The sequence below is a fragment of the Verrucomicrobiia bacterium genome (assembly GCA_019634635.1).
GTDB lineage: Bacteria > Verrucomicrobiota > Verrucomicrobiia > Limisphaerales > UBA9464 > UBA9464.
In genome coordinates this window covers 56,476-104,286 of sequence record JAHCBB010000016.1, presented here as the reverse complement: position 1 = coordinate 104,286, position 47,811 = coordinate 56,476, and the positions used below count along the sequence as shown (strand labels likewise).

The 47,811-nt window shown below is 65.7% G+C and carries 35 protein-coding genes, 1 pseudogene and 1 CRISPR repeat array (1 of these 37 only partly in view); of the genes and pseudogenes, 31 read left to right on the top strand and 5 right to left on the bottom strand.

The window, feature by feature from the left end; all coding sequences use genetic code 11:
* The 20 genes and pseudogenes from KF791_12545 to KF791_12450 all read left to right on the top strand — a co-directional run.
* The coding region (locus KF791_12545; protein MBX3733411.1) for a hypothetical protein at nucleotides 1–812 on the top strand (812 nt) is incomplete at its 5' end.
* Nucleotides 813–1,422: 610 nt separating this feature from the next.
* Nucleotides 1,423–1,713, top strand: coding sequence for a type II toxin-antitoxin system prevent-host-death family antitoxin (locus tag KF791_12540; GenBank protein MBX3733410.1), 291 nt, complete (start codon nucleotides 1,423–1,425; stop codon nucleotides 1,711–1,713).
* Nucleotides 1,710–2,039, top strand: coding sequence for a type II toxin-antitoxin system VapC family toxin (locus tag KF791_12535; protein MBX3733409.1), 330 nt, complete (start codon nucleotides 1,710–1,712; stop codon nucleotides 2,037–2,039). Before KF791_12540 ends, KF791_12535 begins: the two co-directional genes overlap by 4 nt.
* Nucleotides 2,040–2,481: 442 nt before the next feature.
* Nucleotides 2,482–2,796, top strand: coding sequence for an antitoxin (locus KF791_12530; protein ID MBX3733408.1), 315 nt, complete (start codon nucleotides 2,482–2,484; stop codon nucleotides 2,794–2,796).
* A pseudogene (locus KF791_12525) lies at nucleotides 2,793–3,238 on the top strand (PIN domain-containing protein). The gene KF791_12530 and the pseudogene KF791_12525 overlap by 4 nt, the downstream one beginning before the upstream one ends.
* Entirely contained in the window at nucleotides 3,235–5,085 is a 1,851-nt protein-coding gene (locus KF791_12520) for a hypothetical protein (GenBank protein ID MBX3733407.1), read from the top strand. The pseudogene KF791_12525 and the gene KF791_12520 overlap by 4 nt, the downstream one beginning before the upstream one ends.
* Nucleotides 5,082–5,717, top strand: coding sequence for a hypothetical protein (locus tag KF791_12515; protein MBX3733406.1), 636 nt, complete (start codon nucleotides 5,082–5,084; stop codon nucleotides 5,715–5,717). The genes KF791_12520 and KF791_12515 overlap by 4 nt, the downstream gene beginning before the upstream one ends.
* A 47-nt stretch (nucleotides 5,718–5,764) precedes the next feature.
* Complete coding sequence (locus KF791_12510) at nucleotides 5,765–6,025, top strand: type II toxin-antitoxin system RelB/DinJ family antitoxin (protein ID MBX3733405.1); 261 nt, start codon at nucleotides 5,765–5,767, stop codon at nucleotides 6,023–6,025.
* On the top strand, nucleotides 6,022–6,309 hold the full coding sequence (locus tag KF791_12505; protein MBX3733404.1) for a type II toxin-antitoxin system YafQ family toxin: 288 nt from the start codon (nucleotides 6,022–6,024) through the stop codon (nucleotides 6,307–6,309). Before KF791_12510 ends, KF791_12505 begins: the two co-directional genes overlap by 4 nt.
* 39 nt (nucleotides 6,310–6,348) lie before the next feature.
* Complete coding sequence (locus KF791_12500) at nucleotides 6,349–7,605, top strand: DUF1887 family protein (GenBank protein ID MBX3733403.1); 1,257 nt, start codon at nucleotides 6,349–6,351, stop codon at nucleotides 7,603–7,605.
* A gap of 144 nt (nucleotides 7,606–7,749) precedes the next feature.
* Nucleotides 7,750–8,562 carry a DUF2130 domain-containing protein gene (locus KF791_12495; protein MBX3733402.1) on the top strand — a complete coding sequence of 271 codons (813 nt, stop codon included), beginning with the start codon at nucleotides 7,750–7,752 and terminating at the stop codon, nucleotides 8,560–8,562.
* 51 nt (nucleotides 8,563–8,613) lie between these two features.
* Nucleotides 8,614–9,456, top strand: coding sequence for an HNH endonuclease (locus KF791_12490; protein ID MBX3733401.1), 843 nt, complete (start codon nucleotides 8,614–8,616; stop codon nucleotides 9,454–9,456).
* Nucleotides 9,457–9,544: 88 nt separating this feature from the next.
* The gene (locus KF791_12485; protein ID MBX3733400.1) at nucleotides 9,545–10,711 is read left to right on the top strand and encodes a TIGR02584 family CRISPR-associated protein; all 1,167 of its coding nucleotides are present in this window, start codon (nucleotides 9,545–9,547) and stop codon (nucleotides 10,709–10,711) included.
* A gap of 318 nt (nucleotides 10,712–11,029) precedes the next feature.
* Nucleotides 11,030–12,052: a CRISPR-associated endonuclease Cas1 gene (gene cas1, locus KF791_12480; GenBank protein MBX3733399.1), complete on the top strand. Its 1,023-nt coding sequence runs from the start codon at nucleotides 11,030–11,032 to the stop codon at nucleotides 12,050–12,052.
* A gap of 85 nt (nucleotides 12,053–12,137) precedes the next feature.
* Nucleotides 12,138–12,413, top strand: a complete 276-nt coding sequence (gene cas2 / locus KF791_12475; GenBank protein ID MBX3733398.1) for a CRISPR-associated endonuclease Cas2 — start codon at nucleotides 12,138–12,140, stop codon at nucleotides 12,411–12,413.
* A gap of 259 nt (nucleotides 12,414–12,672) precedes the next feature.
* A CRISPR array of direct repeats spans nucleotides 12,673–15,346; the repeat unit is 37 nt; unit sequence GTCCGAAGAGGACTGAGAGCCGAAAGGCAATGAAGAC.
* Nucleotides 15,347–15,651: 305 nt separating this feature from the next.
* Entirely contained in the window at nucleotides 15,652–18,894 is a 3,243-nt protein-coding gene (locus KF791_12470; protein MBX3733397.1) for a DUF1553 domain-containing protein, read from the top strand.
* A 43-nt stretch (nucleotides 18,895–18,937) separates the two neighbouring features.
* On the top strand, nucleotides 18,938–20,383 hold the full coding sequence (locus KF791_12465; protein ID MBX3733396.1) for a DUF1501 domain-containing protein: 1,446 nt from the start codon (nucleotides 18,938–18,940) through the stop codon (nucleotides 20,381–20,383).
* 151 nt (nucleotides 20,384–20,534) lie between these two features.
* Nucleotides 20,535–21,608 carry an HRDC domain-containing protein gene (locus KF791_12460; protein MBX3733395.1) on the top strand — a complete coding sequence of 358 codons (1,074 nt, stop codon included), beginning with the start codon at nucleotides 20,535–20,537 and terminating at the stop codon, nucleotides 21,606–21,608.
* A gap of 105 nt (nucleotides 21,609–21,713) precedes the next feature.
* Nucleotides 21,714–22,334 (top strand): hypothetical protein, encoded by a 621-nt coding sequence (locus KF791_12455; GenBank protein MBX3733394.1) that lies wholly within the window; start codon nucleotides 21,714–21,716, stop codon nucleotides 22,332–22,334.
* On the top strand, nucleotides 22,321–23,073 hold the full coding sequence (locus tag KF791_12450; protein MBX3733393.1) for an endonuclease III domain-containing protein: 753 nt from the start codon (nucleotides 22,321–22,323) through the stop codon (nucleotides 23,071–23,073). Before KF791_12455 ends, KF791_12450 begins: the two co-directional genes overlap by 14 nt.
* A 230-nt stretch (nucleotides 23,074–23,303) precedes the next feature.
* Here KF791_12450 and KF791_12445 read toward each other — a convergent pair whose 3' ends face one another.
* Both KF791_12445 and KF791_12440 read right to left on the bottom strand, forming a co-directional pair.
* A complete protein-coding gene (locus tag KF791_12445) occupies nucleotides 23,304–25,178 on the bottom strand; it encodes a hypothetical protein (protein ID MBX3733392.1) in 1,875 nt (624 codons plus the stop codon).
* 126 nt (nucleotides 25,179–25,304) lie between these two features.
* Entirely contained in the window at nucleotides 25,305–26,156 is an 852-nt protein-coding gene (locus KF791_12440) for a trypsin-like peptidase domain-containing protein (protein MBX3733391.1), read from the bottom strand.
* A gap of 450 nt (nucleotides 26,157–26,606) precedes the next feature.
* Between KF791_12440 and rpsB the strand changes: the two genes are divergently transcribed.
* From rpsB to KF791_12405, 7 genes are all read left to right on the top strand, one after another.
* Nucleotides 26,607–27,434, top strand: a complete 828-nt coding sequence (gene rpsB / locus KF791_12435; protein ID MBX3733390.1) for a 30S ribosomal protein S2 — start codon at nucleotides 26,607–26,609, stop codon at nucleotides 27,432–27,434.
* 51 nt (nucleotides 27,435–27,485) lie between these two features.
* The gene (tsf, locus tag KF791_12430; protein ID MBX3733389.1) at nucleotides 27,486–28,325 is read left to right on the top strand and encodes a translation elongation factor Ts; all 840 of its coding nucleotides are present in this window, start codon (nucleotides 27,486–27,488) and stop codon (nucleotides 28,323–28,325) included.
* A gap of 178 nt (nucleotides 28,326–28,503) precedes the next feature.
* Nucleotides 28,504–29,688, top strand: coding sequence for a HEAT repeat domain-containing protein (locus KF791_12425; protein MBX3733388.1), 1,185 nt, complete (start codon nucleotides 28,504–28,506; stop codon nucleotides 29,686–29,688).
* Nucleotides 29,689–29,800: 112 nt separating this feature from the next.
* Nucleotides 29,801–31,510, top strand: coding sequence for a DNA polymerase III subunit gamma/tau (dnaX, locus tag KF791_12420; protein MBX3733387.1), 1,710 nt, complete (start codon nucleotides 29,801–29,803; stop codon nucleotides 31,508–31,510).
* 46 nt (nucleotides 31,511–31,556) lie between these two features.
* A complete protein-coding gene (locus KF791_12415; GenBank protein MBX3733386.1) occupies nucleotides 31,557–31,868 on the top strand; it encodes a YbaB/EbfC family nucleoid-associated protein in 312 nt (103 codons plus the stop codon).
* A gap of 5 nt (nucleotides 31,869–31,873) precedes the next feature.
* Nucleotides 31,874–32,470: a recombination mediator RecR gene (gene recR / locus KF791_12410; protein MBX3733385.1), complete on the top strand. Its 597-nt coding sequence runs from the start codon at nucleotides 31,874–31,876 to the stop codon at nucleotides 32,468–32,470.
* Between the two features lie 10 nt (nucleotides 32,471–32,480).
* The gene (locus tag KF791_12405) at nucleotides 32,481–33,116 is read left to right on the top strand and encodes an HAD family phosphatase (GenBank protein ID MBX3733384.1); all 636 of its coding nucleotides are present in this window, start codon (nucleotides 32,481–32,483) and stop codon (nucleotides 33,114–33,116) included.
* Nucleotides 33,117–33,150: 34 nt separating this feature from the next.
* Here KF791_12405 and KF791_12400 read toward each other — a convergent pair whose 3' ends face one another.
* Both KF791_12400 and KF791_12395 read right to left on the bottom strand, forming a co-directional pair.
* Entirely contained in the window at nucleotides 33,151–35,838 is a 2,688-nt protein-coding gene (locus KF791_12400) for a S8 family serine peptidase (GenBank protein ID MBX3733383.1), read from the bottom strand.
* A 122-nt stretch (nucleotides 35,839–35,960) separates the two neighbouring features.
* Complete coding sequence (locus KF791_12395) at nucleotides 35,961–36,323, bottom strand: STAS/SEC14 domain-containing protein (GenBank protein MBX3733382.1); 363 nt, start codon at nucleotides 36,321–36,323, stop codon at nucleotides 35,961–35,963.
* Between the two features lie 269 nt (nucleotides 36,324–36,592).
* Between KF791_12395 and KF791_12390 the strand changes: the two genes are divergently transcribed.
* The 3 genes from KF791_12390 to KF791_12380 all read left to right on the top strand — a co-directional run bounded on the left by KF791_12390 (nucleotide 36,593) and on the right by KF791_12380 (nucleotide 39,784).
* Nucleotides 36,593–38,005, top strand: coding sequence for a tetratricopeptide repeat protein (locus tag KF791_12390; protein ID MBX3733381.1), 1,413 nt, complete (start codon nucleotides 36,593–36,595; stop codon nucleotides 38,003–38,005).
* A 73-nt stretch (nucleotides 38,006–38,078) separates the two neighbouring features.
* The gene (locus KF791_12385; protein MBX3733380.1) at nucleotides 38,079–39,305 is read left to right on the top strand and encodes a hypothetical protein; all 1,227 of its coding nucleotides are present in this window, start codon (nucleotides 38,079–38,081) and stop codon (nucleotides 39,303–39,305) included.
* A gap of 5 nt (nucleotides 39,306–39,310) precedes the next feature.
* Nucleotides 39,311–39,784 carry a hypothetical protein gene (locus KF791_12380; protein MBX3733379.1) on the top strand — a complete coding sequence of 158 codons (474 nt, stop codon included), beginning with the start codon at nucleotides 39,311–39,313 and terminating at the stop codon, nucleotides 39,782–39,784.
* A 155-nt stretch (nucleotides 39,785–39,939) separates the two neighbouring features.
* On the opposite strand, the gene KF791_12375 is transcribed toward KF791_12380, so the two are convergent.
* Entirely contained in the window at nucleotides 39,940–47,229 is a 7,290-nt protein-coding gene (locus tag KF791_12375) for a PQQ-dependent sugar dehydrogenase (protein ID MBX3733378.1), read from the bottom strand.
* 292 nt (nucleotides 47,230–47,521) lie between these two features.
* Here KF791_12375 and KF791_12370 point away from each other — a divergent pair, with 292 nt between their 5' ends.
* A protein-coding gene (locus KF791_12370; protein MBX3733377.1) for a hypothetical protein crosses the window boundary here: on the top strand, nucleotides 47,522–47,811 show its start. Its footprint extends 433 nt past the window's final position; the window shows 290 of its 723 coding nt (coding positions 1–290); it begins with the start codon at nucleotides 47,522–47,524; the stop codon falls past the right edge of the window.

Sequence of the window (47,811 nt, the reverse complement as noted above, 5' to 3'; positions counted from 1 at the left end):
AACCGGAAATCCGGCCGCCCTCCATCCGCGGCCAACTTCATTGGTGGTTTCGCGCCCTTGGCGGCACTGCCAGAGACGAAGACGCCATATTCGGCTCCGTCCACAGCCAGCCCGTGCTCGCCAGCAAAATTGTCGTCCGCGTCAGCGGCGCGAACGACGGAAACGGCAGCTCCCCGCAAAAGGCCGAGATCAACACCCTCCCCCACAAGCGAGGTGGAGAAGCCAGCCCCAAGTGGGCCTTCAAACCCGGCACCACCTTCGACCTCCATCTCCTTGAGCGCCTAGGCGGCCTCACTGATGACCAGCGCCAGACCTGTCGCCGCACCTTGGAAGCCTGGCTTCTCGCGGGCACGTTGGGGCTGCGCGCCACCCGCGCCGGTGGCAGCTTCATCTGGCATTCTTTGGCGGACGACGGAATCCCAATGCCTGGCGACGTACCCGCCTATTCCGATCGCTTGACCGCGGTATTTAACGGCGCGCCGCTGCGGGTGATGCTGTTGAAGAAGTCCTTTTCCAATGCTGAAGCCGCGCGCCACTGCGTCTCCGACACCCTCGGCGGACGCGATTACCCGCAGGACACCAACCACCTCGCCCGCCTGCGAGACCCGCTCGGAAGGGTTTTCGGCGGGCGCAAAACCTCCCCCCTCCGCTTCCGGATCGTCAAACTGGGCTCTGGCTTTCACATCGTCGCGACATGGGACGACCGGAGCGCTGTCACCGGCAATCAACCGGGTGACCTGAAAGGCATCATTGATCTCCTCGCCAATCGGGAAAAGCCCGTCGGCGATGCCCTTCGAGATATCTGCGTATAAAATCTCTCTCCCCCTTCCCCACCGAGAGTTTCGTTGACGCACACGCCCGCAACCTTGCATCTGCCCCATGATCCGCGATGGATCAGACAGATCAGCCAGACCCGCTCCATCCGCCCCCATCACCCAGGCGCAAAGCGCCCCCGGCCGTCCGGCGGCTGCCGTAATATCGCCGGCTTCCAATCCGCCACCCTTCGGAGCGTCCAGCCAGGGCGCTTCGGTCGGCTCCGGCAGGCTCTGTGTCCGCGATGAATCGTTGGGGAGTTGGTTCAGATCAACGACTCCCTCCGCCCCTCGGGGTCACCGCACAGGCACTCCGCGTCCTTCGTCTCGTTGGTCTCCTTTCCCGCCGATCTCCGCTGCATTGGTCGCGGGTGCACGGCACAGAAGGGGCTTCGCAGTTGACAGGCACTGACCGGTTTTCCGCACGCGACTCGTGAAACAGGGAATCATTGGCCAGCTTGGCCGACCAGGATCACTGCGATCCTGCACGAGGCCAAACCCACCTCCTGAAAATCGTCAAGACCGGCGTGGACCAGTGAGAAACGGTCCTTCCCGGTCGCGACCGCCAACGCGTGTTTTACGCTATTGGCAAAATGGCCAAGATGGCCAAGTGAACTCCTTCAGCATTGCCACCGCCAAAAATCAGCTCAGCCGCCTCCTCCAGCGGGTTCGGCGTGGAGAGTCCATCCTGATCACGGATCGGAACCATCCGGTCGCCCGGTTTCAGCCCGTCACCGAAGGAGATTCCTCCCTGGAACGGTTGCAGGCGGATGGTGTGCTCAACCCACCCGCTGGCCCGGCACTCAACGCGCGCGCCCTTCTGTCCGGGCAGCGTCCACGATGGACGGCCCGGCAGTCGCTCACTTCTGCAGTCCTGGCGGAGAGGGCGCAGGGGCGATGACGTTCTGGGACAGTTCAGCCTTGGTGGCCCTCCTGGTCGAGGAACCGGATTCCCTGAGACGTGGCGACCAACTCAGGGCGGATCCCACCGCCGCCGTGTGGCGGGGCACCGCCGTCGAATGTGATTCCGCCATCCAGCGACGCTTGCGGGAGGGTGCGCTCTCCCGGGCGGAGGCGCGAGGTGCCCATAAGCGCCTCGGGCAGTTGGCGGGGGTCTGGCATGAGGTGACCCCGACACTGGCCGTCCGCTCGTTGGCGATCCGGCTGCTGCGAACCCACGCCCTTCGGGCGGCGGAGGCTGAAAACCTCATGGCGATTTCCCAATGATGGAATCCGCCGCCGTCAATCCGGGGAACTGCCCGGACTTTGGCTTTCCCCGGGTGTGGAACCTGGTGGACGCATCGTGACCGTACCGGATCTCGTCCTCCTCGTTTCCCTCGGCACGGTGCCGGCGATCGTCCCGGAGGTGTTTCTCCTCCCCGGGTTGCAGGAGAGGTGCACCATGGCAGACGTCTGCCTCGCCTAGCCCGGATATTTCACACGCTTTCTGCTGCGGCTGGCTGCAAGCCCGTCTGGCGGCGTTGGCCTCGCGTTCCTCACCGGACAGTATGTCCCCATACAGCCCGGCTCGGAATCGCTTCGGCAGCATTGCCACACGAGCTCGAGCTTTCGCTGCGCCTCGCGACGAAAGCGTGTGAAATATCCGGGCTAGACCTCTGACGTACCCCCCCTGATTGACTCCAAATCGCCATGCTGGCAATTTGCCATCATGATCAAGACACAAGTCCAGATTCCTGATGAGCTTTTTGCCCAAGCCAAGGCGGTCGCTGCCGCCAAGGAATGGTCGATTGCCGAAATCGTTCGCCGAGGATTGGAGCAGATGGTTGACCGGCACGTCCGGGCCGGTTCGTCCACGCCCCCTTCCGGCAGTTGGCGGCTCCCCGAACCCGTGGATCTCGGGTTGATGAGCGACCCGTTCTCGGATCCGGATTGGCGTGAGGAAGTCAACCTGGGTTCCGGCGCGGCACGGTTCATCGCAAGCCAGCTGCGGGAACAGGCGGCGCGATACGAGGAGGGAGCATGATCAGTTGCGACACCAACATCCTGTTCATCGCCCTAGAGTCCAGCCGCCCTCACCACAGTCACGCCCGCGCTTTTCTCGAATCGCTCGCGGACAACGCCGAGTTTGCGCTTTGCGATTTGTCCCTGCTCGAACTGTACGTGCTGCTGCGGAATCCGGCCACCGCGCGACGTCCTCCCGCGGCCCGGAGGCCGTCGCCTTGATTCAGGGCCTCCGGATCAATCCCCGTTGGGACGTGGTGGACTATCCGGGGCCATCGGCAGGCCTCATGGATGATCTTTGGCGCGTCTCAGCCGCGGCAGATTTCGCCCGTCGTCGGGTGTTCGATGCCCGCCTGGCGCTCACCCTGCGGCACCACGGAGTCACGGAGTTCGCGACGACCAATGTGAAGGACTTCAAGGACTTTGGCTTCTCCCAAGTGTGGAACCCATTGGAGGCATCATGACCCCGCCGCAACCCGTCCTCCTCGTGTCCCTCGGCACGTCGCCGGCGATCGTCCCGGAGGCATTCCTCCTCCCCGGCGCCCGCTTTGCGTCCGTACACGTGCTGACCACCGAGCGGCCGACAATCGGGACGATCCAAGGCTTCTTCCGCGATCAGGCGCCCGACGTTCCACTGACCATCACGCGCGTTGCGGGCTTCCACGACTTCACCGGGGAGGAGGATCACTTCCGCTTCGAGGAGGTTCTCTACCGCTGGATCCTGGAGTCCGGAATTCCCCCCGAACAGCGCTTCCTGTGCCTGTCGGGAGGATTCAAGACGATGTCGGCGTCCATGCAACGGGCGGCCACCATGCTCGGCGCAGCGGAGGTCTTCCACGTGCTGGCCGACCGATGCTGCACGGACGACGCCACCGGCAAAGCGGTGGAACCCCGCACCTCGGAGGAGGTGATCAGCGCCCGCGATGCAGGGCATCTCCACTACATCCGGCTGGGCGCAGAGGTTGGCTGGCCCCAACTGCGCCGGGTGCCTCCCGGCGAGTACCCGCTGGACGTGGTCCGCGCGGCGGATGGCGAACGCTGGGTGCGCGCGGCCGACGATGCATTCCGCCGGCGGCTTCAGGACCTGACGGAGCGGTCCCACCGCATCGCGCAGAGCTGGGACCGCATGGCGGCCCTGCCGTTTGCAGAACTCGCCACGTGGTCGCAGGGGGATCTTGAATGGCTCAACGAACCGATGGATCCGGCGGCCGACAACGACAGCGCCTGGCTGGCTGCGCTGCCCAAGGTGGAGCTGCATTGCCACCTCGGCGGATTCGCCACGCACGGGGACCTTCTGCTCGAGGTCCGCGCTGCTGCTGCAGACCCTGCCGCGCTCCCCGCCCTGGACGAACCCCCATGGCCCAGAGGCTGGCCGTTGCCCGCCGACGTGACCGGGCTCCCCAGCTACATGAAGCTGGGGGATGCCGGGGGACGCGCGGTCCTGCGGGATCCCGGATGCCTCCGCCGGCATTGTGAACTGCTCTACCGGCACCTGCAGGACCAACACGTGCGGTACGCGGAAATCCGGTGCTCGCCCGGGAATTACGCCGGCCCCGGCCGCTCGCCGTGGTCCGTCCTTGGCGAGATCCGCGAGGCCTTTGACGCCTGCACCGCAATGGCTGTCCTGGAAGGCGCCCCGACGTGCCGGGTGAACCTTCTCATCATCGGCACGCGACGCGAGCGGGGCGATTATCGCTCGGAGATTTCCCGTCACCTCGCGCTCGCCGTCTCGGCGGCCAGCCACTGGACGGATCCCGAACGATGCCGCGTGGTGGGGGTGGACCTCGCAGGATTCGAGGATCCGGAGACCCGGGCCCACTATTTTCGCGAGGAGTTCGTGGCCGCGCACCGGTGCGGACTGGCCTTGACGGTGCACGCCGGGGAGAACGACGACGCCGAAGGCATCTGGCGCGCCGTGTTTGACCTCAGCGCCCGGCGCCTCGGTCACGCGCTCCATCTCCTGGATTCGCCGGACCTCCTGCGGTCGGTCGCCGACCGGGGCGTGGTGGTGGAGATGTGCCCCTATGCCAACACCCAGATCCGCGGCTTCCAACCGGTCAACGGAGCCGCGCAATACCCGCTCCTCGACTACCTCCGGCGCGGCGTGAGGGTCACCGTGAACACCGACAACATCGGAATTTCGGCCGCGTCGCTGACGGACAATCTCCGGCTCGCCGCGCGGCTGTGTCCCGGCCTGACCCGCCTCGAGATCCTCCAGATGCAGCGCCACGCCATCGAGGGTGCCTTCACGTCCACGGACGAGCGCGCCCGCCTTTCGGGTGAACTGGGCCGGTCCATCCCCACGCCATGACCCCGGAATCCGTCCTTTGTTCCCGGGCCTGCGATCTGCCCGAAGCCTGGCGGCCGGAGACGCTGTCGCTTCCGCTGACGGAGGAGCAGATCCGGGCGGTCCTCGCCCCGCTGCCCCCGGTGTGGATTTCGCGGCAGGAGGCGGAGCACGACGAGCGATACCTCCAGTGGATCCCCTACCTGCTGCTGCGTGATGCGCGACGGCGGCTCGCTGCGTACCCGCGGCAGGGCGCCGACACCCGTCTCCATGGACGCTGGTCGCTCGGGGTCGGAGGCCACATCAATCCGGTGGACGCCGCGGACGCCGCGGACGCCGCATCCGATGGTGGATCCGCATGGACCGGTCTCCTGCAGCGCGGCCTCCGGCGCGAACTCAGCGAGGAATTCCCCGGCGCGGTGTCCGGAGTCACCCGCTTTCTGGGCCTCATCCACGAGCGCCACAGCGCTGTTGGGAGGGTCCACATCGGCGCCGTGTACCTGCATGAACTCTCCGGCGATCCGGGCGAACCCGGGACGGAACTGGCGGGATTGCGGTGGGTGGCTCCCGGAGAACTGGGAGGCGCCGAGTGGCCGTGGAACCGGCTGGAACTCTGGTCGCAGCTCGCATTGGCGCTCATGCCGCGGAGCGCGTGACCGCGACGAGTCTTGTCTCGTGGCAACAATGGGCCTACACAAACTCCATGAGCAAGACAGCGACAATCCGCACCCGCATTGAGCCCGGACTCAAGAAAGAGGTTGAAGAGATCCTCGCCCAACTGGGACTGACGGCCTCCGAAACGGTGCATCTGCTCTACCGGCAGATCCAACTGAAACGCGGTCTGCCCTTTGAACTGCGGATTCCCAACGCTCTCACCACGCGCACCCTCGACGCCAGCAGGACGGGCCGGAATGTGAGGCGGTTTGCCAGCAAGCAGCAACTCTTTGCCGACCTGGGCATGTGAGAACCTTCAGCCGCACCAGCCAGTTCGAGGAGGACGTCAAACATGTGTCCAAGCGGGTCAAGAACCTGGCGCGGCTCAAAGCGGTCATGGAATTGCTGATCGCAGGTCGTTCATTAACCGTGCATCTCAAGGATCACCCGCTACGGGGCGAATTTGCGGGAAGCCGGGACTGCCATGTCGAGGCGGATTGTTTCTCGGATCAAAACGTTCAACCTCTGAATTGCCGCGAAGATTCGGGCCTCCCGGAAAACGGGGGACATCCCGGCCCGACGAGACATTCTTAGTTCAACGGACAGCGCGATCTCACCTCCCTCATGCTCCGCATGCCTCCAACCCTCATCCAACTCATCAGCGAACAGACCATGCCCAATCTCCTGCCCGTGCTGCGCCTAAGACCGCAGCGGTTGGTGCATCTGGTCACGCCACGAACCGCCAGTCGTTCTGCCTTTGTCCTCGAGGCTGCTCGTCAGGCCGGTCTTTCCGTGACCCTCGAGACGGTGTCGCTGTCCCCGATGCCGACGATAGCCGAAACCCAAGGTGCCACCCGGGATGCCATCCAAGGTTGCCTCGACCGGAAAGAGACTCCCGTCGTCAACTTCACCGGTGGTACCAAGTTGATGTCCATCGGCGCCTATGCCGCCGCCCTGGAATTCGAGGTTAAGGCCATGTCACTCTACACCGACACCGAGGACGCCTGCTTCGTGGACGGCGGTACCGGGGACGGTTTGGCGGCCCACCTGGATGACGATTTCAGTTTCACGCCGCTTCGATCCGTCCTGACTGTCAATACAATTGCGGTCGCCAACGGATGTGAGCGGGTCACTGGGGGACGCGATTGGAAGCCGTTTATGCCGCTCGCGGAACACCTGTTCAACAACGAGTCCGAGGCATCCGATGTGCACGAAGCGATCTTGGGAACCAAGGGGCTATTTCCGGGGGGCCGCGAGCCGAGGTCTCCAGGAGACTGGCTCCGAGTCCTTGATGTGGACTTTGCGCTTCCGACGGAGGTGGCCCGACTGGCCGCCGATTGCGGTCTCGTTCGCACCTCTGCAGCGGGTGCCTGCCGGCTACCCGACGTGACTCGCAACGATCTTCAGGCGCTCGACGACGCGCACACACGCAACGAATATGTCCCAGATTTCAACCGGCGACGGATCGCCGCGACGAATCCTGTGCAGCAAGCGGCAAGCTTTCTCACGGGCGTGTGGTGGGAAGTCATCGTGATGAATGCTGCGGAGCGAAGCGGACAATTCCGCGACCTCCGGTGGTCCGCACAGGTGGGCCAACGGGACGGCGCTGATTTGGAGGAGGACATCCTCGGCGTGGATGGGGTGCAGGCGTTGTGCATTTCGTGCAAACGGGGTGGTGAAAAGGCTCGACTGTTGCCCCACCTGGAGGAATTGAGTGCGCGCGCCCACCGGCTCGGCGGCAACTTCACCCGGCGCTTCCTGGCCATCTTGAGGCCGTTGAAAGGCAGACTGGCAGACAATCTCAATCACAGAGCTCGCGAACTCCGTATTCGTATTCTGACACCGGACGATCTATCGAAGCCGGATGTCTTCGTCCCCACCAACTTCTGATCCGACGCCAACTTCCCCAACTGCTTGCGAAGGTTTTTCATGAACGCCCGAGGATGAGGCGGAGAATGCGACTGTGGTCGGGCCACCCACGTCCGCCCACGTCCGCAGGCTGGGCATCCGGAGGGAATCCGGTACAACGGACGCGTGAACGACACGCCCATCACGTGCCCGAAGTGCGGCGCGGAAATCCCGCTCACCGAGGCGGTCTCCCGCCACCTGCGCGAGCAGCTTCAGGCCGGGTTCGAGCGGCAGCGCGCGGATCTGCAGTCCGCACTCCAGGGCGAAACCCTGGAGCTGACCCTGGAGTCCGGCCTCCGCGCCGCCTTCCTCTTCGATGACATCGTCGAGGTGAAGAAAGGACAGCACGGCGCCGATCTCATCCAGCGGGTGCGCAACGGCAACGGCTTTGACTGCGGCCTGATTCTCTGGGAGGCCAAGCGGGCCAAGAACTGGTCGGCGGACTGGCCGGAAAAACTCAAGGCCGACCAGCGGCAGGCGGGCGCCGACCTGGCGGTCATCGCGACCACCTGCCCGCCCGACGGCATGCGCGGGTTGGGTCCCGTAGACGGCGTTTGGGTGTGTGAACCTTCCTTCGCTGCCGCCGTGGCCGCAGCGCTTCGCCAGGGCCTGATCCAAACCGCAGCCCAGCGGGTCCAGCAGGCCAACCGCGCGGACAAGGCCCAGGTGCTCCATGATCACCTGCGCGGCGTCGGTTTCCGCCAGCATGTCGAGGCCGTCGTGGAATCCTTCCTCGCGCTTCGCGAGCAACTCGACGCGGAACAGCGGGCCTTCGCCAGGCAATGGAAGGAACGGAAACAACAGGTGCGAAAAGCCATCACTCACACCGCCATGCTGTACGGAGCCATCCAGGGTATCGCCGGGCGCGAGGCCCTGCGGGAAATCCGCACGCTCGCCCAGCCCGATGCGACCGGCTCGGTCACCGGGTCCGCGACGTGACGGGACGTCTCAAGCCACCCCAATTCCGGCAAATCCCCGTACGTTGCCTCCATGCCGTCCATCACTCCGACGCCCGACAATCTCACGCCGGTCCTCCACGAGGTTTTCCGCCAGGTCTGCGCCGCCCTGCCACCCGAACTCTCCGGTCGCCTCAAGCCGGGACGCCGCGTCACCCGGCACGGGACACGAAACACCGTCCTCCTCTCCGGAATCTGGGATCGCCACCTCAAAAGCGGTGTCGTGGATCCCAGGTACTTCAAGTACGAGCATGTGTACGACCCGGATCATGCCTATGGCGAGGGGGCCGACTGGCACGTGCAGTTCTACCTGAACCCAAACCGGATCTACCAGCATCCGGATGAGGTGCTCGCGAAGCTCGAGCCCGCCCTCGCGTCGGTGACGCTTCCGGGCTTCGAATTCCTTCGAAAGCCGAACTGGATCGGGGTCATCCACCGATTCGACCTGGCCTACGAGCCGGATGCCCTCGTCCGCTACCTGGTACCGCGCTACGTCGCGCTCATCCGGGCGATTCATCCGGTGCTGATCGCGATCCTGGACGCCTTTGACGGGTCGCTGGGCCCGGAGGATCGCGCGCGGGTCATCGCAGGTCGGGAGCCCCTCCGGGCCCGCAATGCGGCCGGTGGCGAAGGTGCCTCCGTTTTCTCGAGGGCGATCGCCTCCTCCCTGCGGGCGCGAGTCCTGGTGGCGTATGGCCATCGGTGCGCCCGCTGCGGAACGATGGAGGCAGCGGCCGGGAGTCCGTTGGAAATTGACCACGCACTTCCGGTTCGGGACGGGGGATTGACCAAGCCCGACAACCTCCAGCCGCTGTGTCGGCCGTGCCATCAATGGAAGGGTCTTCGGACCATCCGTTTTCCACCACCTTCACACTGACCCAGATTCTCTCATGAAGCCTGCCCGCAAAACCACACAGCCCGCAAAGTCCCGGAACCACCCACCGGTCCCGACCATTCCCTCTCCAATGGTTCCCAGCGGACGGGATGAGCCCGATCCCGTGCTCCTGGCCGTGACCGGCATGTCTCCAGCCGTGCTGACCGAAACCATCTGGGCGCTCGCCCACGAATCGCCGCCGGTGCTGCCATCCCGGGTAATCGTCGTCACAACGTCGGAGGGACGCCGCGAACTCGAGCGCCAGCTCTTTGAGCCCGATCCCGTGCTGGGGTGTCCGCCCTGGGAGGCGCTGCGAAAGGCACTGGCCGCGCTGGGGAACGACGTTTCGGACCGGCCGCGGTTTGGAACCACCGGCACGGACATCCGCGTCATCACCGCCGTTGCGGAGAGCACCGGCCGTTCGGTGGAGCTGCCCGACCTGCGCCACCCCGCCGACAACGCCGCGGCGGCGGACTTCCTCCTGGATCAGGTGCGTGCACTGGTCGAGAACCCCGACTGCCGTCTGATTGCCTCGCTCGCGGGGGGCCGCAAGACGATGGGAGCCCTGCTCTACGCCTGCCTGACCCTGGCCGGACGCGAGACCGACCGGCTGACCCACGTGCTCGTGAATAGTCCGTTCGACGCTCTGCGTGGCTTCTGGTTTCCGGGACAGGACAGCCCGCCCCTCACGGACCGCGAGGGAAAGCTCCACGACCCCCGGGAGGCCCGGGTCGAACTGGCCGATGTGCCGTTCGTCCCGCTGCGCAACCTCTTCCAGCGCGACCTGGGACGGAAGGCGGGCTCTTTCAATCGCCTCGTCGAGGATTGCCGCGAACAGGTCCGCCGCACCACCGGCGAGGGATTGCGCCTGACCGTCGAACAGTCCCGCTGCGAGCTGGAGGTCAATGGGATCCGCGTGCGGACCGCGCCGCTCGAACACCTCGTGCTGCTTTTCCTCGCCACACGCGCCCGTCGCGGCGATTCCGCGCTGCCCGCCTACAAGGACGGCGTCAAGCCACTGAACGAATTCAGGGACCAGCTCCGCCAGAACGCGCCGCCACGCCAGCTCGCCGACTGGCGTCACGGAGGGGCGCTGCGCTCCAAGTTCGAGGATGACCAGGAAGTTCGCCGGGCCATCTCCTCGCTCGGGCGGAAGCTTCGGACCGCCGGCGGCGGCGCCGCACGACTGGCCGACTGCCTGCCCGAGAAGGGACGCTTCTCGCTGGCGATCCCTGCCAGCCTGATCCACCTCGCATGAAGCCGTTCTGCGATCCAAGGCACGGAGCCGAACTGCCGGATGGGAGCGGATCCAACGGATTTTGCGCTCCCCACGTCTCCGGACGTCCCATCACTGGGCGTGGAAAGCCCGCATGCCAAAGTAACGCCGCCCAAGCACCCGTCGGAGGCAGCCGATGGGAATCACGACATCGCTTGCAGAGACCAGGGGCGATGATTCCGAGATTCCCACCGACTGCCTCCGACGACCCCTTCCGGGTGAATGCTGATTTGCGCCCCAGCAAAGCCGGGCATCCCAGACCCTGACCCGTTTCAGCCACACCTTCACAAGCCCATCACCATGCCCACCGCCGCGATTCTCAACCCTGAAGCCCGCGTCCGTCTCCACACTGAACATCTGGAGGTCATCGGACGCGACGAGGGCAGTCCCGACGCCGACACCCTGCTCAGGGAAATCCCCCTGCGGGATCTCGACCGGCTGATCCTTGCCGAGTCGGTGCAGATCACCTCGCAGGCGGTCGGCGCGGTGTTGAAGCGGGAGATCCCGCTGGTATGGCTGGGCGGCTCCGGCCAGTTCCTCGGCGGATTCCTGCCCGCCAGTCCGGCGCACGGACGCGCCCGCCTCGGACAGTACCAGCGCACCCTCGAGCCGGCGTTCTGCCTGCAGATCGCGGGCCGGATCGTCGCCGCCAAGGTGTACAACCAGCGGCGCATCCTCCAGCGGCTGCACTCCAATCGCGAGACACCCGCCGATCCGGAGATCCAGCAAACCCTCGACTGGCTGGAAAGCCTGCTGGCCCAACTGGCGCGGGCCAGCGACATCCCGGAGCTGATGGGCTGGGAGGGCACCGCCGCCGCCCGGTACTTCCAGGGATGGGCACGCTTTCTGCCCGAGGCCTTCCCCTTTGAACGCCGGAGCACCCGGCCCCCGCACAACGCGGTCAACGCCTGCATCTCCTTTGGGTCCACCCTGCTGTACAACGAGGTTGTTGCGGCCTGTCACGCCCACGGTCTTGACCCGTCGCTGGGATGCCTCCATGCCACCGAGGATGGCCGCTGGAGCCTGGCCCTCGATCTCATGGAGCCCTTCCGCCCGTGCTTCGTCGAGGCCCTGGCCCTGGACTGCTTCAGCCACCAGATCCTGAACGCAAAGCATTTCGAACCGCGGAACGGCGGCTGCTATCTCAACGACGACGGCCGCCGGAAATTCATCCTCCAATACGAACGCCGGATGGAGCGCCAGTTCCTGAGCGAACACACCGGACACCGCACCACCCTGCGTCAGCAACTGGACCAGCAAGCGGTGCTGTTCAAGGCGGCAATCGAGGAACCCGCCCGGTTTGAGCCCTTCCTCATGAACTGACCGGGCCATGACGCTGTTCGACGACTGGTGGTTCGACGCCTTCCCCGCCGTCCCGTACACCACCAAACCCCCGGGACCCCGAGAAATGCTGTACCTGGTTGCCTACGACATCTGTGAACCCAAGCGCCTTCAACGGGTCGCGGGCGTGTGCGAGGACCACGGCGTACGGGTGCAGTACAGCCTGTTCGAATGCCGGCTGGAGGCCGACGAATTCCAGCGGTTCTGGCAGGCGCTCCTCAAGGAGATTGATCCGTCCGAAGACCGCCTGGTCGCGTACCCACTGGACAGCCGCTGTTCACGCGAAACCCGGACTGCCGGCACGATGGTCTGTTCGGAGAAGATGGTCTGCTATCTGGTATAGCGCCTACCCGATGACGCGATCCCGGCAGGAACCATACCCGAAGCCGACCACTCCCGAACTCGGTTCCAGGTCGGCACCTCCGGACCCCCGAAATGCATGGGCTCCCGACCGGCCAGCGCAACCCCCTCAACCTCAGTCACTTTTCACCATTCAAAACCACTCTGAGCTTCGAATTCCCCGTCTCCAGAAAACCCAGCAACCCCCCTCCCGACCGAACGTCCCCTTGCCCTCCTCAGCATCAGGAGGTTACGGTGCCAGGGTCCGAAGAGGACTGAGAGCCGAAAGGCAATGAAGACATGTGTAAGGTTGTGTTGACGTTTGGTTTGAGTGGCAGCGTCCGAAGAGGACTGAGAGCCGAAAGGCAATGAAGACTTGGATGTGGCGCCGTATTTCATCACCACCTCGGACCGTGTCCGAAGAGGACTGAGAGCCGAAAGGCAATGAAGACCCAGATTGCGGGCAGTCTGTTCTGCACTAAAAGCAGACAGTCCGAAGAGGACTGAGAGCCGAAAGGCAATGAAGACATTGGCGCCGTCGTTGTAACTTCGTTGGAATTGGCCATGTCCGAAGAGGACTGAGAGCCGAAAGGCAATGAAGACAACACCACGTGGTAGGGCAAGTGCTTGCCCGGTGTCACGGTCCGAAGAGGACTGAGAGCCGAAAGGCAATGAAGACTCAACGATCGCGCTCACGCCGCCACCTCCTCTTGGCGGGTCCGAAGAGGACTGAGAGCCGAAAGGCAATGAAGACACGTAGCCTGCCACTACAGTCCCGCCCGCATCAATGCGGTCCGAAGAGGACTGAGAGCCGAAAGGCAATGAAGACACAGCGTCCGTGAGGACTGCGATCCTGACCGGGGCGCCTGTCCGAAGAGGACTGAGAGCCGAAAGGCAATGAAGACGTGTCCGTCCAAATAGACCCGATGGCCTGCCTGAAGGTTGTCCGAAGAGGACTGAGAGCCGAAAGGCAATGAAGACAATCCGGCATCAGACAGGAACCCATGGGTGCAAACGCACGTCCGAAGAGGACTGAGAGCCGAAAGGCAATGAAGACCGGGAGGTTTGTCACAGTTCAAACCGGTTGATCATGTCCGAAGAGGACTGAGAGCCGAAAGGCAATGAAGACTCCCGCCCGCATCCACACGGACGGCAACGACGAGACCTTGTCCGAAGAGGACTGAGAGCCGAAAGGCAATGAAGACAGGACATACCGGACACCTCGTCCGGAGAGAGAAACTCCAGTCCGAAGAGGACTGAGAGCCGAAAGGCAATGAAGACGTCGCGACAGATAGGGTTGGTTGATCCGCGCCGGGGACTGTCCGAAGAGGACTGAGAGCCGAAAGGCAATGAAGACCGTCGTAGCCCCAGCCGCGTTGCGGACTGACACGAGCAGGTCCGAAGAGGACTGAGAGCCGAAAGGCAATGAAGACGCGCACCAAGCGCCAGCCATTCCGTCCAACGCACACAGGTCCGAAGAGGACTGAGAGCCGAAAGGCAATGAAGACCGCGGGTTCCCGAAGGAACTTCACCCTCCCAGCAAGGCCGTCCGAAGAGGACTGAGAGCCGAAAGGCAATGAAGACTAGGGTAACGTTGCGGGAGTTCACGCCCACAACCGTAAGTCCGAAGAGGACTGAGAGCCGAAAGGCAATGAAGACCGCTTTCGCGGGCGGAGGGGTCTTCGCCCCTCCCTTGTTGTCCGAAGAGGACTGAGAGCCGAAAGGCAATGAAGACTCGCGAAACCAACGGACCTGGTCACGGAGTCCGCCACGGTCCGAAGAGGACTGAGAGCCGAAAGGCAATGAAGACCAGGCGCCACGTAGGCGCCTACCGCACGTCCCCACTCAGTCCGAAGAGGACTGAGAGCCGAAAGGCAATGAAGACGGGGTGCTCGCGACGATGGTCTGCACGAGTTCGGCCTGTCCGAAGAGGACTGAGAGCCGAAAGGCAATGAAGACCTTGGACAGAAGCGGCACGATACGGGCATACGCCGCGAGGTCCGAAGAGGACTGAGAGCCGAAAGGCAATGAAGACCGGCCACGTAATCCTCAAGGGCCTGCCGAACAATGTCGGGTCCGAAGAGGACTGAGAGCCGAAAGGCAATGAAGACTCGCCCCACGGCTCGATGCCACTCGACGACGGCGAACTGTCCGAAGAGGACTGAGAGCCGAAAGGCAATGAAGACGTTGGTTCCGAACCCGATGGTCCGGGTCACGGAGTCCGTCCGAAGAGGACTGAGAGCCGAAAGGCAATGAAGACTGGCATCAGCGCCGACAAAGCGTCGAACAGCTTGTCCGGTCCGAAGAGGACTGAGAGCCGAAAGGCAATGAAGACGCCATGTCAACGATCGCGCTCACGCCGCCACCTCCTGCGTCCGAAGAGGACTGAGAGCCGAAAGGCAATGAAGACTTTTTTGGTTTTTGACTTCATGGTGTAAGCCGGTTCTCGTCCGAAGAGGACTGAGAGCCGAAAGGCAATGAAGACGTTGCGGTCGGAACGCCAATGTAGGACGGGAGGCTCATTGTCCGAAGAGGACTGAGAGCCGAAAGGCAATGAAGACGATGGCGGAATGCCTCGAAGCGTCCGCCCGTTGCGGTCGGGTCCGAAGAGGACTGAGAGCCGAAAGGCAATGAAGACACCTCCGCCCCCAACGGGAGCCTGAATGGGACGCCACGGTCCGAAGAGGACTGAGAGCCGAAAGGCAATGAAGACCCCGGCGCATCGTCAGCGGATTGTCCGCGACACACGGGTCCGAAGAGGACTGAGAGCCGAAAGGCAATGAAGACATTAGGAGCCTCATGGCTCCTTCACCGGGTCCAATACACCGTCCGAAGAGGACTGAGAGCCGAAAGGCAATGAAGACCAGCCACCCACCGCGGCCGCCCCGTGCAGGGGTAATGTCCGAAGAGGACTGAGAGCCGAAAGGCAATGAAGACCCGGAGTTGTTGCCGCCGACCGGACAGAACGGAGAGGCCACGGCATTCCGCGTCGTCAAGGCGGGGGCCCGCGAGTGCCGGGTCCCCTCCTGCGAGGATCGCGCCCGCCATGGCGATCCGCGGGGCTGGGCCAGGAGTTTCACCGGATGCATCCGTGCGTTCTCGGAGCCCGTCGTCACGACCGGCGTCCTGAACACGCCAGACCGGCCAAAACTGGTCGGGAGCTATACGAACGGACGGGTGAATCGCAGGGACAGGATCTGACGGCGATTGTCTCGGCAGACCATGCGGGGTACCTTCCCGTCATGCGTCCCCGCCGCTCCACCGCGGTTCGGAGTCTCCGGCTTTCCATGCTCCCCATGGTCGCCGGTTTGCTTGGCTTGAGTGCCACGGCCGCCGCCGTGGACTACAACCGAGACATCCGTCCGCTCCTGTCCGACCGCTGCTATGCGTGCCACGGGCCCGACGAACCGAAGCGGAAGGCCGGACTGCGCCTCGACCGCCGTGAAGACGCCTTTCGCGCGCTCAAGTCAGGGCACCCGGCCATCGTCCCCGGGGAGCCCGGACACAGCCCGGTGGTGGTCCGGATCCGGTCGGCGGATCCCGACGAGATCATGCCGCCTCCGGAGACGGGCAAGCCGCTTTCCGAATCCCAGCGTGCGCTGATCGAGCAGTGGGTGGCCGAGGGCGCCCCGTGGCAGGACCATTGGGCGTTCCTCCCGCCCCGGCGGCCGGCACTCCCGCCGGTGACCGACGTCCGATGGCCACGCAACGAACTGGATTTCTTCGTGCTGTCCCGGCTTGAGGCGGCGGGCCTCTCCCCCAACCCCGAGGCGGACCGCGTGACGTTGCTGCGGCGGGCGACCCTTGACCTGACCGGGCTGCCGCCGTCCATCGAGGCGGTGGACCGTTTTCTTGCCGACCAGGGACCCGAGGCCTACGAACGCGCGGTGGACCGGCTGCTTGAAATGCCACAGTACGGCGAGCGGATGGCGGCCCATTGGATGGACCTCGCGCGGTTTGCCGACACCAGCGGCTATCACTTTGACGGCGTGCGCTTCATGTGGCTGTGGCGCGACTGGGTGATCCAGTCCTTCAATGACAATCGGCCCTACGACCAGTTCACCGTGGAACAGCTTGCCGGCGATCTCCTGCCCAACGCCACGCGGTCCCAGCGCGTCGCGACCGGGTTCGTGAGGAACAACATGACCAATGACGAGGGCGGCGCGGATCCCGACGAGTATCTCAACAAGTACGTCGTGGACCGCGTCAATACGCTGGGTGCGGTCTGGCTGGGCATGACCGTGGGGTGCACCGAGTGCCACGATCACAAGTACGACCCCATGAGCACCCGGGAGTTCTACCAGTTGTACGCCTTCTTCCACAACGTGCCGGAAAAGGGACTGGATCGGATCCGCACCGACAATCCCCCGCCCCGGCTCCCCGTACCCACAACCGAACAGGCACTGCAGCTGGTCGAGGCCGAATTCACGCTGCGGGATGCGGAGAAGACACTGCAGGACCGCACCAACGAGCTGGGCGAGACCCAGGAAAAATGGGAGCGCGAGATGGTGGAACGTCCGCCCGCCGGGGCCGTGCCCCTCACGCGCATCCGCCACCTGCCGCTGGATGGCGACCTGAGGTTCCAGGAGACGGAGGACATTGAGGGGACGTCGGATAGCGGTCCGGAGGCCGGCCCCCAGACCCCGGCATCGGGCACCGGGGTGTTCCGGGTGGACTCCGGACCGGAATTCGTCGAGGGGCGGATCGGCCGCGCCCTCAAGCTCGACGGCCGCAGTCACGTGGACCTAGGAGACGCCTTCGGATTCGACCGGGACACCCCGGCGGGCTTTGGGGGCTGGGTGAAGTTCTCGGGCAACGGGGCCATCCTCAGCCGCCAGGAGCCGGGACCTGGATTTCGCGGCTTCGATTTGCTCATCAGCGACGGACGGCCCGAGGTGCACCTGATCCATGCCTGGCCGGACAACGCCATCCAGGTGCGGGCGCGCGACCCCCTCGCGCCCAACCAGTGGCACCACGTCTGGGTGAGCTACGACGGTTCGGGAGCGGCCGGGGGCCTGCGCATCCATGTCAATGGGCGTCGCCGGGACCTCGAGGTCCGGAAGGATCACCTCAAGGATTCCTTCGCCACCACGGCGCCCCTGCGGCTCGGCTCCCGCAATGGGGAGGCGCACTTCACAGGGCACGTGGACGACCTGCGCTTCGCCCGACGGGACGTGTCGGAAGCGGAGATTCAGGGCCAGATTCTGTCGGATTTTCTCCCGGTCGTCCGGCGCTCCCGGGGCCAGCGCAGCGACGAAGAGCGGAACGACCTCGCACGGTACTACCGGGAAACCCACGCGGTGGACTTCCTCAGATCCGAGGCGTCACTCGCCCGTGCGCGTCAGGCCAAGGAGCGGTTGCTGTCGCAGATCCCCACGACCCTCGTCATGGAGGAGATGGACCCGCCGCGCCCGACCTTTGTGTTGACCCGCGGGGACTTTCGAAGCCCGGGCGAACGCGTGTCGCCCGGCACCCCGGCGTTCCTCCCGCCCCTTTCCGAGGGCCCGACCAACCGGCTCGCCCTTGCGCGCTGGCTGGTGGCCCCGGAACATCCGCTCACCGCGCGCGTCACGGTCAACCGCTTCTGGGCAATCTTCTTCGGCACCGGCCTCGTCCAGACCGTCAACGACTTCGGTTCCCAGGGCGAATGGCCCAGCCACCCCGAACTGCTCGACTGGATGGCCGTGCAGTTTCGCGATGGCGATCCGGTCGCGGCGCCCGCCGGTGGCCCGCCAACCCGCGTCGGCGCCTGGGATGTGAAGGCCCTGCTCCGGCGGATCGTGACGTCCGCCACCTACCGGCAGTCGGCGGCGGTGTCCCCTGCAAAGCTGGAGCAGGATCCCTACAACCGGCTGCTGTCCCGCGGACCGCGCCTGCGGCTCGACGCCGAGTTCATCCGGGACAACGCGCTGGCGATTGGCGGTCTGCTGAATCCGCGCATTGGAGGACCGAGCGTGAAGCCCTACCAGCCGGACGGCCTGTGGGACGGCACGGATTCGGTGTTCGTCCAGGACCATGGCGACCTGCTGTACCGGCGCGGGCTGTACGTGTTCTGGAGGCGGTCCGCCCACTACCCGCCGATGGCCACCTTCGATGCGCCGAATCGCGAGGTGTGCACGTTTGCCCGTCAGCGCACCCAGACCCCCCTGCAGTCGCTGGTGCTCATGAACGATCCCGGTTTCGTCGAGGCGGCCCGCGGCCTGGCCCAGCGGGTGCTGGACGAGGAGCCCGGCGATTCCGGGCAACGCCTGCTCCGGGCGTTTCGCCACACCCTGGGGCGGACGCCGGCGCCCGGCGAACTGGAGCTGCTCCAGAACACCTACGAGCGGCAGCTGGCCCGCTTTCGTGAGGATCCCGACGCCGCCAACGCCCTGTTGAAGACGGGAGAGGCACCCATGCCGGAAGGGGCGCCAGTCCCCGAACTGGCGGCCCTGACGACCGTGGCGAACGTCCTGCTCAATCTGAACGAGACCATCACCAAGTAGGGCCTCCGAGGCCCCCACCCATGCCGAAGGAACCTTCCTCTTCATGAACCGGCCCGACACGCTTCACCGCCTTCATTCCCGCCGGGCCTTTCTGTCCCGGAGCACGACCGGTTTGGGCAGCCTGGCCCTGGCGACCCTGGTGGATCCGACCCTGCTCCCGTCGTCCCGGGCCGCATCCACCGGACGTGGGGCCCTTCCCGGGGTGCACTTCGCGCCACGGGCGCGGCGGGTCATCTACCTGTTCCAGTCCGGCGCGCCGTCCCATCTGGATCTCTTCGATCCCAAGCCGCGGCTGCGGGAGATGACCGGTCAGGAACTGCCCCCGAGCGTCCGTCAGGGACAGCGCATCACCGGCATGACCGCCGGCCAGGCCGTCCTGCGCTGCGTCGGATCCTCCCATGAATTCCAACGGTACGGCCGTTGCGGCATGGAACTGAGCAGCCTCCTGCCGCACACCGGCAGCATTTCTGACGAGATCACCCTGATCCGCTCCATGTTCACCGACCCGATCAACCATGATCCGGCGGTCACGTATTTCACGACCGGACACCAGCAGCCCGGGCGCCCCACCCTCGGGGCCTGGGTGGCGTACGGGCTGGGGAATGAGAACGAGAACCTTCCCACCTTCGTGGTGCTCACCAGCGGCAGCGGGGGTCAGGCCCTTCAAGCCCGGTACTGGGGCAACGGTTTTCTGCCCGGAAACTTCCAGGGGGTGCAGTTGCGCAGCCAGGGGGACCCGGTCCTCTACGTTTCCAACCCCCCGGGCATCTCCACCCCGGCGCGCCGCGAACTCCTCGACACCATGCAGGAATTCAACCGGCGGCAACTGGGTGCCCTGGGCGATCCGGACATTGCCACGCACATTGACAACTACGAGCTCGCGTTCCGCATGCAGGCGAGTGTTCCGGAGCTGATGGACATTGCGCAGGAGCCCCAGTCCATCCTGGACTTGTACGGGGCAACCCCCGGCAAGCCGTCGTTCGCCAACAACTGTCTTCTTGCCCGCCGCCTGGCGGAGCGCGGGGTCCGGTTCATCCAGTTGTGCCACCGCGACTGGGATCACCACGGCGGACTTCCCGAGGGCATCCAGAAGCAGACCGCCGCCACCGACCGCGGCAGTGCCGCCCTGATCCGGGACCTGAAGTTGCGGGGCCTGCTTGACGACACCCTGGTCATCTGGGCCGGAGAATTCGGCCGGACCGCCTACTCCCAGGGGGAGATCACCAAGACGAGCTTCGGACGCGACCACCATCCCCGGTGCTTCTCCATCTGGCTCGCGGGCGGCGGGATCCGACCCGGCTTCGTACTCGGACAGACCGACGACTTCGGGTACAACATCACCGACGACCCGGTGAGCGTTCATGACCTGAACGCCACCCTCCTCCATCTGCTGGGCATCGAGCACACCCGCTTCACCCACCGCTTCGAGGGCCGTGACTTCCGCCTCACCGACGTTCACGGCGAACTGGTGCGACCGATCCTGACGTGAGGCGGACCGGCCCCGTTCTGCGACCAACGCCGGTCTTGGGCGTTGCCCAAGACCCCGGTCCGCTGGCGTTGACACCACCCTTTGGCTGGCCCGGGGCATCCCTCACTTCACCCCTTGGCGACTGCGGCCCGATTGCGGATGCTCGCCCGCAGTGATCGCCACGGCTGCTGAATTGCAGGACTTTGCCGCCCGGGTGCATGCCGCCCCATGGGTGGCGGTGGACACGGAGGCTGACAGCCTTCACGCGTACCCGGAAAAGCTTTGCCTGCTCCAGGTGGCGATCCCCGGTGAGGAACAGCTGGTGGACCCGCTGGCCGACCTGCACCTCGAGCCGCTCTGGGAGGCGTTCGACCGGCACGAACTGATTCTCCATGCCGCCGACTACGACCTGCACTTGATGTTCACCGGGCATCATTTTCAGCCCACTTCCGTGTTCGACACCATGTGGGCCGCCCGGCTCCTCGGCGAGTCGCGGTTCGGCCTCAATGACGTGCTGTCCAAGTATTTGGGACTGACCCTCGAGAAGGGGTCGCAGAAGGCCAACTGGGGCCGGCGTCCGTTGACCGAGAAAATGGTGCACTACGCACTGAACGACGTCCGCCACCTGAATCCGCTCACGGAACACCTCCGAAGCCGGCTGTCCGAACTCGGACGCCTCGACTGGCACCGCCAGATCTGCCGGCGGATCATCGAGGTGGCTGCGCGGCCGAACGAAGCCGATCCCGACGAGGTCTGGCGGATCAAGGGCCACGACAAGCTGAGCGAGACCGGTCTCGCCGTCCTGAGAGCCCTGTGGCACTGGCGGGAACGGGATGCCCTGCGGACCGGACGCCCCCCCTTCTTCATCCTGAAGCACGAGGCGCTCAGCCAGATTGCCGAACAGGCCGCCACCGGCGGCATCAAGGCCGTCCGCCTGCCCGCCTACCTGACCCCGCGCCGTCGCCAGGGTGTGGTGGCGGCGATCCGGGAGGGTCTTGCGGTGCCCCCCGGGGAGCGTCCGCAACACCACCGCATCGCGACCCGCCGCATGACGCGACGCGAGCTGGATTACTCCGACGAACTACGGGATCTGCGCGACCGCCGCGCCAAGGAACTGGAACTCGATCCCACCATTATCGCCGCCAAGGGCACGCTGCTGGCGCTCGCCCGGACGGATTCCACAGAGTGGGAGCGCCTGCTGCCCTGGCAGTTGGAAATTCTGCAACCGGGACGCCGGACGCCGTGACAGGGTCCCGGCCAGCAAGGCCCGGGATATCCCGGGGAGCGCCCACCGGGAGGGTGGACGGACTCTCCGGCTGGCCACCGTCGCACCGCCGACGCCCTATTCACGATGCACGAGGTTGACCGGCTGAAATACGACGCGCTGACGCGTCAATTGGAGCGAATGCGGGCGATGCAGTACGCCTATCACCGCAAGTTCTTCACGCTGCTGCTCGTGAGTACCCTGCTCGGCGGATTCCTCCTGTTCCTGCGCACGACGGCCGCCCACACCCTGCTCGTGGCCGGACTGATTTCCACAGGGGTCTCCGCGAGCTTTCTGCTGCATTTCGCCGACTTTGCCAGGACCCACGCCCGGGCGCTGGAGCAACGGATCAACCGCCTGCTTGGGGAACGGCTGCTGATCGCATCCGACCTGGAGGCGGAATACTTCTACCCGCACGACGCCCCGCGCCCACCGGCGCCCCGTGCCGGGTGGCCCTCCACCTTCTTCAATGCCTACACCCTGCATTTCTGCCTGCTGTGGGCGGCAGGGATCGTTCTCGCCGGCTACAGGCTCTGGGAGGCCCTGATACCCCGGGATTTCCTGGGCATCGTCGCGATCCTGTTGTTGTGGGCGGCACTGAATGCCGTGTACCTGCGGCATTGGTTTCGAGGTGCCGCCCTGCATCGGATGAATCAGCAGTTGCGCGCCGCATACGAGCCGGCGACGTCGTCCGATGCCCCCTCGTGAAGGTCCGCCGCCCGTACCGATCGAGGGGCTCTACCGGCTGCTCCGGGAGCGATTTGGCCATCAGGGCTGGTGGCCCGCCGAGACGCCCCTCGAGGTCTGTGTGGGCGCCATTCTGGTGCAGAACACGGCCTGGACGGGCGCGGAGCGCGCCATTTCCCGCCTGAAACGGGCGGGAGCCCTCCGGTCGGCCCGGGCGCTGCACGCCGTGCCGGTGTCCGCGCTCGAACAGTGGATCCGTCCCGCCGGGATCTTTCGCGTAAAGGCCCATCGGCTTCGGCAGTTTCTGGACCACCTGCTGACCCGGCATGGCGGATCGGTGGACGACGCGCTGCGCGGACCGCCGGGCGTTGTCCGGGAACGATTGCTGTCCATCCCGGGAATCGGACCTGAAACAGCGGACTGCATGTTGCTGTACGCCGGCGGGCAGAGCCGCTTTGTGGTGGATGCCTATGCGCGACGGATTTTCCGACGCCACGGATGGATGGACACCGGGATGAACGACGATGTGCTCCGACTCCGCTGCGAATCTGCGGCCGCCCGGCTCAACCTCCGAAACCCCGTGGATTTCTGGCAGGACCTCCATGCACAACTCGTCGCGGTCGGAAAGGTCCACTGCCGTTCCCGGCTCGCCGACTGCACCGACTGCCCTCTCCGGCCGCTGCTCCCCCTGGGAGGGCATCCGATTGTTGATGAGCGTCCACCGAAGCGCATCAAGAGGAGCGGCGGACGGACCCGATAAGGTCTCGCATGGTTTCCCGCTGCAACGATTGTGGGCAGGACCGGATGAGAAGCGCGGGCCACCGGGGCGGGCAAAAGCGAATTGGGGGCGGTCCAGCCCCTCAGCCAGACCACCCCCAGCCGCTTGGTTTCGATCCTCTGCGCGGCCCCATCAATCTGCCGGCGGCCCATGGCGGACGCCATCCCCGAAGCGCATGATGCCAAACGACATGGCAAAGATGGTGACAAATGTCACCACGACTTTGGAACCGGCGTGAAGCTCCGGATCTGGAATCCGCGGCTCTCCCACCCGGCCGATGAGACGTTGATGCCAAAGTATTTGGAGACGCTCTCGAACGGGGGCAACGCGGAGAAGTCCGGCCACGGAGCGGTGGAGCCCGGCGATGGAGCCTTCATGCCCGGAACCAGCTTCTCCCATCCGTCCTGTCGCAACATTTCCCAGGCCCCCGCCGCGGATTCCCGCTGGTTCTGGAAGCCAAAGATGCCGGCATCCATACCCCCGACACGCTGGGCCGCCTCGCCGAGACCGGGGAGTTCCCGGAGCGGTTTGCCAGCACCCTCGACGCTCCGCAGGAACTCCTCCAGCAACGGGGCATCCGATGCAAAGGCGACATACCCGCCGACGGCCGCGATCTCCAGCGTTCGAACCGGCTGCCCCGGGACGGCCGGCAGCTTCAAGGTAAGCACCTTGCGCCCGTTGACCTCCCGCTCGCGCAGATCGTCCGGACCTCCGGGAAGCAACCCGCCAACCGACCGGATGGCCGCGAGCATCTGGTCGGCATTCACCACGCCCACCAGGGTGATGGAGGGCGGACTGGCGAGTTCTGCGGCTGATTTGCCGCGCGGCGCCTTGCGATAGCTGATCCAATCGTCCCCCAGATTGCCGAAAAACATCTTCTGAAAGTCAAACTGGGGATCGCGGTCCTTGCCCAGGGACCCCAGCGACATCGAAAGCAGGGTTCCCAACTGTGGGGACACCTGGCGAACCAGCGCCTCGACACCAGTCCACAGCCTGGCGCCGTTCAAGCGAATCCGCTGAAACTCCACCGCCTCCGCTGGAACGAACGTCGGCGGGCTCGCGTCCTTGATTTCGAAACGCAGCAACTGAAACAGCCCCTTCCTCCCGGACTCCGGAACCGCGGCCAAAAACCGCATCATCATCCCGGCTTCCGACTGGTGAACCGAGCCGGACACCGACTGCAATCCGTCAATTCCCAGCGCAGCCATCAGCTGATTGGGCTGGATGCCAAAGACCCCGCCAGATTCCCCGTCGGCATCCGCGGCCGTCATGGTGTTCAGCACGGCCCCCGCCTGCAGGTAGGCGTAACCGGTGGCATTCCGGAACTCACCGGCCGCGGCGGCGGTCTGAAACTCGGGAAGGTCACCCACCGCTGGAACCGACCCCCCGGTCAAACGCGCCACCACGCGCTCCAGTCCCTCGATCCCGGTCGCCAGGACCAGCACGGTGTCCACCTGACCAAACGTCAGCTCCCATGGTTCCGTCGGCCCGTCCTCCCCGTCCACCGCATCCCCGTCCACCGATTCATTTCCCTGATCGTCGGGCTGGGCAGAAGGCTCTTCGCCCTCGCCACCGGCGATCAGCGGGCGATCCACGAGGAGGGTCCAGAACTCGATGTCGCGGATTTTTCGGGATCGAAGCGTCCATCGCGACGCGTCCAGACGGGTGCGGATCTCCGTCAGGCGCCCGCGGAGCTCGTCCGCGCGATCCCTGGCATCCATCAGAAGCACCATGGTCGGGTCGGAATCTTCGCGGGACGGATCCCAATCCGCCCGGAGGAACGCCAGCGACAGCTGTCCCCGGACCAGGGGGGCCCAGTCCTCAAGCTTCAGTCCAAGGTCCTTGTCGGCGGCGGCAAGAAACCGCGTCCGGAAGCCCTCCTCGAACTTGTCGCGAAACGATTTCATGGCCGGGTCGTTCCAGAGGCGCCCGAAGGGCGCCGAGCCCACGGCGGCACGGGCTGCCGTCCCGTCCGGAATGGTCGCGAGGAGGAGGGTGTCCTGAGGAAACAACTGCGCCGGCTCGGGGACCGCGGCGCGGACGGCAAGGCAGAGGATCAGTGCGGTCCCGAGCAGACGACGTTTCATGGGTCGCGAAGGTTGCGGGCGCGGCAACGATGGCAAGACGATTCCATCATGGAATGGCGGCCTTGAAGGTCCTGCCCGCCCGGAACCCCGGAGTCCGGGAATGGGATTCTCCGGAACTCCAAACGTTCAGGGCGTCCGGGTTCCACCCCGGAGGGGCAACTGAACCCGGCGTGGCGGCTCCAGATAGCGGAACGGGTTGCTGGGGTTGTCGTTGTCGTAGGCGTAGGCGTCCCGGTGCTCCAGGAAGTAGCGGAGGACGGCGACCGGAATCGCAAAGCCCAACCCCTCGCCAAACGTCAGCTTCATGTTGGTCACACCGACGACCGCGCCCGCGGCGTTGAACAGCGGCCCGCCGGAATTGCCCGGATTGATCTGCGCCGTGGTCTGAAGGTACAGGTCGCCGCCCACTTCGCGCGCCGTGGTGCTGACGATCCCCTCGGTGACGGTTCGTTCCAACCCCAGGGGGCTTCCGATGGCGAACACACGGTCCCCCTGGGCCAGTGCGTCGGAATTGCCGAGCGTGACCACCTTGAAGCGCGGGGCTTCGGGATCCTCCACCTTGAGCAGGGCCAGGTCGGCGAACTTGTTCATCGCCACGATCCTCACGTCCTTGTAGCTGCGACGTTCCAACTGGCCATCCCGCTGATGATAGACTTCAACGGAAATCCGGGTCTCGCCCTCGATGACGTGGAAATTGGTCACGAAATAGCCATCCGGATGAATGAAGAAACCGCTGCCGAGGCCCCCGGGAGTCCGCACCTGAACCACCGCCTCGCCCAACCGGCCCACCAGTTCGCGCACCGGGGTCTCGACGGCACCCGGCGCCACCTCCTGGAACACCCCGCCCGCCAACCCCGGCGTCACAGACCCCTCCTGCGCTTCGGCGGGCTCCCCTTCGGCCGCAGGATTCGATTCCGGTCGGACGATCTCGAGCACGGAGGACTTCGGCACCGCGATCACCGTGTACCCGATGTCCACATACAGGGTGTCCGGCTTGTCGGACAGGATCCTGCCGGAAATCACGGCGTCATCCTTGAGCCTCACCGTGTCCCCCAAAGGTGCCATCGGCAGAAGAAAAGTTCCTGCCAGGAGGATCGGCACCAGGAGAGGTCTCACGCGGGCAAATGATACCGGCGACCCGAAGTTCCGGCAAGCCGCTCACGCAACCGCTCAGGCGGCCTGGAGCCGCCCAACGCGACGGCCCGGGCTTCCCATTTTTCCCAAGATTCGCATTGCCCTTGGGATCGTTCACCGCAAGCCTCCCGTTTCGGTCCCGGCCCGCCGGAACCGGACATCACGGCCTGAAACGTTCCTGGCGCGACCGCGTCGGGCGGCCACAACAACATCCAATTGAATCCGGGATTCCCACCGGATGGCCCTCATCGGCGCTCCGCCATGATGGGTCCAAAATCAGGGAACGCAGTCATTATGATCAGCATCGGAGTCAAGGAACTGTTGGAGGCCGGGGTCCACTTCGGGCACCAGACCCGCCGTTGGAACCCCAAGATGAAGCCCTTCATCTTCGAGGCGAGAAACGGCATTCACGTCATTGACCTCAGCAAGTCCCTTCCCCAGCTCGAAGCCGCCTGCACCTACCTCGCACAGACGGCGGGCAAGGGCGGCCAGATTCTCTTTGTCGGCACCAAAAAGCAGGCCCAGGAGGCGGTCAAGGAGGCGGCAAAGGCCTGCGGACAGCCCTACGTCACCGGCCGCTGGCTCGGCGGCACCCTGACCAACCTGCGCACCCTCAAACGCTCCCTGAAGCGAATGAAGGACATCGAGCGGATGGAAGCCGACGGCTCGATCAACGAGTACGTGAAGCAGGAGCAGTCCATGATCCGGCGGGAGCACATCCGCTTCGTCAAGAACCTGGACGGACTTCGCGATCTCGAGGCCCTTCCGGACGTGATGTTCGTCGTGGACATCAAACGCGAGCACAACGCCGTCGCCGAGGCCCGGCGCCTCCGGATACCGATCGTGGCCATCGTGGACACCAACTGCGACCCCGACCTGGTGGATTATCCGATCGCCGGCAACGACGATGCGATCCGCTCCGTGAAGCTCATCCTCACCACCATTGTGACCGCGGTCAGCCAGGCCCGGGCGGAGCTTGAGGCGCGTCGTTCCCGGAAGGTCGGCGACCCGACCGATCGCGAAGCCGCCAAACCGGAGGGCGCCCCTGAACCGGCGCCGCTGCCGGCGGCGGAGCCCCCCCAGGCGACCCCTCCGGCAGACAGCCCGGTCGCGACCGCCTGAGGCCGGATTGCCCGCCACCATTTCCCCACAACGAATCAACCGACTTTCTCAATGGCTGACATTACGCCCGCACTCGTCGGAAAGCTGCGTGAAATGACCAATGCCGGTCTCATGGACTGCAAGAACGCCCTGGTGGAGTCTGCGGGCGATCTCTCCGCGGCCGTGGACATCCTCCGCAGGAAGGGTCAGGCCAGTGCCGCAAAAAAGGCGGGACGCGAGGCCAAGGAGGGACTGGTTGCCCAGGCGGTCACGGCCAACGGGCGCCTCGGAGCCCTTGTCGAAGTCAATTGCGAAACGGATTTCGTGGCGCGGAACGAGAGTTTCAAGGCCTTCTGCAACGAACTGGCGGCGAAGGCTGCTGCGAGCGCGGCTCCGGACCTTGAGCCCGACCGCGTGGCGGCAGTGGCCCGCATCGGCGAGAACATCCAGATCCGCCGCTTTCAGCGCCTCGAGGTCGCCGGGAACGGACTGCTCGCGGCGTACATCCACCTCGGCGGCAAGATCGGGGTGCTGGTCGAGGTGGGGTCCGGGAAGCCCGAGACCGTGAACACCGAGGAGTTCCGCCAATTGGTGCGGGACATCACCATGCAGATCACCGCCGCCAGTCCAGGCTACGTCAGCCGTGAGGAGGTCCCGGCAGAGGTGCTCCAGAAGGAGGACGACATCGCCCGCAACTCGGATGCACTCAAGGGCAAACCGGCCGCGGCGATGGAAGGCATCCTCAAGGGCAAGCGCGACAAGTTCCTGCAGGGCGTCTGCCTTCTCGAGCAGGGCTTCGTCAAGAACCCGGACCTCACGGTAAAAGCCCACGTGGCTTCCGTGGCCAAGGGGCTCGGAGACACGGTGGAGATCCGGCGATTCCTCAGGTTCCAGGTGGGCGAGGCGGTCTGATCCATCCCCGGCACCTGAAGTCAGCGCCGCCTCCCTCCGGGAGGCGGCGTTTTTTTGCCCAGGACGCCCCACGCCCCGACGGTTGACTGTAACCCGAACGTCTCCGGACGCGTCCACACCGTTGAACCGCCTCCCGCTCTCCCGTTCGCGTTCCCGAGGCCGGTGGTTCCTTCAATTTATGCGCCCCCTGCCACTTGCCGCCCTGGTGCTGGTTGCCGTCGTCACCGTTGGCGCGTCGGTGCTCCAGCACCGTCGTGTGAGCCGTCTCACCCTGGAGCTGGCCGATTTGCGGGCCCAACTTTCCGAAGTTCCTGGAGCCACCCCGGCGTCCGCCCGCCCCATCCCCATGCCAGCCGCGCCGGCAAGGTCCATGGCGCGGTCCAGTCTGGATGCCGGTGATCCGTCACTCTCCCGTCGGCTCGACGCCATCGAGGATCTGCTGGCAAGTCTCTCCGCGGCCAACGAGCATCTCATGGATCGCGGGCAGCTGCCTCTGAGCGCCGAAAAGACGGCGCAGCTGCTCGCCAGGCTGTCGGATCCGACACTCGCCGACCGGGATCGTCTGCAGGCGCTTCGACTGCTCCGTCGGAATGACAGCCTCGACGACGGCGCCCTGCAGGTTTCCCTGCAATGGCTCAACGACGCTTCCGATACCGGGACCCGTACCCGTCTGGTGCAGCAGCTCGCCGGACTCACCAACGCCGTCCTCAAGGCGCCGCTGCTCGCACTGGCCGCCGGGGACCCCAGCACCGAGGTCCGGCAGCAGGCGGTCACGGGCCTCCGTAAATTCCTCGAGGACCCGCAGGTGGAAGCGCAGCTGTGGAGCGTCCTCACGTCCGAGTCCGAGGCGGGCATCCGCCGCGAGGCCCGCAATGCCCTGATGGAAGGGCCGTTCAACGAGTCCCGGGTCGCGTCGCTGCGGCAGCGGGCCTCGGAGACCACGGGGTCCCTCGAAGAACGGACACTTGCGTGGCAGGCGCTCCGGAAGTCCGGAATTGACGCGCCCGAGGTGACCTCGGCGCTGGCCCAGCTCGCGATGTCGCCCATGGAGACCCGGGACCGGCTGCGCCTGTTCGAAACCTTCAACCAGGCCAGCGACCCCGCATTTGTCGCGCCGCTCGTCAACGGACTTCAGGATCCCAATCCGACGGTGCGGGCTCGCGCCGCCGACGCGCTCTCCGATTACCGCGCGGAGCCGGTCGTCGAGGAATGGTACCGATACCTCGCCGAGAATGACGCCGATCCCGGCGTCCGTCGCCAGGCGCTCCGTGTGCTGAACCAGGAATCCGCGAACGACCGGGCGCGAAACATGATGCAGCGGATGCGTCCGGGCCAGGCCCCAAGGGACCGGGGTCGTCCCTGACCCTCGCCCATCCCGGACCACCCCCTCGATCCGACGGGTGGCGGGCTCTGTGGAAGAACAGGCTCGCGTCGGTCTCCGGGGCCCCCATGATTTCCCGGGTTCGTCGCCTGGAATGAGCTACCTCGTCATTGCCCGAAAGTACCGGCCGCAGCGGTTCGCCGATGTGGTGGGCCAGGAGCACGTCACCACGACGCTGATGAATGCGATCCGCTCGGGGCGCATCGCGCACGCGTATCTCTTCTGCGGGCCGCGCGGCACCGGCAAGACGACCCTCGCACGCATCGTCGCCAAGGCGCTGAATGCGACCGACGGGCCCCGGACCGAATGGGACGAGGCGGACCCGAGGGTCCGGGAGATCACCGAGGGACGCTCCCTGGACGTCCTGGAGATTGACGGGGCCTCCAACAACGGTGTCGAAGCCGTTCGCGAGCTCCGGGAGACCGCCCGGTTCGCGCCCGCGGCGGCCCGATTCAAGATCTACATCATTGACGAGGTCCACATGCTGACGACCGGCGCGTTCAACGCTCTCCTCAAGACCCTGGAGGAGCCGCCGGCCCACGTGAAGTTTCTCTTCGCCACCACGGATCCCGAAAAGGTGCTGCCCACCATCCTCAGCCGCTGCCAGCGGTTCGATCTCCGAAGGATCCCGTCGCCGCTGATCGTCAGCCACCTTTCGCGGATCGCCGCGGCGGAGGGGGTGCAGGTGGAGGATGCCGCCCTTCACGCCATTGCCCGCGGGGCCGAAGGCGGCATGCGCGATGCCCAGTCCACGCTCGACCAACTCATCAGTTTCTGTGGCACCTCCATCACCGAATCGGACGTGCTCTCCATGTTCGGCCTCGCCTCACGCAGCCAGCTGCTGGCCCTGAGCGATGCCCTCCTGGGCGGCGAAGTGGCCACGGCGCTGCGGTTGCTCGACGAACTCGCGCGGAACGGAAAGGACCTTGGTCGCCTGCTCGGGGACCTCCTGCTCCACTTTCGGAATTTGATGCTCTGCCGGCTGGGTGGTGACGACCGGGATCTGGTGGAGGTGAGCGACGCGGAATGGGTCGCCTTGCAACGCCAAAGCCCGGGAACATCGGCGGAGTCCGTGGGACGGATCCTGGAGGTGCTCACCGCGGCTGAAGGACGCCTGCGGGAGGCTCCCTCCAAACGGATCTTTCTTGAAGTCACCCTGCTGAAAGCGGTCCACGCGCGTCAGGCCGTCAGCCTCGACACCGTGCTCAGCCAGCTTCGAAGGCTGCGGGACGAATCCTCAGGTCCCCAGGATGCCGACCCCAAGGCCGCCCCGCCCCGCCCGGCCAGGCCTCCGGAGGCCGCCGAGCCGCCCAGCCCCCCGGCAGCAGTCCCCGCAACACCCCCCGCCATCGGTGTGCCCCTGACTGCGATCACGCTGTGGGATGCGCTGCACGCCTCGATGGAACGTTCGGACCGGATGCTCTGGACGTTCCTGCAGAATGCCCGGGCTCTGACCCTGGAGAATGGCCAACTGCGGGTCGAGGTGCCTGCGGATGCGTTGGCCCTCGTCGCCGTGCCTCGTGTGATCGCCCAACTCAAGCAACGCGCCCGGGATCTCGGCGCCGCCGATCTCAGTCTCGCATTTGTTCCGGCACCAATCGAAGCCGCTCCGGCACCCCCGCCACCCGAAAAACCAGGAATTCCGGGCGCGCCACCACCCGAGGCGCCCGCGAAGGCGACCCGGGCCCAGCCGCAGGTCCTCAACCGGGAGGATTTCCTGAACGACCCCTTGATCCGCGAGGCCATGGAGGTGTTTCGCGCCCAACTGGTCGAGGTGCGGGCGCCATCGGAGAGCCCTTCTTGACGCCCGCAACCCACTCCAGTTTAGCTCAACCTCAACAGAACGTTCCATGTCCAGCATCGGAAAACTCATGCGCCAGGCCACCCGCATCCAGCAGCAGATGGAGCAGGTGCAGCAGGAACTCGCAGCAAAGACCGTCGAAGGCACCGCCGGGGGCGGCACGGTGCGGGTCGTCGCCCGCTGCGATCAGTCCATCGCCTCGATCACCATCGCCCCGGCGGCGGTCAATCCGTCCGACGTCGCCTTCCTTGAGGAACTTATCGTCACCGCGGCCAATCAGGCACTGTCCTCGGCCCGGGAGATTTCCACGAAGGAAATCAACGCGGTCACCCAGGGAATCAGCATTCCCGGATTGATGTGACCCCGCTGCCTGCCCCGGTCGCCGAACTGGCCGCAGCCCTCGCTCACCTGCCCGGAATCGGCCCCCGCTCCGCCGAACGCCTCGCGTTGCACCTGGTTCAAAGCGACCCGGCGGCGGTCCGCGTCCTGGCAGAAACGCTGATCCGGGCCCGGGAGGTCATCGCCCCGTGCGGCATTTGCGGCGCACTCTCCGAGGGAACCGCCTGCAGGTGGTGCGGCGAACCGGGCCGCGACACCACCACGATCTGCGTGGTGGAAGTGCCGCTGGATGTCCTCCGGCTGGAGAAGTCCGGGACCTTTCGTGGACGCTATCACGTCCTTGGTGGGCGCTTGAGCCCGCTCAGCGGGGTCGGACCGGAGGATCTGCGCATTGAGGCGCTGGAACGTCGCCTGCAGCTGGAGCCGGTCCGGGAGGTCCTCCTCGCCCTGGGCAGCGATGTCGAGGGGGACGCGACGGCCAGCTATCTGTCCGGCCGGCTCGCCGGGCGCGGACTGCGCATCACGCGTCTCGCCCTGGGACTGCCCGCGGGCGGCGGCCTCGAATTCGCCGACGAGCTGACATTGCGGCACGCCATTGAGGGCCGCCGCGACATCCCCGCCTAGGCACGCTCCGATGCATCCCAAAGCCCAACCCATCCATCGCCTGCCGAGGGCGGTGGTGTTCGACCTCGGCAAGGTGCTGCTCGAATTCGACTACCGGATCGCCGCCAGGGCCCTTGCTGCAGACAGCGACCTGGACGCGGATGCCATTCTTGAAATTCTCGACCAGAGCCCCCTGCTCCACCGCTACGAACGCGGAGCACTGGATTCCAGGGCCTTTGAACGGGAAGTCCGGGAACGCACCGGGTATCGCGGAACGACGGACGCGTTTGGAAGGGCGTTTGCCGACATCTTCACCGAGGTGGCCGCAATGACCGGGGTACTGGACGAACTGCGGCGGATTCGCGTGCCCGCCTTCCTGTTTTCCAACACGAACGAACTGGCCGTGCGCCATATCCAGTCGAATTTCAAGTTCTTCGAAGCGTTCGAGCGGCGGGTGCTGAGCTACGAGGTGGGTGCAATGAAGCCCGACACCCGGGCCTACGAGGCGGTCGAGTCGGTCACCGGGCTTCAGGGCGCGGACCTGATCTTCCTGGATGACCGGGCCGACAATATCGCGGGTGCCGAGCGACGCGGATGGCAGGTGATCCTCCATGAATGCCCGGATCGTTCCCGCGACGAGCTCCGGCGACGGTTCGCGCTCGGTTGATTGCCCTCCGCATCCTCCGCGGTTCAGCCCCGATTCAGGGGGCCACCTCAGGGAGCACCTGGAACATGCCGCGGTGTTCGAACGGCAGAGGAACAAAAGCCGGGGTGACGGGATGGCGACCGTCCACCTCCAGTTCCCAAGTCCAGGGTCCCAGGTCCTCCGATCCACGAAGCCGGTACGGGATGTCGTCGCGCCCATCCCAACTGATCCGGAGCACATCGGGACTGAAGAAGCCGATGTCCGGGCCCGTGGGTTCCGGCGGCCGGATGGGGTCGGTGCCCAGCAGCATTTCCCTGAGCACGCTGGCACCATCGCCGTCGGGATCATCGCCTGGCCCGTACGCCAGGGTGCCCAACCGGCTCCGCTCCCATGCGTCATCCAGCCCGTCACCGTCGTCGTCCTCGATGGGAATGCCACGGAGGATCAAGGCCGCATCCAGCAGATTTCCAACGCCCTCTCCCGGGGCCTGATCCGTCACACGGAGTTCCCACTGCCCGACGCTGGGTTCGAAGTGGTGCTGGACGCTCCAGTAGGTCCAGTCGTGCGGACCAGGCCCCGTATCGGCGTTGTAGCGTTGCAGCACACTCACGGTCCCGGCAGGGGACCGCAGGGTCACGCGCAGATCGCCGCGTCCGGAATGGTCGGTCCGCAACCGCAACCCGACCGCCTCACACTGAAGCGCCTGGGACACCACGAACGTGCGACTCGCGCCGGCCAGATGCAGGCGGGCCCGGCGATTGGGCTCACCGGCCAGCGACGATCGAAGCGCCAGCCCGTCGGATCGTCGCAGGAAGATTCCGGGTATGGATGCCGCATCCACCCCGGCCAAAACGCACAACTGATCCCCCCCCGGACACGTCCCGCCCGGCACGGATTCCGCATCCGCATTGTACACGATTGCGAACGCCGCTCCGAACGCGGCGGCACGATTCAACTTGTCCAGGAATGGAGCGCCCCCGCGCTCGATCAGTACTCCATGACCCTCCAGCCGGCCGGGGGGATCCTCAAGGGCCGGTCCGAGATCTACAACGGGCAGCCATTCGGTGGACACCTCGGGATGGACGCCCGTCCCCGGGAGCCCGGAAATCAGGATCGGTTCCCCGCCCACGGACGCCGGTTCGAGTTCGACCCGGAATCCTCCGTCGGGAATCGCGTCCGTCCCGTTGGCTTCCACGAGGACTTCGACCGGCGGCGGCCGGTTTGACCAGGATCTGGCGACGCGGACCGCATCGGCGGCATCCACGAGGCCGAATCCCAGGTCATGACTGAACCGGAGTCCTGCCCCGGTGATGGCCACTCCCGGCGCCGTGGGATGGGGCTGCCGGGCTGAGATCAGGAGGACCTGTTGAACATCCCGGGCCGTCAACTCCGGGTTGACGGAGAGCACCAGAGCGGCCGTGCCGCTCACGAGCGGTGCCGCTGCCGAGGTCCCCGTGAATCCGAGCCCCCCCCAGCGGTAGTCAGAGAGATGCTCAAAGGGCGGGAAGAAACTCACGAAATTGGCGCCCGCGGTCCCTTGCAGATCCGTGGTGAACAGCCCGCCCTCATCGCGATCCCCGGCGGGTGCTGCGACGAGCACGCAGGCACCCGGCTCCGAAAAGCTCGACACGCGTCCGTCCCGCCGGGCGGCGGCCACACAGACCACCCTCGGATCATTGGCGAATCCGTCGTCACCCGCCTGGGCGCCGTTGGCGCGCTCATTGCCGGCGCCGCGAACCAGAACCACGCCCCGCCCGCCCCGCCCGTCACGCCACGCGGCTTCAATCCCGGCATCCTCAAGGATGGATGGACCACGCTGCCGGACACCCGAGGGCCCCCAACTGTGGTTCTGTACGGCGACGCTCTCGGGCGCATGCCGGAACACGTCTCCAAGCCGCTCGTCGGTCACCGTCTGGCCGCGGGAATTCCAGATCACCCAACTGGCAACCGCCGCCCCCGGGGCAATGCCGGACATTCCCAGACCATTGTTGGCTGCCGCGGCGATCAGCCCCGCAGCCGAAGTGCCATGGGCTCCGAGTCCACCGGAGAGCACGGCCGAACCGTCAGGCGCTCCCAGGTCGAAGTTGAAATGCGGGGCGCCCGACAGGGAAGCCATGAGGTCCGGGTGATCCAGTTCCACCCCGGTATCCGCCACAGCCACGATGATGCCGGCACCCCGTGTGGTGGCCCACGCCGATCGCACGTTGAGGTCCGGTCCCAACGCCGCACCCGTCTCCGGATCGCGGTTCTCCAGGTACCACTGTCCGTCCACGTTGGCGACGCGGGCCCGGAAAAATTCATCGTTGGGAGCCGGTGCGTAGGCATCCTGAAGCGTCCAGGGCGGATGTGCCACCGGATGCACCGCAATGACACCCGGATGGTGCGCCCACAGGGCGGCCATCCGCCACGCCTCCAGAGCATCAGGGGCTTCCACCACATGACACCCCGAACCGGGGGACCGGTCCGCCGTGACCGAAGTTCCTTCGAGCAGCGACTCCAGGGAAACCCCGGCATCCAGGCGCAGCGCAATTCTACGGGTGAAAATCCAACGCTCGGCAGGCGCATCCCCGGGATGCGCCACCAGCACCTGGGACCGCGGGGCGCCGGCGGTCCGAACCCCGGCGGATGCAGCCGCCTCCATGGTGAACTGCATCGGCAGCGGCATTCGGAACAACGCGACCTCCCGGGCCGCAGCCGCTCCCATGCCCCACGCCAGCGCGCCCAGGATCCAGCACCCTCTCATGCGGGAGTCTAGCGAACTTCCCCGCCACCCGCGAATGACGGCATCCACCGATCTTTCGGCAGTCCCGGTGGGCCCGGCGTCCCTCCATGGGTCGCGGCTTCAAGCAGCCGCTCGGAGCCGTCTCAGGCGGCGGTGATCCACTGGCGGGCTTCGTCCAGTTTCGAGGCATCGAAGTAGCGGACCGACGCCTTCGTGAACGGCTTGCAGAAGGCGGCCATTCCCTGCTCCCACTTTGATTCACCGACCAGCGCCAGACGCTCAATGTCCTTCCAGTGCGCCAGATCAAACTTCAGGTCCTCCCAAAGCGCCCCAAGGGTCCATCCGTGAAAATCATGCATGACCAAGAGGACGCGGATCCTGCCATGCGCGCGAATGAGGGCATCCACCCTGGGCGCAAAAGCCTCGTAGAACTCCCGGGTCAGCTTCCCGCTGACACGAACTTCCAACTGGTTTCCCGACTCGGTGATTTCAATGTGATCAGTCATGGCGGCAATGATGTCCGGCCTGCATAGCGCAATCACCGGGGAATTGCCACGAGGGAATCCCGCACGGTGCGACGACCGCAAAGGGGTGCACGCGCAATGAACCGCCGCCAACCGCGGCTTGGTGCGCGGCCCGTCCGGGTGCAGGATGGGCCCATGCGCGGATGCGCATGGCTCACGTCGCTCCCGCTGGCACGGGCCCCCATGTCCCGCCGGAGAAGATCTCCGCCGGTACAGGCCCGGGTTGCGGCGCAACAACGCCCCCCGACGACATGATTGAGGGACTCCTGGGCACCGGCGTCGCCGTGGTGATTGTCGCCCGCATGGCCATCGGGGTCCGGGAGTACTGGTCGCGTTGTCCCGGATCCGGGTGGCTCAAGGGCGAGGCAACTTTCCGGAGGTGGTTGATGCGCGGGCTGGGAGCCCCCGCACTCCTCTGGTTCCTCTGGCACTTCCTTGCCCTGTTCGCGGGCAGCCGCGGCGTATCCCCCCTCGTGACTCCCGTTGCCGGCGGCAAATGGCCCTCGTTCCTGCTCGGATCCGCAGCGTTCCTGGTGGCCGCGGGCCTTCTTTGGACGGTGGTCTCCTTGGCCTGGATGCTTCCCACGACGATTTCCGGAATCCGTCGGATCGCGGCCTTCCGCTTGCGAGCCCTGGTCCAGGTCGGCCTGGTGGTGCCGGTCGTTGTGTGGGCCGCAGCCCGCGAGTCCTGGCCGCTGCTGATCCTCGTGCCGGCAGTCGGACTCTGGTGGTTGACCCGGACGGCGCTTCGGTTCGTCCATGTGCCGCATGTCAGCTACCTCCGGGCCGTGGCGCGGATCAAGTTCGGCCGGTACGCGGACGCCGAACAGGAAATCCTCCGGCAACTGGAGGAGAAGGAGGACGACTACCAGGGCTGGATGCTCCTCGCGGCCCTTTATGCGGAACAGTTCAACGATCTGGCCGGCGCGGAGCAGACCATCCGCGACCTGACCAGCCAGCCGGACCTCACGGCGTACCAGGTTGCCCATGCATTCAACCGGCTCGCCGAATGGCAACTGCATCGCGGCGGCAATCCGCAGGCCGCGCGGGAGGCGTTGGAGGAAGTCGAGCGTCGCTGCCCCGGCACCCCTTTCGCCCAGGTGGCCGCCCACCGGCTGCGCGAGTTGCCCCTGGACGAGGCGGAATATCGTGAGCAATCGGAACCGCGAAGGCTCAGACTGCCCGCACTCAGCGGTCCCATCGCCGCGGCAACGCCGGATCCCGATCCCGTCTCGCGACTCGATGCCCGCAATGAGGCGGCCCGCCTCGAAAGCCGCCTGCTGCGCCGACCGGACGACGTCGAAACCCGGGAACGACTCGCGCGATTGCTCGCCGAGCGCCTCGGTCAGGTGGAAGACGCTGTCGCGCAGCTTGTGATCCTCAGGCGCCGGCCCGACGCGCCGGCCCTTCGCCGCGCCGAATGGCTCGCCTTGGAGGCCTCCTGGGAGCTTCGCATCCGGGGTCGCGAACAACGGGCAAGAACCTTGCTCGAGCAGCTCCTGCGGGAACATCCGGACACCCCTCAATCCCTGGCGGCGCGCCGTCAACTGGAGCTGCTGGACCGTGCCGCCGAGGTTGCCGCGGCCCCGGCAGTGCTCCCGGAACCGCGGCAGATCCGGATCGTGCTCCGCGACCACGACACCCCGCCCCCTCCCGGACCCTGAAGTCCCGGTGGAACCGGCGGTTGCGTGATGTTGGCCCGGCGCCTTAGCGTGTCCTCGATGCGTGACCGGTGACATGTCGCTCTCCATCTCCAACCATCCGATACTTTGGATGCTGGCCGCGTTCCTGGCCGGCGTGCTCGCGGAATGGATCCTGGAAATCTTTTTTTTCAGGCAGCGCCTTTTTGACGCTGAAAGCCGGGCACGGCGGCGCGGGGAGGAACTCGACTCCGAACGTTTCGTCCACGGCCGGACGCAGGCCGATCTGAGGGGCCGCACCCAGGAGCTGGAAGCTTCCCTGAGAGCCAAGTTGGCAGTGGAATCGCGGCTCGAGGAAACCCGGGGACGGCTGGAAGTCGCCGAGACGTCCCTCGAGACCTTACGGACGCGCGAGGCATCTGCCATCGGAGCGCGGGAGCGGATCGAGCGGGAACTCGAGGACATGCGGTCGGAGCTTGGGCAGGAACGTTCCCACCGGGTGGAGGCCGCGCTTGAGACGGAGGCGCTGCGAGCCGGACTGCGCACCGCTGAGGATGCCGCGGCTGGCGTCCGTACTCACCTCGGCCAGTTGATCCCCGAACTGGACGCCGCCCGACTTCGGATTGCGGCCCTGGACCAGGAGCGGGACACGTTAACGACGCTCGCGAATCGTCAGGCCGGCAGCCTCGACGCGGCAAGGAAGGAGCAGGTCCGGGTGGCGGAGCAGCTTGCCAGTGCCCTGGAAGATCTCGCGACGGCGCGGGCCCGGACCGAACAGGTGGAGCGCCGAACCTCAGAACTTGAGACCGAGCTGTCTCAACTCCACGAACGGCTGGCCCGGGCCACAAATACAGGTGCCGCCGCCGAACAGAAGCTCAAAGCCCGCAGCGAAGAGGTCCGGGCATTGTCCGCCCAGCTCGGCGAAGCGACCGAGGCCCTGGCCGCCCTCAGGTCCCGCTGCGCCCACGCCGAAGCCAGTCTTGAGGCTGCGGCCGCAACCCGGACGAGTCTGGAAAAGGAACTGGAGGCCGCGACCGCGGCGGGACGTCCGGACGCCTCGGAATTGGTGGAGCTCCACGAAACCCTCGCGGCGGAACGTCGGGAAGCGGCCTCCTGGCGAAACAAGGTCGAGGAGGTCGAGGCCGAACTGCTGGCCAAGACGCGCGCTCACCAGGAACTTTCTGAGCGTCTGCGGCGTGCCCGGCCGGCCCGGCCGGCACCCGGGAACGCGGCAGAGCTGACCTTGGAATTGGAGGCCATGACGCGCGAGCGCAACGAGCTCGCCGCAGAACTCGCGGCACTGCGCGCCCGCACGCCCCGTTGAAGCCCATGCCGACCTTCCAGGCACGCCCCCGCTACTGGATCGCCGGATACGATACGGCACACCTCGCCGTGCCGGCTCTGCTTGGGTTGATCGGAGTCCTCCTTGGGACGGCGCCAGCGCCGACGGGAGGTCGCACACGGGTTCCCACACCCGACCTGCCCCAGTCCACACAGGGGCCGCTGATCCTCTCCCCGACTTCCATGGCGATCCTCACTGCGGCCGAGTTGAAACTCGTCGAAGGCTTGGGACCACCCGGTGCCGATGTCCGCCTGATCTGGTACGATCGGCCGTTTGGGCCGTCCACGCGCATCGGCTCCGACGGCCGCTGGAGCTTTGCCGTTGGAAGCTTTCCCGAAGGCCGACATGCACTCCGCGCCGTCATTCGATGGCAGGGGAGCCTCGCCACATCACCCCCGGCCATCATCACCATCCGTCCGGAACACGGAGCCCCCGGGTCAGGCCAGAAGCGGCAGCGCTGACCCGCAATTTCACTCTGGAGCCCGCACGTCTTCGGGATCAGCAGGGCCTCAGAAGCACTCCCCGCAGTCCGCCTTCGAAACCGGGGCCGGGGCCGGGGCCGGGGCCGGATTCAAGCCCCTCCCGCCAGCGCGCGGACCTTTGGGCGCCCGGAGGATCACTCCCGGTCCAGCACAACCCGCAAGCGCAGGTAGCGCTGCTCCTGGGCCGCAACAGGAACCGCATCGCGAACCGCCACCGTTTCATATCCCGAACCTGAAAAAATCCGCTCGATCGGCAGGACCCCCTGTTCGGACCAGTCGAGCAGGTCATTGGATCCTTCGACGACATAGCGCGCACCGGACGGCGGCGGCACCGGTCGTTCGAACAGGATGGTCAGGTAATCCACCCCCTCCACGTTGGTAATGGCTGCGCGGGTGTTGGAAAACGGCGGCAGGGCGGCAACCGTCGGGCGCAGCGATCGGGAAACTCCGAATCCGGAGGCACCGGAAACCAGGTGCTCGAGTCGAACGTGGTCGTATTCGAGCCAGTAGGAGCGTCCGGAAAGTGCCGGACCGGTTCGGACGAACTCAACAGAATTCGGCCCAGGGATCGCTTGGACGGCACCCGCCGAGAACTCGACCACCACATTGGACCCAGTAGTGAGGCGACTGTCGAACAACGGGACGGTTGCCCCAAGACCGTTCCGAAATTGGATCACCACGTCGTGATCGCCGAAGGCGGACTGGGTGACCCCATCCACGGCAAACCCGCCCAAGGCATATTCTGCGGTCAGTCGGAACTGGTTGCCGGAGGCGGCCTGGGACGCATCGAGCAGGAAATGGAACCGGTTGGTCCGATCCCCCAAGGTGTGGGCCCGTTCCCACGCGGTGGACGGCTCATCCTGGGGAACCTGAAGGATGGAAAGCAGACCGTTGAACCCAACCGGGTACGTGCCGGCGAAGTAGAAGTCATCATCCGGTCCCGGGTTGCTTCCGGGCTCGTACTGCGGATCACCGGGCCGCCGCGTGACCGCACCCGGCGGAGCCTCCGCACGGAAGCTGGGCATGCCAAGGTCACCCAGAATCTCGAACACATCGGCATCCACGGGGGCGTTGGTTCCGATCTGCCAGACGGTCCTCACCAATCCGGAGGCCACGGATTGCGAGGCCCGGACCACCACCGTGAAGGTCACCGAACTGGACGCTGGCGGCACACCGTTGTCGGTCACCGAAACCGTGACCTGGTTGGTGGAGGGAATCTGGGACGCAACGGGTGACCAGGTGACCAAGCCACCCGAACTCACCGTGAGGCCGGCGGGGCCGGCAACCCGGGCAAACGCAAGGGACTGCGCCGGGAGGTCCGGATCCGTCGCCGACAATTGGAGCGAAAGCGCCCCGCCTCCCTCCAGGGTCACCGTGCCGACCGATGCGATGACCGGGGGACGGTTGGCTGGAGGTACCACTTCGAGCAGGACGTAGTCGTACTCCAGCCAGTAGGAGATCCCCGGGCTGAACGGTCCGGTTCGCACCAACTCCACCGTGTTGGGTCCGGGCGTTGCCTGAACCGAAGCCGCAGTGAATTCGGCCACCACATTGGTGGCTGTGGACAGCGGGCCGTTGAACAACACCGACGAGACGCCGGCCCCGTTTCGGAAGCGAACCACCACGTCATGAAGCCCAAAGCCCGGGAGCACCACGCCATTGGAGGACCAACCGCCCAGCGCAAACTCGGACGTCAGGCGCAGCCCGGTGGCCGCGGAAATCTGCGAACCATCCAGATGGAAGTGAAACCGGTTGGTGCGGTCGCCGGCAGTGTGGGCACGCTCCCACGCCGTGGATGGCTCATCTTCCGGGACCTCCAAGGTCGCCTGGAGTCCGTTGAAACCTGCCGGATAACTGCCCTTGAAGTAAAAGTCGTCGTCCGGACCGGGATTGGATCCACTTTGGAACTGCGGATCCCCGGGGCGCCGCGTGACCGCCCCCGGGGGGGCTTCGGCCCTGAAGGTGGGCAGGCCGAGGTCCCCGAGAATTTCCGAAATGCTGGCTCCTGGTGGCGCATTGGTGCCGATCTGCCAGGCGGTGCGGAGCCCCGGGGTGGCCGGAGCCAGCACCTGCACCGTGAAGGTCACCGTGGCAGACGCCTTGGGCGTCCCATTGTCCGTCACCGAAACAGTGACGCTGTTGACTGATGGGGTTTGGGCCGATGTTGGCGACCATGCAACCCATCCCGAGGGGCTCACCGTCAGGCCGTCAGGTCCGCTCACCCGCGCGTAGGTGAGGGAAGCCGCCGGACCATCGGGATCGGTCGCTGACAACTGGAGGCCCAGCGGTGCACCCGCGCCGAGGACCACGGGGGCCACCGCGGCCGGCACCGGTGGCTGGTTGACGGCCGGAGCGCCCGGAATCGCCTCCAGCCGGACATGATCGTACTCGATCCAATACGAGACACCGGATGCCGCAGGACCGGTCCGCACGAATTCCACACTGTTCGGACCGGGCGTTGCCTGCACCGATGTCGTGGTGAATTCGACCACCAAATTGCTGGGATTCGTCAGACGACCACTGAACAGCTCCGACGCCAGGCCCGAACCATTTCGGAATCGGATCACCATGTCGTGCACCCCAAAGCCCGGAATGATCACCCCACCTTGGGCGGTTCCGCCAAGCGCATATTCGGCGGTGAGGACCAGCGGGGTGGCGGACGACGCCTGAGAGGGATCGAGGTGGAAATGGAACCGGTTGGTCCGGTCGCCCAACGTATGGGCTCTCTCCCAAGACGTGGACGGCTCATCCTCCGGAACCTCCAAGGTGGAAGGGAGCCCGTTGAAACCAGCCGGATAGGTGCCGCTGAAATAGAAATCATCATCGGGGCCGGGATTGGCGCCGGCTTGAAATTGCGGATCGCCAAGCCGCCGCGTGACCGCCCCTGGCGGGCCATCGGCACGATTACTGGGCAAGCCCAGATCACCCAGAATTTGGGAACTGCTGGAACCCGGGGGTGCGTTTGTGCCGATCTGCCAGACCGTCCGGGATCCGGTGGATTCCGAAGCGGACAGCGCGACGACGGAAAAACTCAAGCTCGCCGATGCCGGGGGCGCGCCGTTGTCCGTGACGGTCACGCTGACCGAATTGGTGGACGGTCTCTGGGCAGCGGTGGGATTCCAGGTCACCAGTCCGCCGGAAGTCACCGCGAGGCCCGCAGGGCCACCCGAGCGGGCGAACGTCAACACCTGCGCCGGCAGGTCAGGATCGGTCGCCTGCAACTGGAGGGAGAGCGATGCGCCGGGCTGGACGACCACGGTGCCGACCGGCGTCGGCACGGGCGGGCGGTTTGCCGGCGCCAACGCCCGAAGCTGAACGTAGTCAAATTCAGTCCAGTAGGAGTGGCCGGAAACGATGGGACCGGTCCTGACCATCTCGATGGAATTCGGCCCTGCCGATGCCTGAACGGACGCGGCCGGGAATTGCACAACAATGTTGGTCGGACTTGAAATCCGGCCGTCGAACAGTGTGGACGCGACCCCGGCATGGTTGCGGAACCGGATGACGACATCGTGGACACCAAAACCAGGCTGTTGGGTGCCGTTGATCGAGTGGCCGCCGTGCGAAAATTCCAAGGCCAGTTCGAGGGAGGCCGAGGACGTTACCTGGCTGGAATCCAGAAGGAAGTGGAAGCGATTGGTCCGGTCTCCAACCGTCAGCGCCCGCTCCCAGGCTGAGAACGGCTCATCGTTGGGCACGAGCAACGTGGACGGGAGCCCGTTGAACCCTTGGGGGTAGGTGCCTTTGAAATAGAAATCATCGTCGGCGCCAGGGTTGGTTGCCGCGGAATACTGCGGGTCTGACGGGAGGCGCGTCACCGAGCCCGGAATGGGCTCACTGCGCCCGCTGGGAATGCTGAACTCTCCAAACGCCTGCGAACCACTCGCACCCGGCGGTGCATCGGTGCCGATCGCCCAGAGGGTCCGAACACCGCCCCCACCGCCACCATCCGGGCCGCCGCCACCGGAGGCCGGACGAACGATCACGGAAAACGATCCGGTCACCGTCTGAACCGGAGTCCCATTATCCCTCACCGACACCGTGATCAGGTTGGTCGTGCCGGCCTGCGCAGCCCCGGGGAGCCAGGAGACCAGCCCAGACGGGCTGATGGTCAGGCCCTCGATGCCCCCCGTCTTCTGAAACGTCAGGGTGTTGGCGGGAAGGTCCGGATCGGTCGCGGTCAACTGGATGGCAAGCGGAGAGCCCACATCCACCGCCAGGGGCGCCGGCGGGCTGAACACCGGGGGACGGTTGACCTCACGCACGACGACCGTGAATGACTGCGTTGCGGACAGCGGCGGCGATCCGTTGTCGGTCACCGAAACGGTGACCAAATTGGTGGAGGGCCCCTGGGCCTCCGTGGGAGTCCAGCTCACCTGTCCGCTGGCGCTTACCGTCAGGCCAGCCGGCCCGTCAACCCTCGCAAAACGGAGGGCCCCGGGCGGATCTTCGTTGTCGAACGCGGTGAGCTGGAGGTTGAACGGCACCATTTCATCCACCGACATCTGCGAAAATGCGGGAAGAACGGGCGCCGAGTTCGTCACCGGGAACGATTCGATCTTCACGTAATCAAAGCTGATCCAGTACGAAACGCCGGGCTCGGCGGGGCCCGTCCTCACAAACTCAATGGTGTTCGGACCGCTCAGCGCCTGAACATCCGCAGCCAAGAAATCAATCACCGGCTCCACGACCTGGGTGACCCGGCTGGAGTAAAGAATCGTCTCGGCAAGCTCCGCGTTCCGGAACCGAACCACGACATCGTGGGCGGCAAAGCCGGGAATGGTCACGCCCCCCTTCGACGAGCCCCCGCCCATCAGCCGAAACGTCAGGCGAAACCGTGCGCCCGGAGACGCCTGGGGCCTGCCGATGACAAAGTGCGCCCGGTTGGTCCGGTCCCCAAGCGTCATGGCACGTTCCCAAGCCTTGGCGGGTTCGTCATTGGGCACGGAGAAACCCGAGACCGCCTCGTTGAATCCCGGCGGATAGGTCCCGGCAAAATAGAAGTCGCTGTCCTGCCCCGGATTGGTGGCCGCGTCGTACTGGGGGTCCCCAGGAAGCCGGGTCACACGGCCCGGAGGTACATCGTTGATGTTGTTCTGGGGGCTGAACTCATCCCACGGAACCTCACTCCCGACAGCCCGGGCCCCGATCTGCCAGAGCGTGCGATAGGTCGGCGTGTAACTTTCAATGAATTCCCGGATCACCTGAATCCCCGCGGGGTAGGCCTCAAAGGTTCCGATGGGAGGCATGTGGTGGACCCCCATCTCGGATACGCGCCTGAACAACACCGAGGCGTTGGTGTTCCGCAGGCGGATGAGCCCCGCACCGGGAATCCCGAGGTCGTCAAACACCGGGCCATCCAGCAGACCCGACAGGTCCGTCGGCGTCCGGAACCGGCCGTCCCAACTGCCCCGTCCGGGCCCGTTGGGCTGGTGGCAATAGGCACAGTTCGCATCCAGGTAGGATTTGAACCGATGCTCGATCGAAGCCGACGCATCATCCGTCGGCACCAGGCGCGGCAGCCCCCCCGTGCTTGTGAACGGCTGCGCAAACGCGCCCAGGTCGCTAAGCAGCGTCAACTGGTTCACGGAGGCCCCGTTGTGGTTCACCGCGCGATTCAACTGCTGGGTGCTGAACCCCAAGACCCCGCCCGCGGCCTGGTTGTGGCAGCTCAGGCACTCCGAGTGGGACGGATACCGCCAGGTCTGGTTCCGGACCACTCCGTTCTCGCTGACCTGGAAGACCACGTTCGTGCCCGACTCGGGCACCAGATCGGCATCGGACCCGTCGGACCGCCACCGGTAGGACAGCCCGTAGACCCCGTCCGAAGTCTTGACGATGAAGCGGGTCTCGATCGGGCGACTCGACTGCGCCTGGCCCCGAACCATTTCGAGATCAAAGTGCTTCATCCACACGGTGCCGGTCGGAAAGGTCCAGACATCGGACGCGCTGCGGCTGATCTTGCTGGTTGCATCCTGGAAGAAAAACCAGCGCTTTTTGATGGCGTAGTCAGACCAGAAGGGGGCGGCCACTTCGTAGGGCTGGATTCCCGTGCGGACACCCCGGGTCGCGAGGTTGGCGAAGGCACCGACCGCACTCAGGGTCGGCGGAAACGACGGCAGGACCACGTTGGGATTTCGCACCAGGCGGCTGATCCCATAGTTGACGGCCGTGCTGGCGATCAGGATTTCCCCGGTCGCCGGATCCAGACCAAACGTGGTGGGGCCCGCCTCGGCGGACAGCAGACGCTCGATGGAATAGGTGCCACCCGGCTGAAATTGAATCGCCCAGATGTGCTTCGAGATGAAGTCACCAAACACGTATTTCCCATTGAGCTCGGGATAGCGGGTCCCGCGGTACACCAACCCACCGATGGCGGCCCTGCCTTCGAAATCCGGGTTGATCCCGGTGCGACCGTAGGAGTGCACCGGCGGTTTGAAGTCCGCGGCCTCCGGCAGCACCGGGTGGGTCAGGCTCCTGAGGTTCCCCTCGAAATGGACCCAGCCATAGTTGCCCCCACGCTCGATCCGGTTGATTTCCTCGACGCGGTTTCCGCCGACGTCCCCCAGGTAGATCTCTCCGGTCAGCGGATCAAAGCACATCCGGTGCGGGCTCCGAAGTCCGACGGCCCAGAACTCCGTGCGGACCCGGGCGGGGTCCACCGGAAGCCCGTTGAACGACGTGGCGCCGATGTACGGATTGTCCGGCGGGATCCGATAGCCTCCCTTGACCGCCGGATGGGGGTTGGGCGGAAGACTTCCGGGCCGGGAATCCACGTCAATCCGCAACAGCGAAGAGAAGAGATCCTTGTCAATGCGCTGGCTGTTTTCCAGTGTGTCGTCCTGCTCACCTTCGTCACCCATCGTCACGTACAGGTAGCCATCCGGACCAAAATGGAGGTCACCGCCGTTGTGAAGGATGGACGACTCGTCTTCGAGGTCGAATAGGACCTGTTCGGACGCACGCAACGCCTCCAGCGGACGGGTCGGGTTGGCCTCAAACCGGGAGAGCCGGTTGTACATCTTGCGCGTCGTGGTGTTCGTGGGGGAATAAAAGACGAAGAACGAGCGGTTCTGCGCGTAATTCGGGTGGAACGTCAGCCCGAGCAATCCACCGTCGCCGGTGGCGCGGTTGAGATCCGTGAGATTCAGGAACATCGTGCGCGTCGGCGCCTGAAAGTTGGTGATGACGAAAATCCGGCCGGGCCGGTCGTAGTAGTACAACTCGTTGGTCCGGCCGGGAGGCACCGCGAAACCGACGATTCCGGGATCCAACGCCAGCGACGGGAAGGCGTTGGTCAACCGGTACAGGCCCGATGACGAGGCCACCTCGGGCAACAATCGCGGGACGACACGCTGGCCATGGAGTGGCGAAATCCAGAGCAACAGCAGGGCGAGGAGCAGCGGGGACTTAACTGGGTTCATGCGTGGCCTGACATCAAGCTTCCGGGCGTTTGGGTCGGCCTAATGGACCATCCTCAGCTGCCCGGATCGCCTCACCGCAGGTACCCGGCCAGGGCCGGATCCCAACAGTGGCGGCATTGGGACGTCAACCACCCGGAGACCTACTCAATTTTCCTTTGGCGTGCAATGCAAACTCCGCACAAATCTGGCTTATGCCCAGACGGAAGCCGGTTACTGGCAGGGCGGAATATTCGCGGGTTGCCCGGCGCGAACGTTGACCCTGCTGCCGGACGCCCGATAGCGTCCGATCCCAATGTTACCCGTCATCGAGCAGCTCCTTGTCCTGCAGGATCGAGACCGGCGGCAGCGCCGCCTGGAAGCCGAACTCGCCGACGTTCCGGTGCAGGAGCGGCGCCTGCGCGAGAAAATCGCCCGGCTGGCGGCCGCAGCCGATTCCCTCAAGCAGCAGGTACTGCACCTGGAGAGCGAGCGCAAAAAGCTCGAACTCGAGGTGGCCTCCAAGGAGGAATTCATCCGCAAATGCGAGGCGGCGCAATCCCAGACCAAGAGCAATGACGAGTACCGCCGGTATGCCCATCAGGT

Coding starts and splice junctions, on each gene's coding strand:
- KF791_12535 (MBX3733409.1), top strand. CDS start 1,710: ATGACGTTCTGGGACAGTTCAGCCTTGGTGGCCCTCCTGGTCGAGGAA.
- KF791_12530 (MBX3733408.1), top strand. CDS start 2,482: ATGATCAAGACACAAGTCCAGATTCCTGATGAGCTTTTTGCCCAAGCC.
- KF791_12520 (MBX3733407.1), top strand. CDS start 3,235: ATGACCCCGCCGCAACCCGTCCTCCTCGTGTCCCTCGGCACGTCGCCG.
- KF791_12515 (MBX3733406.1), top strand. CDS start 5,082: ATGACCCCGGAATCCGTCCTTTGTTCCCGGGCCTGCGATCTGCCCGAA.
- KF791_12510 (MBX3733405.1), top strand. CDS start 5,765: ATGAGCAAGACAGCGACAATCCGCACCCGCATTGAGCCCGGACTCAAG.
- KF791_12500 (MBX3733403.1), top strand. CDS start 6,349: ATGCCTCCAACCCTCATCCAACTCATCAGCGAACAGACCATGCCCAAT.
- KF791_12490 (MBX3733401.1), top strand. CDS start 8,614: ATGCCGTCCATCACTCCGACGCCCGACAATCTCACGCCGGTCCTCCAC.
- KF791_12485 (MBX3733400.1), top strand. CDS start 9,545: ATGGTTCCCAGCGGACGGGATGAGCCCGATCCCGTGCTCCTGGCCGTG.
- cas1 (MBX3733399.1), top strand. CDS start 11,030: ATGCCCACCGCCGCGATTCTCAACCCTGAAGCCCGCGTCCGTCTCCAC.
- cas2 (MBX3733398.1), top strand. CDS start 12,138: ATGCTGTACCTGGTTGCCTACGACATCTGTGAACCCAAGCGCCTTCAA.
- KF791_12470 (MBX3733397.1), top strand. CDS start 15,652: ATGCGTCCCCGCCGCTCCACCGCGGTTCGGAGTCTCCGGCTTTCCATG.
- KF791_12465 (MBX3733396.1), top strand. CDS start 18,938: ATGAACCGGCCCGACACGCTTCACCGCCTTCATTCCCGCCGGGCCTTT.
- KF791_12455 (MBX3733394.1), top strand. CDS start 21,714: ATGCACGAGGTTGACCGGCTGAAATACGACGCGCTGACGCGTCAATTG.
- KF791_12450 (MBX3733393.1), top strand. CDS start 22,321: ATGCCCCCTCGTGAAGGTCCGCCGCCCGTACCGATCGAGGGGCTCTAC.
- KF791_12445 (MBX3733392.1), bottom strand. CDS start 25,178: ATGAAACGTCGTCTGCTCGGGACCGCACTGATCCTCTGCCTTGCCGTC.
- rpsB (MBX3733390.1), top strand. CDS start 26,607: ATGATCAGCATCGGAGTCAAGGAACTGTTGGAGGCCGGGGTCCACTTC.
- tsf (MBX3733389.1), top strand. CDS start 27,486: ATGGCTGACATTACGCCCGCACTCGTCGGAAAGCTGCGTGAAATGACC.
- KF791_12425 (MBX3733388.1), top strand. CDS start 28,504: ATGCGCCCCCTGCCACTTGCCGCCCTGGTGCTGGTTGCCGTCGTCACC.
- dnaX (MBX3733387.1), top strand. CDS start 29,801: ATGAGCTACCTCGTCATTGCCCGAAAGTACCGGCCGCAGCGGTTCGCC.
- KF791_12415 (MBX3733386.1), top strand. CDS start 31,557: ATGTCCAGCATCGGAAAACTCATGCGCCAGGCCACCCGCATCCAGCAG.
- KF791_12405 (MBX3733384.1), top strand. CDS start 32,481: ATGCATCCCAAAGCCCAACCCATCCATCGCCTGCCGAGGGCGGTGGTG.
- KF791_12400 (MBX3733383.1), bottom strand. CDS start 35,838: ATGAGAGGGTGCTGGATCCTGGGCGCGCTGGCGTGGGGCATGGGAGCG.
- KF791_12395 (MBX3733382.1), bottom strand. CDS start 36,323: ATGACTGATCACATTGAAATCACCGAGTCGGGAAACCAGTTGGAAGTT.
- KF791_12390 (MBX3733381.1), top strand. CDS start 36,593: ATGATTGAGGGACTCCTGGGCACCGGCGTCGCCGTGGTGATTGTCGCC.
- KF791_12385 (MBX3733380.1), top strand. CDS start 38,079: ATGTCGCTCTCCATCTCCAACCATCCGATACTTTGGATGCTGGCCGCG.
- KF791_12380 (MBX3733379.1), top strand. CDS start 39,311: ATGCCGACCTTCCAGGCACGCCCCCGCTACTGGATCGCCGGATACGAT.
- KF791_12375 (MBX3733378.1), bottom strand. CDS start 47,229: ATGAACCCAGTTAAGTCCCCGCTGCTCCTCGCCCTGCTGTTGCTCTGG.